The following is a 57671-nucleotide window of genomic DNA, read 5'->3' as shown; positions in this document are numbered from 1 at the left end:
GGGCCGGCCTCTCGCAGATCCAACGCGACCTGTAATGCGTCCGTCAGCGAGCTGGTCACGTCCAGCGCGTCGGGCGACACAGCAGCGAGCTCCACCAGCGTCACACCATCGGCGAACGAGCCCGCCAGGTCCTCCGCGACCGCCAGCGCGAGCCGTGTCTTACCGACTCCACCGGGACCGGTCAGTGTGAGCAGCCGGTTCTCCGGCAGCCGCGCCTGGATCTCCGCAACTGCATCGGCCCGGCCGACGAGGTCCGTGAGCTGCGCAGGGAGGTTGCTGCGTCGCTGTGGCAGTTCCTGCGTGAGGATCGCCTGCTGCAGAGCAACCAACTCCGGACTCGGGTCCAGGCCGAGCTCCTCGGACAGCAACACGCGCAACTGCTCGTAGCTGTCCAGTGCCTCGCTCTGTCGGCCCGCGCGATACAGGGCCTTGATGTACGCCGCGCGGAGTCGCTCGCGCAGCGGATGCCGGGCCACGAGATCCGCGAGCTCACCGATGTTGTCGCCACGCGATTCGTAGTACTGCTCCTGCGCGGTGAGCCGTTGTTCGGTCAGCCGGGCGACCGTGGTCTCGACGAACGCCTCGTCCGCGAAGTCCGCGTACGCCGGGCCGCGCCAGAGCGCCAACGCATCCTCGAGCCGGCCCTGCTCCAGGAACGACTGGAACTGCAGAGCGTCGTACGAGTCGCTGTCGACCTTCACGGAGTACCCGGCTGGGCCGGAGACGACCAGGGTGCGGCTGCCGGGCTCGGCGTCCTCGAAGGCGCGCCGGAGCTGTGACACCTTGGCGGACAGCGTGCCGCCCGGGTTGCCGGGCAGGTCGTCGCCCCAGAGGTCGTCGATCAACCGGTCGGCCGGGACGGGGCGGCCCTCGTGCAGGAGCAGGTCCGCGAGCAGTGCGCGCACCTTCAGCCCAGGAATCGTGACCGGCTCCCCGCCGTCCGTCCAGGCCGTGACCGGTCCGAGCACCCCGAAGCGCATGGCCGCACCCTATCTTTCCGCGCCCATTCTGGGCCGCCGGACAGGACCGGAAAGAAACCGTAAACGGTTCCCGGCAGAGTCATCAGCACAGACCAGCAAGGAGGTGAAGATGAAACTACGACTCGCGGTGATCGTCGGGAGCACCCGGAGCGGCCGGTTCGGCCCGACAGTCGCCGACTGGTTCGCCGGCCGGGCGGCCAAGCGGGGCGACTTCGACCTGGACCTGATCGACCTGGCCACCGCGAACCTCCCACCGACGCTGACCGACGGTGACGAGCCGACGCCGGCCGAGGTCGCAGTACTGGCTCCCCGCCTGGCTGCCGCGGACGCGTTCGCGGTGGTGACACCGGAGTACAACAACAGCTTCCCCGCACCGCTGAAGACCGCGCTGGACTGGTACTACGAGGAGTGGCACGCCAAGCCGGTCGCGATCGTCAGCTACGGCCGGGAGAGCGGAGGTCTGTACGCGGCGGCCCAGCTGCGGCAGATTTTCACCGAACTGCACGCGGTCACCATCCACCACACGGTCACGCTGCCGTGCTACTGGCAACAGTTCGCCGCCGACGGCAGCTGGCCGCGGCCGGGCGCCGGTTACGACGCCTCGGCGAAGACGACGCTCGACCAGCTGGCCTGGTGGGCGGAAGCGCTCCGGGAAGCGCGCACCAAACATCCATACCAACCGTAAGTAAGAAAGGCAGAAGACAATGCGCAAGCTGATCGAGAGCACCTTCATGACCCTGAACGGCGTCATCGACAACCCGCAGAACTGGAGCGGCCCGTACTGGGACGACGAGCACTCCGCCTACGCCGGGGGCCTGATGGAGGGTGTCGAGGCCCAAGTCCTCGGCCGCGTCACCTACGAAGGCTTCAGGGATGCCTGGACCCAGCGCAGTGGCGACCCGTTCACGGACAACTTCAACGCGATGCCCAAGTACGTCGCCACCCGGACACTGACCGAGTTCAGCTGGAACGCCCAGCCACTCGAAGGCGACGTCGCCGAGGCGGTGCGAAAGCTGAAGGCGGAAGACGGCGGCAACCTGATCAAGTACGGCACCGGCGAGTTCTCCAAGACGCTGCTGGAGCACAAACTGGTCGACGAGTACCACTTCTGGATCTTCCCGGTGCTGGCCAGCGGCGAGCACATGTTCCAGAACTCCGGACTCGACATCACCCACCTCGAGTTGCTCGGCTCCACCACCTTCAAGTCCGGCATCATCGTGCACAAGCTCGCCCCGAAGGCCTGACGATCCGCGTTCAGCCGGTCACCGCAACGAATCGGTGACCGGCTGAACGCTTGTCCGGACTGGCCCTGGGTACCGGATCGGCCTACGGACTGGAGGTCTGATGGACACCATCGTCATGGTCATCGTCATCGCCGTGGTGGTGATCGCGGCCGCCGCGCTGGCGTTCGCGTACCAGCGACGGCGTTCGGGCCGACTGCAGGAGCGGTTCGGCCCGGAGTACGAGCGCACGATCGAGGAGTCGGGCGACCGGCGGGCGGCCGAGCGCGAGCTACGCGGCCGCGAACGCCGGGTCTCGAAGCTCGACATCCACCCGCTGAGCGGCGAGTCCGCACAGCGCTATCGCGCCGAGTGGAACACCTTGCAGCAGAGCTTCGTGGACGAGCCCAACACCGCGGTCGACGAAGCCGACCGGCTCGTCATCCGGATCATGCGCGAGGAGGGCTACCCGGTCGACGAGTTCGACCAGCGCGCCAACGACATCTCAGTGGATCACCCGGAGGTCGCTCTGCACTACCGCGAGGCGCACCGCGTGGCAGTCGCCCGGACCAAGGGCGAGGCCGACACCGAAGATCTCCGCCTGGCTGTCACCGAGTACCGGCAACTGGTCGACGTGCTGCTGGCCGACCGCCCGGACGGCGAAGGGGATCATCGCGCGACGCCGACGGACGGTGTTCGTCGGGAACAGCCACGGGCTGACGGCCAACAGACACCAGGGGAGCAGAAATGACAACTCATGACACCGATCCGGTGAATGAGCGCAGGACCGACACGTCAGCCGACGATCGCACCGATTTCGACAGCACCGAAGGCGATCGGGCCGACCTCGACGGCTCGGACGTCGACCGCACCGATACCGACGCTGACAACACCGACGCCGATCGGCAGGCCGGAGGTCTGGACTCGGACGAGGGCACGGCCGACGCGACCCGCGCCGACACGGGTGTCCCGGACAGCACCGTTGCCGGCAGCATGGGCACCAGCAGCACTGATGCCGACGACACCGCCCGGGGTGACCAATCGGTTGGCGGGATGGACAGTGGGCGGGACTTGTCCGCCGACGAGCACCTGGTCCCGCAGCAGGAGGCTGTCGATTTCAAAGCGCGCTGGGAGGTCATCCAGCAAGGGTTCGTCGACGATCCGCGCAACTCGGTGACCGAGGCGGACAAGCTGGTGGACGACGTACTGAAGCGGCTGGCCGCAAGCTTCGACGAGCAGCACCAAGAGTTGGAGAAGCAGTGGTCGGACGGCGAGCCGTCGACCGAGGACCTGCGCTCCGCTCTGCAGAAGTACCGGTCGTTCTTCCAGCGTCTGCTGACGCTGTAGCAGTACCCCGGGTGCGGCCGGTCCCAGAGTCCCGGCCGCACCCGGCCATGCCCACGCCATGATCTGGGAGAACAGGCCTACGGCGCGATGTTCTGGTTGAGGTGGAAGAGGTTGCCGGGGTCGTACTTGCGTTTCACCTCTACCAGCCGGTCGTAGTTGCCCATGTAGTTGTCGGCGATCCGGGTCTGGTCGTCACCGGCCATGAAGTTGATGTAGCCGCCGGCCTCGGAATGCGGCGCGGTCGCCTCGTAGTACCCGCGAACCCATGCGATGTTCGCCTCGTTCTCGGCCGGGTCCGGCCACATACCGGCGATCACGGTCGCGAAGTTCGCCTCGCGGTAGGCGAAGGCGGTGCCGTCGGCGGGGACCCGGTGACAGGCGCCGTCGATCGGGTAGATGTGCACGGTCGAGTTGACCGCAGGCAGCCCGGGCGCGTGCTGAAGGTGCGCCTGGATGGCCTCATCGGTCAGCTCGGTGACGAAGTTGGCCTTCCAGTAGTGCTGCAGTCCTGGCGGCACCAACGCGTCGAAGGCGCTGTTCAGCGCGGGGTACGGCATCGGCCCGACCATCTCGGCCACGACCGGCGCGAACTCGCGGAACTTGGCGATCTCCCGCTCACCCCGATCCAGGTCACCCGCCCAGCAGCCGACGATCGCCACGAACGGCTCGCCGTGCCGGTTCTCCGGGATGAACGGCAACGGCGGTGCGATCTGGAAGGCCGGGAAGCCGCCGAGCTGTTCCGGCGCGTCCTTGATCAGGTCCCGGAACCCAGCAAGTACGGCGGCCGCGTCGGACAGCTCGAAGAACATCGGGCCGCCGTAGATCTGATCGACCGGTGCCAGCCGGTACTCCAGCGCGGTCAGTACGCCGAAGTTACCGCCACCGCCGCGGATCGCCCAGAACAGGTCCTCGTTCTCCTTCTCACTGGCGATCAGGAACCGCCCGTCGGCCGTCACCACGTCGGCTGAGATCAGGTTGTCGCAGGACAGCCCGAGTCCGCGGGCCAGGTACCCGATCCCGCCGCCCAGGGTCAGCCCGCCGATACCCGTGGTCGAGATGATGCCGCCGGTCGTGGCCAGGCCGAAGGCGTGCGTGGCCGCGTTGAAGTCGCCCCAGGTCGCACCGCCACCGGCCCGCGCCGTCCGGCTGATCGGGTTGACCCGGACCCAGCGCATCCCGCTCAGATCCGCGACCACGCCGTCGTCGCAGGTCCCGAACCCCGGCACGCTGTGCGATCCGCCGCGGACCGCGAGATCAAGCCCGTTCGCGGCCGCGTAGCCGACCGTGGCCATCACGTCACCCGCGTTCTCGCAGCGCACGACGACCCGCGGGTGCTTGTCGATCATCGCGTTGTTGACCTTGCGCGCCTCGTCGTACCCCTCGTCGGAGTCGGTGAAGACCGCTCCGCGGACCCGGTCCCGCAGATCCTCCATCGTGTACTCGCCCATGACTCCTCCACCGTCGTACGGGCATCACACGTTGCCGTCGGCACGCACTTCAGTACGTCGCCGACCCGACCAGCGGACAGAGTGCTTGCCCCCGGACCGCCGGACCTCCCCCAGGCGGCTACGCCAGCGAGACTCCCGCTCCACCCGCGGATAGTCAATGCCTGCTGACGGAATCAGTCCTTACGGAGCGCTTTCAGCAATCGGCCCTGGGCCTGCTCGAGATGGAAGGCCATCCGCTCGGCCGCGGCCGCGGGGTCGCCGTCCTCGATCGCCTGCAGGATGGCGGCGTGCTCCTCGGCGACGTTGGTCGGGTCGGCCGTGCGGTGTGCCTGGTACTGGCCCATGGTCAGGTGGACCTCGCCGATGATGAGCTCGTGCATCCGGGACAGCCGGCGGCTGCCGACCCCGGCCACCAGCGCGGAGTGGAACGCGATATCGGCCTCGACCTGGTTCTCGAACAACCGGTCGCGGGCGGCGTACTCGATCGCGACCTGCGCCTTCGCCGCGGCGGGCGGGACCTGACCGGCGCCGGCCAGTGACGACACGGCGGCCCGCTCGATCGTCACCCGGCTGAAGAACAGATCGCGGATCTCGTCCTCGTCCAGGGTCGGGACGATCGCGGTCTTGTGCGCGGTCCGGCGCAGCAGGCCGAGCGCCGTCAGCCGCTCGAGCACCGCCTTCGCGGTCGGCCGGGCCACGTTGTACTCGGTCGCCAGCCGGACCTCGGTGAGCTTCTCCCCCTGCGGGATGTCACCGTTGACGATCCGCCTGCGCACCGACTCGTAGAGCGCCTCGGTCAGCGAGGACGGTCCGAGCTCCAGACTCGCATCGGTACCCACCGGGCACCCCCTTCACGTCGAATAGTCAGGCAAGTGTACTGGTCAACCAGTACTAGTACCCGGCTGACTTGTCGACGACGTTGAGCAGGTCCTCACCTGCCAGGAAGCGTCGCAGGTTCTCCAGCACGATCTGCTCGCCACGCCGCGCGGTGCCGTGGCTGGTCGCGCCGTTGTGCGGGGTCACGATCACGTTCGGCAGATCCCAGAACGGGCTCTCCGCCGGCAGCGGTTCGACCCCGTGCGCGTCCAGCCCGGCCCCGGCGATCTCCCCGGTCCGCAGCGCCGCCAGCAACGCGTCGTCGTCCGCGATCCCGCCGCGCGAGATGCAGACGAAGTACGCCGTCCGCTTCATCGCCGCGAACTCGGCCGGCCCGAACCGCCCGATCGTGGCCGGCGTACTCGGTGCGGTCACCACCACGAAATCCGACTCGGCCAGCAGTTCCGGCAACCCCTCCTCGCCGAAGACCTGGTCGACGTACGGCGAGGGCTGGTCGCGCCGCCGCCGTACGCCGAGCACGCGCAGGTGGAACGCCTTCGCCTTCGCGGCGAGGTCGATCCCCGAGTTGCCGAGCCCGTAGATCCCCAGCGTCAGCCCAGCGAGTTCGCCATGCGTGAAGCGGTCCCATCGGTGCTCCGACTGGGCCCGCACCCAGCGCGGCACCTCCCGGTTGAGCATCAGCATCAGCAACATCGCGTGCTCCGCCAACGGAATCGCGCCGTTCCCGGCCGACGAGGTCAGCACGACGTCGGAGGCGAGCATCTCCGGCGTCAGGTCCGCGTCCACCCCGGCCGACGGGCTGTGCACCCAGCGCAACTTGGCAGCCCGCGCCAACACCTCCGCCGGCACCCGCCCGACCACCGCCTCCATCGACTCGACCACGTCCGAGCCGACCGAGGACCAGTCCGGGACGAACCGCACCTCAGCACCGTCGGCAGCGGCGACAACGGCCGCCGACTCCTTGCCCAGGACAACGATCATCACTTCAGCCCTGTCGTCGCGATCCCGCGGATCAAGTACTTCTGCGCCACCGCGAAGAAGATCAGGATCGGGACCAGCGACAGCAACGACATGGCGAACAGCATGCCCACCCCACTCTGGCTCTCGGAGTCGACCATGGAGTTCAGCGCCACCGGCACGGTGAACACCTGCGTCCGGGTCAGGTAGATCAGCGGCACGAAGAAGTCGTTCCAGGTCCAGATGAAGGTGAAGATCGTGGTCGTCACCAAGGCGGGCCGCATCAGCGGCAGGACGACGTACCAGAAGGTCAGGAACGGCCCGGCCCCGTCGATCCAGGCGGCCCGGTCCAGCTCGCGCGGCAGCGTCCGGATGAACTGCACCATCAGGAAGACGAAGAACGCGTCGGTGGCCAGGAACTTCGGGATCAGCAGTGGCCAGTAGGTGTTCACCAGGTCGAACTGGGAGAAGAAGATGTACTGCGGGATCACCAGCACGTGAAACGGAAGCATCACCGAGGCGAGCGTGATCGCGAAGTACACCCGCCGCATCCGGAACTGCAACCGGGCCAGCGCGTACGCCGTGAGCGAGCAGCTGAACAGATTGCCCACGATCGAACCGACGGTGACCAGCAGCGAGTTCAGGAAGAACACCGAGAACGGCCGGTTCAGCGCGTGCCAGCCGTCCCGGAAGTTGTCCAGCGTCAGGTCGGTCGGGATGATGCCCGGCTCGGTGAGGATCTGGTCGGCCGGTTTGAACGCGCTCACCACCATCCACACCAGCGGGTAGACCATGAAGGCGACGAAGATCAGCAGTCCCGTGTGCTTCAGCGCGGACTTGATCCGGCGCTGCCGAATCGGCAGCGGGCTGGTGATCGCTTCTGTTGCCATCAGCTGTCTCCGTAGAAGACCCAGTACTTCGAGACCAGGAAGTGCAGCGCGGTGATCGCGGCGATCGCCACCATCAGCACCCACGCCAGCGCGGACGCGTAACCCATGTCGAACGCGACGAACCCCTGCTGGTAGACGTACAACGTGTAGAACAGCGTCGAGTTGGCCGGCCCACCGGTGCCGCCGCTGATGATGTGCGCCTGGGTGAAGGTCTGGAACGCGCCGATCGTCTGCAGGATCAGGTTGAAGAAGATGATCGGCGTGAGCAGCGGCACGGTGACGTTGGTGAACTGCCTGATGACCCCGGCACCGTCGACGCGCGCCGCCTCGTACAGCTCGTCCGGGATCTGCCGCAGGCCGGCCAGGAAGATCACCATCGGCGACCCGAACGTCCAGACGTTCAGCACGATCAGCGTCGCCAGCGCCGTACTCGGGTTCTGCAGCCAACTCTCGCCGTCGATCCCGATCAGCGCGAGCCCGCGGTTGATCAGACCGCCGTCGCCGAAGATCTCCCGCCACAGGATGGCGATCGCGACACTGGTCCCGAGCAGCGACGGCAGGTAGAACGCGCTGCGGTAGAAGGCCAGTCCGCTCAGCCCGCGATCGAGGATCAACGCCAGCAACAAGGCGAAGCCGAGCTGAAGCGGCACCGAAACGAGTACGTAGACCAGCGTCACCTTGACCGCCGCCCAGAACTGCTCGTCCTGCACCATCCGCTGGAAGTTCTCCAGCCCGACCCACTCCGGCGGATTGAGGATGTCGTAGTCGGTGAAAGCCAGGTAGAGCGACGCGAACAGCGGGATCGCGGTGATCAGCAGGAACCCGAGCTGCCACGGGATCAGGAACACATGCGCCGCCCGGCCCTGCCGGTTCAGGTGAAAGGCCGGCCGCTTCCGCTCCGGCGCCGGGTCCTCACCAGGTGTTTCCAGGACCGGGCGCTCCTCTTGGGTCAGCATCGGCTGATCACTCGGCCCGCTTGATCCCGGCGGTGATCTCCTCGACGAGTTTCTTCGCCCCGTCCGGCACGGTGGTCCGGCCGAGCGCGATCTCCTCGCACACCCGGGCCATCGTGGTCCGCCAGGTGCTCGACCCGGGCGGCGCCTCGTACCGCGGTTTGCGCTGCGCGGCCCGGTCCTTCTCGACGACGGCCAGCATCTCCTTCTCGTCCTGGCTGGCGAACTCCTTCGACGCCTCGGCGACCTTCGGGTTGACCGGCGCGCCCATGGTCAGCCGGACCGTCTTCAGCATCTCGGCGGTGTTGACGTTGTAGTTCAGCAGCTTGCCGGCCGCCTCGAGCTTGTCGTCGTCGACCCGCTGGTAGATCGCCATCCGCGGGAAGTACAGGTACTTGTGGCCGTCGACGGCACTGGCGTCGATCGGCATCGCGCGGAGCCGGAACCGCTCCTTCGGGAACATCTTGGCGTCGTCGATGATGTGGTTCGAGTTGCCGAAGGCAACCAGAGTCTTCTTGCCGACCAGAGCCCAGTCCGGGCCCATCCCCTCCTGCTCGCTGAGCGACAACGTCGCCCCGGCCTTGCGCAACTTCTCCCACCAGTCGATCCAGCTGGCCACGCCTTCGACCGTGAAGCCGACCTTCCCGTCCTCGGTCCACAACTGCTCGCCGCGCTGCCGCAACCACGCTTCGAAGGTGAGGTCGTGGTCCGGCAGGTACGCCGCTCCCTTCCGCTTCCCCGGGTTGTCCTTGCTGTAGGCAACGAGCAGTTCGGCGAGCGAGTCCCAGGTCCAGCCGGAACCCTCGGCCGGGAAGGTGACGCCGTCGGCCTTCGCGACGGTCTCGTTGTAGCGGATCACCGGGACGAAGATCCCGAACGGCAGCGTGTTCAGTTCACCGCCGAGCTTGAACGTGTCCAGGTCCTGCTGGCTGTAGTCGGCCCAGCTCAGCGTCGGGATGTCGTCCAGCTTCCGGTACAGCTTGTTCTTGTGGTAGGTCATCACCTGCGGTGAGGCGATCCAGAAGATGTCCGGTACGTCCCGGGCCGCGATCTGCGTCGTCATCCGCTCCTGGAACGCCGTGTACTCGGCGAACTCCGGCTCGATCCCGATCTCGCTGTTCGCCGCGCTGAACTGCTGCAGCGCCTTGGTGTAGTTCTGCTGCCGGATGTTGTTGCCCCACCAGGCGTACCGCAGCGTGGTCTTGCCGCTTCCGCCCGACCCCGCACCACCGCCGCTACCACCGCAGCCGGCCACCGCAGCGGCCGACAGTCCGGCCGCCGTCGTTCCCAGGGCGAGCTTCAGAAACCCTCGCCGATCAAGTCCGGTCATCACGATCTCCCGTTCCTCAGCTGTCGGGTTCGCCCTGTAGACCCCCGGGCAGGCGGTTTCCGATCATTGTTTGTTTCGATCACATGACGGTCAAGAGGTCATGCATAGTTGTTTGACAATCTTGCAAGTCTGTCCGGATTACGACCGGACGACCAGCACCTCGAACAGCCCGATCTCGGGCAGCTGCATCCGCCCGTCAACCACCGGCAGGCGCTCGCCGGCTCGCAGCGCCTCCACCTCGACCGCAGTTCCGGGTACCGCCAGCCAGGTCCGCGCGATCGGCAACGGCTCGGCGAAGCGTTGGTCCGCATCGCCGGACCGATTCAGCAGGTGGATCACTGTGCCGGCCGCGGACCGACCGACGACGATCTCAACCTGCTCCGGCAGCCCCGACTCGACCTGCGGCCCACCCGCCCACATCACGTCGTCGACGAACAGGTCGCGATGCGCCGACAGCCCCACCTCCCGATAGGCACGTCCGACGGTCCACGGCAGCATCACCGCCCGGCCTTCCCCGTACCGCGCCCGGAGCCGCCCCGGATGGTCAAGCTCCCAGTGACCGTGACACTTCTCCGGCGGCCCGTACGGCGCTCTCGACAGCGCGAGCAGTCCGAGCTCGGCCTCCGGTTTCGGTTCGACCAGATCGAACGCGCCGACCACCGGAACGATCTCCGAATCACCGCGCAGGTGCAGCGATCGCGTCGCCTCCTCGGTGTCGTGACTGGCCAGCCGCCGCCGAGCCGGCAGACACCGCAACCGAATCGCGTCCGCGACCACTCCACTGTTGCCGGTAGCAACCACTGCGCCACCGGCTTCGCAGTACGAGTCGATCGCTGGAGACGCCGACGGTGAGAGCGAGCCGAGATCGGGCAGTACGACAGCTCGGTAGCGGCTCAGGTCGACCTCCGCGATCCGCTCCTCGGGGAGTACGTCGAACGGCACGTGCCGCTGGAGCAACGCGAGGTACAGCCCCTGGAACTCGCGCGCCGCCCCATGCTTGAACTGGTCGGGCCGGACGAGCAGGGTCTCCGCCGCCGGCACGAGTTCGCGATAGACCTCGTGGTGATCCCGGTGGAACCTGGTCAGCTCACCGGCGATCTTCAAGCACGCATAAGGGCTGTCGGACGGCGTCCCCATGATGTAGGTGGACGGGTTCGCCCCACGAGCGATTGCCTGCAGCAAGTACTGCGCGAAGTGGTGCGGCTCCTCCCCCGCCGACCGGTACGGCATGTCCACGAAGCCGACCGAGTTGGTCAGCACCGGCACGGTCGGACGGTACGTCTTCGCGGCGCTGACGTGTTCGCTGGTCCGGTGGTGCCACAGCGGCCGCCCGACCGCGTTGTTCGCCTCGTGGAACACGATGTCCGCCCGATCCCCCAGCACGAGCGGCGCCTCGGGCCGGCGGCGAGCCAGGTGGTCCCGGATCCGCCCGGTCAGGTCGGCCAGGACTTCCCGGGCGAACCGTTGCCAGGTCTCGTACCCGGGCGACTCCTTGCCCTCCGGCAGCGACTCGCCCGGCGCGTACTCGGCGTACCGGGTGGTGCAGGCGAGGCAATGGCAGACCCCGCGGTACCGGCGGCTGTAGTCGACCTCGTTGAACGACATCCAGTTGCAGAAGAAGCCGTCGATCGGATAGCGGTCGAGCACCTCGTCGAGCACCTCGAACAGCTTCACCTGGTAGTAGCCGCCGCTCGGGCAGACGCTGGTCAGGCCGTTGTAGACCTGCGGATCACCGGCGGCGTCCACGAAACACCAGTCCGGGTGCTGCTCGGCCCGGCGGTGGTCGATCTTGGAGAAGTCCATCCGGCCCATCACCCGGACCCCGCGCCGGTTCGCCGCCTTCACCGCGTCACCGACCAGGTCGCCGGACGCTCGCTGCGCCAGGTACGGGTTGCGGGTCTGGAACTCGAGATCGGTCGGGTAGTTCGACAGGATGCCGCCGACGCTCAGCAGCCAGGTGTCGGCGCCGAACTCCACCAGGTAGTCCAGCACCTCCTCCACGTCCAGACCGGCGTCGATCTCGCGCAGGTTGGTCTGGAACATCCGGAACGGGTCCTGCCACCAGAGCCGCGTCATGACCGCCCCCGCAGTAACGTCCGATATAGGACTGAGTGGTCAAGGTCGCCGTCGCCGTCCGCGATCGCCGCATTCATCAACTGCTGGGTCGCGGCTGTGTTCGGCAACGCCAGGTCGAGTTCCGCGGCCGCCTGGACAGCGAGGCCGAGATCCTTGCGGTGCAGGCGGATCCGGAAGCCCGGCTCGAAGGTCTGGTTGATCATCCGCTCGCCGTGCAGCTCGAGGATCCGCGACGAGGCGAACCCGCCCATCAGGGCCTCCCGTACGACGGCCGGGTCGGCGCCGGCCTTCTCGGCGAACAGCAACGCCTCCGCCACCGCCTCGATGGTCAGCCCGACGATGATCTGGTTCGCCACCTTCGCGGTCTGGCCCGCGCCCGTCCCGCCGATCAATGTGATGTTCTTGCCGAGTGTCTCGAGGATCGGTTGCGCCCGCTCGAACACCTCGGGCCGGCCGCCGACCATGATCGTCAGCGTGGCATCCCGCGCGCCGACCTCGCCGCCGGACACCGGCGCGTCCAGGTAGTCCGCGCCGAGGGCCTCGATCCGCTGTGCGAACGACTTCGTCGCGGTCGGCGAGATCGAGCTCATGTCGATCACCAGAGACCCCGGCTTCAGCCCTTCGGCGACGCCGTCCGCACCGAACAACGCACCCTCGACGTCCGGCGTGTCCGGCAGCATCAGGACGACCACCTCAGCCCGCTCGGCGACCTCCACCGCCGACTCACAGTGGTGACCGTCCAGACCCGGCTTGCCTCGGTACAAGGACAGTTCGTGGCCTGCGGCAACCAGGTTCGCCGCCATCGGCCGGCCCATCACGCCGAGCCCGACGAAGCCGATCCTCATCGCTGCCTCCAGTCCAGATGCACGATCTCCAGCAGTCCGGCGGTCGGGATCGTGACGACTGCCCGGCCGTTCTCGATGCTCGGTTCCACGTCGACTCCCGCGACGAGCAGCCTGGCCTTGACTTGCCGGCCGGGCGGAATCGCAACCGACACCGTCTGCGGCGGCAGCGGGAGGGTCTCGCGGATCGGCCCGCGCATCGCCATCGGGTTCGTAAGGTTGACCAAGGCAACGGCCACTTCCGCCTCCCCCCGGCGTACTGCGACGTCGACCAGCCCAGCGCCTTCGACCGTCACCTCGGGGGCTTTGTTCAGCGCCCAGGCGACGGCGTTGGCGATCAGCCGGCCGTGGTCGGACTGCAGCGCCTCCCAGAAGATCGCGCCCAGGTTGAAGGGGAAGTAGACGACCCGGCCCCCGGCCTCGAACTCCTGGCAGACAACCGCCGGCCGATCCGGATCCGCCCGCTGGTAGACCTCCTCCATCGGCAGGTCCGGGAAGTCGGGGATGAACCGGAACGGCACCACCGCGCCCGGCTTCGCCTCGACCCCAAGGATCTCGGTGCCGCCGATGATCCGGGTCGTGTCAGCGAAGCCCTCGGTCAGCCGATGGTCGCCGGTCAACGCGATGTAGTTGTTCTTCACCGCCCGGCCCGGCTCCTTCAGCCGAACCCCGAGCACGTCCGCGAGACCGAAGTCGTCGCGCGCCTCCCCGCGTTCGTCGTACAGGGAGCTCTGGTACGCCGCGACGAGGGAGCCGCCGGCTTCGACGTACCGGCTCAGTACTGCGCACTGGTCGTCGCTGAGCTGTTCGGCGTTGGCGAGCACGATCACCTTGAACGGGCTGAGGCGTTCCGCGGAGAGGATCTGGTCGGAGATGAACTCGAACGGCACCCGGGCCTCGACGAGTGCCTGGTAGAAGCCGTCCTCGTGCTGCTGGCCGGTGCGGTCGAGCACCCTGAGCTGGCCCGCGCGGCTGGGATCGAGGAGCGCGACTTCGGCAGTGATCTTCAAGTCCCGTAGCACCGGTTCGACCTGGGCGTGCAGGTTGAAGGCCTCGAGGATCGGCGGCACCCAGCGCTGGTCGGGGACGCTCGCGTTGAACTTGGTGAACCACGGCAACGCGCCCTGGGCGAACCCGTCGACGATCCAGGTCTTCACCTCTTCGGCGGGTGCGACCGAGTCCTTCCAGCGGTACTCGTGGTGCTCGGGACCGACCGAGGTGATCAGCCGGACGGGGCGATCGGGGAAGACGCCGCGATTGCGTTTGCCGTTGCGGCCGGCCGCCCAGGGCGCCTCGATCCCGGACCGGCCCTGCTTGTCGATGATGAAGATCGGGCAGTGGTCCTCGACCAGGTCGCGGTCGAGGTCGCGCGCCGCGAGGGCACCGAGGTTCGGGATGAAGCGGGCGTGCGGGCGGATGTCGCGGACCGCGCGGTCCCAGATCGTCACCAGCCGGCTCAGTTGCCGACGGCGCCAATCGACGTACTCGTGCCAGCCCTCGGCGTGCTCCTTGACCGGTAGGTCGAGGCCGGTCTCGTCGCGGAACGACTTGCGCGCGGACTCGCTGTAGGAGATGCCGCCGTACCCTTCCCAGCGGTTCGCGAAGACCGAGTCCACGTCGTACTCGCGGACGATCTCGCGGACCACCTCGGTGATGAACTCGCGGTGGTAGCCGGTGAACGCGCAGGTCAGCCAGATGTCGGGATACGACCAGTGCTCGCGCGGGTTGCCGTCGAGGTCGCGAGCGAGCCACTCGGGGTGCGCCGTGGCCGCGTCGGCGTGGACGGCGTGCGGGTCGACGCGGGCCATCACGCTCATGCCGAGCCGGCGCGCGCCCTCGACGAGGGTGCCGAACGGGTCGGTGTCGCCGAGGTACTTGCTGCGGTAGTGGTACTCGAGCTGGGTCGGGTAGTAGGCGATGTAGCCGCCCGCGCTGATGCAGGTCGCGTTCGACTTGCTGTCCCGCATCAGGTCCAGCCAGAAGTCCGCGTCGAAGTGCAGCGGATCGTCCTCGGCGAGCGTGATCTGCGCCCAGCGCGTCGCCCGCTCCGGCCAATCCGGGCTCCGGCCGCCGCCGTGGGTCAGAGTCTGCTCGGGTTCAGTACGCATCGGCGGAACCTCCAGGTCGGCGAGGTGATCCTCAGATTGTTAGACAAGATTGCATGAGAGGCAAGAGCTGGTGTTAGTCTTTCTGTGAACGGTGATCGTTGTGGGGATTTTCGGTCGGCTTTCGGAGGGGCAGCCGCAGACTTGGGGCATGAAGCGGCGGATGACGTGGGCGGGCCTCACCGTGTTCGCGATGGCGGCTGCTGTCGCCTGTACTTCGACCGACGACGCGGCACCCCCTGCGCCATCGCCGAGCGCGGCCCCCTCCACGCCTGCCCCGTCATCCGCTCCGCCCCCATCAACACCGACACCAACCCCGTCCGCAACGCAGACGACCGCGCCGCCGCACGCCGTCTCGCTACAAGCGCTGATGACGAAGCAGTACGACGGCCGCAATCTCCGCCTCGGCCGGGTGCTCGCGCGCAACGCGGCGTACACCCGGTACTACGTGACGTACTCCAGTGGTTCGCTGACGATCTCCGGCATCATGAACGTCCCGAGCACGCCAGGACCCCATCCAGCCCTCGTGCTGAACCACGGATACATCGACCCCGCGATCTACACGAACGGACGCGGCCTGATGCGCGAGCAGGACTACCTGGCCCGCCGCGGCTACGTCGTACTGCACACCGATTACCGCAACCACGCGCAGTCGTCGGACGATCCACAGTCCGAGCTCGACCTGCGGCTCGGGTACACCGAGGACGTGATCAACGCGGTGCACGCGCTGCGGACCTCGCAGTACGTCGACCCCGAGCGGATCGGGCTGCTCGGCCGGTCGATGGGCGGCGGGATCACGTACAACGTCCTGGTCGCGCAACCCGGGCTGGTCAAGGCCGGCGTGGTGTTCGCGCCGGTCAGCTCCGATGCCATCGACAACTTCAACCGCTGGGTCCGCAACGAACGGCCGATCGCGACCACCATCCTGCGGACGTACGGCGAGCCGGCGCGCAACCCGGCGTTCTGGCGAAACCTGTCGGCGGTCAACTTCTTCGACCGGGTGACCGAGCCGGTGCTGATCCACCACGGTGAATCCGACTCGACCTGCCCGATCGCCTGGTCCAGCGAGACCCTCGCCGCACTCAAGGCGGCCGGCAAGAACGCGACGATGTACACCTATCCGGGCGAGGAGCACGCCTTCGGACCGGCCTGGCCGACCTCGATGGCGCGCACCGTCAGCTTCCTCAAGCAGCAGGGCCTTTGATCGCCGAGACCGCGAACATCGTGACCGACAGGTGGAAGGCGCCGCGGCCGGCTGCTTCGGTGATGCCGGTCCGGAACGCGTCGGCTTCCGTCTGAGTGATCGCGCCGGCCGCCGCGGCCCGTTGACCGAGCATGGCGACGAACCCCTCGCGGCCACCTTCCTGGGGTTCGATCCAGGTCGCCGCCGTCTCGCCGGTGATGGTGAGGCCGGTCTCGGCGAGCAGGCCGCGCAACGTGCGGCCGGAGTACGGGTTGGCGGCTTCGGCGAAGAAGATGCCGACGATGCGGCCGTACACCTCCGGGTCGACCGGGTGCAGGATCGCGGTCGACCAGTCGGTGTCGATCAGGGCGATCCGGCCGCCGGGTTTGAGGACCCGGACCATCTCGGCGACGGCCTTCGACGGTTCATTTAGATGCTGCAGTACCCGCTCGCAGCGGATCAAATTGAAAGCCTCATCCTCGAAGGGCAAGGACAACGCGTCACCGTCGACGAAGTCCAGCCCAGGAACGCGGCGGGCGGCTTCGGCGCGGAGGCCGGGGCTGGGCTCTACGCCGACAGCTCGGCCGCCGGGGCTCACCCGGGCGGCCAGGTCGGCGACGTCCTCGCCGGTGCCGGAGCCGATGTCGGCGGCGGTCTCCCCCGGTCGCGGATCGAGCTGCTCCACCGCCCAGGCCTTCAAGGTCTGGATAGCGGGTTTGGCGGCGAGCAGATCCAGGATCATCGCGAGCTGGGCCGCGTCCTGCTCGTGCGCGTCTTCCAGTTTGAAACTACCCAGCGACTCGTCCGGCGCTGCCATCTCCGTCATGTTCTCCCCCTCGTTGAACCTGACTCAATGTAGCGCCGGACTCGCCGCAACCCCGACCTGATTTGCCCGTTAGGGCAGCGTCGGCAGGTCCCACTCGTCGTTGCGCAGTCGCAGGATCGCCAACCCCACCGCGGCGAACCCGGCTGCCTGCAGACCCCAGCCGATCAGGTCGAGCGTGTGATTCGGGACGATCACCGCGGCCACGAAATGGATCGGCTGCGACACGATCACCGCCACCGCCGCCCACCGCGCAACCACCTGGGAGCGCCAGAGCGCGATGCCCAGCAGGATCGTCCCGACGACATGGCCGAGCACGAAGATCCCGGCCGCCAAACCCCCCGTCGGGTGCATCGTGTCGTACAGCTTGGTGATCGTGCCCGCGTCCAGGCCGGCCTCGGTGCCGGTCCACAGCGCCTGGTCGCCTGCCACCAACCACCCCAGCGAGAGGTACCCCGGGATCAGCAGGACCAGCGCGGCCCCCGTCAGCCAAGGCGCCCGACGGCGGGTCAGCTTCCCGACGATGTACGCCGACGGCACGAGCGTCAGGATCCCGATGAACGCGAGCCAGAGCACCAACGACGAGCGCCCCGGTTCGGCCATCACCTTGCTCACGATCGTCGCGCTGTCGTCCGCCGTGTCGTACGGCAGGAAGTACCGCAGCAGCGCGATCGCAGCCGCCCCGATCGGTACGACGAACGCCGCGAGCCACCGACTCGCAGTACGGACATCACGCTTCGTCCGTGGTTGCACCGCTGTCGCGCTCATCGTGCACCTGCCAACTCACGCGCAGGCACGAGCACCAGCGCGGTACCGGCGATCGTCAGCACGATCCCGAAGCCGGCAGCAAACATCGCGGCGGCCGGGACACCGGGCTCGAAGAACGCCGGGACCGCGCCCAGCGCCGACACCAACCTCAGCACGATCAGCGGTACGGCGGCCCGCCGGCTCCCCCGCCACGCGAACACCACCAGCACCAGACTGATCAGACCCAGCGCGGCCGCGACCAGCGCGATCGCCATCGGCGGGTGTTCACCGTCGGTGACGAGCGGCGTAACCAGATCCCCCACAGAAAGCACGCCGAACGCGATCAGTCCGGCCCGGAACGTACGAGACATCACTACCTCCCCAAATTGGTAAGTCACGCCACCACCCTGGGCTGGGAGCGATCCCCTCGCCTGAGGCGGCCGTCCCTCGCGTACGGGAGATCGCCCGGGCGCGGCGGGATCGCAATCCCGGGACGCCGGGACACTTGAAGGCGCACACTGATTCCCATGGGAGGGACCGTGTCGCTGAGTAAGCGGCTGGCGGAGCGGCGTCCGTTGGCGGCCGCGCTGGGCCGGCGCCGGCTGGCAGCCGGGCTGGGGACGTTCGCCGTCCTCGAGGTGATCGCAGCGGTGGTGCTGGCGGTCGTGGTCGGCTGGTCGTTCCAGGACGCACTCGAGAGTTTCGTCGTGACGAACGGCCTGATGGGCTGTGCGTTCGCGATCTGCGGCGCGGTGATCGCCTGGCACCGGCCGTCGAACCCGATCGGCTGGCTTTTCGTGGCCGACGGCATCGGTCATGCCACCACCGCAGTCGGCGCACCGCTCGCGCAGCTCCTCCACGACAACTCCGCGCCGGTCGAACTGCAGCGGCTGGCGTTGACGATCTTCTCCTGGTCTTGGCCGTGGTCGATCGGGCTGTTCCTGCCGCTCGCGTTGCTGTTGTTCCCGGACGGCCGGCTGGTCTCGCCGCGCTGGCGACCGGTGGCTTGGGCAGTCGTCCTCACCTCGCCGCTGTTCGCGCTGGAGATGGGTTTGTCGCCCGAGTCGCCGTTCGAAGGCGGGCCGAGCGGGTACCTGACCCTGTCTTCTTATGACACGTTGCAACCACTGTGGATTGCGACCGAGCTCCGCGGTCTGCTGGCGTTCGCGCTCGCGATCGTCTGCCTGGTCATCCGCTATCGCCGGGCCTCCGATACCGGTAGGCGTCAGCTGCTCTGGCTGCTGCTGGCAGCCGTGATCGCGGTGGCGTTCATGATTCCCTGGGCTCTGGTGGCGGGTACGCCGATCTTCGTGCTGCTCGCGATCCCGCTGGTACCCGCTGCGGTGGCGGTCGCGATCGTGCGGCACCAGTTGCTCGACATCCGGCTGGTCGTGTCGCGGGCGATCGCGTGGGCGCTGTTGTCGATCGTTGCCATCGGCTCCTATGCGGCGCTGGTCGCGGTGACGGATTCGTTCATCTCCTCGCGGTTCGGTCGGTCGGCCGCGCTGACGGTGATCGTGGCGCTGCTGATCGCGCCGGTCCTACCGCGTCTCCAACGGCTGGTCGACCGGGCCATGTACGGCGATCGGCGCGATCCCGCGAGGGTGGCGTCCCGCGTCGGCGAGGAACTGTCCGCCAACCCCGAAGGCGGTATGACCGGCGTCGTCTCCGCAATCCGCTCAGCCCTGCGACTCCCGTACGTCGCTCTCTCGTCGAACGGTGAACTCATCGCAACAGCGGGTTCACCCGAACCAGGCCGGCCAGACACCACCACACCACTCGCGCCGCCAGGCGTAGTACCGGTGGAGCTCTCCTACGGCGGGAGCCCGGTCGGGGTACTGCTGATCGGGCTTCGGCCGGGTGAATCGGCGTTGTCGGTCGCCGACCGGAACGTGCTCGCCCTGGTCGCCGTACCGCTGGCCGTCGCCGTCCACGCGACGCAGTTGTCCGCCGAACTCCAAGCATCCCGGGAGAAACTGGTCGCCGCACGCGAGGAGGAACGTCGACGGTTGCGCCGGGATCTGCACGACGGACTCGGCCCGACGTTGACCGGGGTCGCATTCACCGCCGACGCCGCCGCGAACCTGGTCTCGGCGGATCCGGATCGTGCGTCGTCGCTGCTTGGCACCTTGCGTACGGATACGCGGACCGCGATCGCCGACGTACGCCGCCTGATCGACGACCTGCGACCATCCGCGTTGGACGAACTCGGTTTGGTCGGCGCACTACAGCAGCGAGCGGACCAGTTGTCCTGGCGGGCGGACGGCGCATCGGTATCGGTGAAGGTTGCCGCCGACAGCCTGCCGACGTTGCCGGCCGCGCTCGAGGTCGCGGCGTACCGGATCGCCACCGAGGCGCTCACCAACGTCGTACGCCACTCGCGCGCGACGGCCGCGGTCGTGTCAGTGCGCTGTGGTTCCGAGTTGGAGATCGAGGTGACCGACGACGGACCACCCAACGGCGCCTGGATCCCCGGCGTCGGCCTCCAGGCAATGCGCGAACGAGCAGCGGAACTCGGCGGCCTCTTCGAAGCGGGCCCATCCCCTAATGGCGGCCGAGTGCACGCTAGCTTTCCTCTGGTGGTGATGGAGAGATGAGCATTCGGGTGCTGTTGGCGGACGATCATCCGGTGGTGCGGGCCGGGTTGTCCGCGTTGCTCTCGTCGTTGCCGGGGATCGAGGTTGTGGCCGTCGCGTCGACCGGGCGGGAGGCGGTGCGTGAGGCGGTGACGTTGAAGCCCGACGTCGCCGTACTGGATCTCCAGATGCCCGACCTGGACGGCTTCGCGGCGACACGCGAGTTGGCGCGCACCGCTCCTTCGGTCGCCGTTCTGGTGCTGACGATGTTCGAGGACGATGACTCGGTGTTCGCCGCGATGCGTGCGGGTGCTCGCGGCTATCTCGTCAAGGGCGCCGAACAGGACGAGATCGCCCGCGCCATCCACGCCGTCGCGGCCGGCGAAGCGATCTTCGGCCCTGGGGTCGCCCGCCGGATGCTGACGTTCTTCTCCGCTCCCCCGTCGACCGCGCCCGACCCGTTCCCCGACCTGACCACCCGCGAACGCGAGATCCTCGACCTCCTCGCCGCCGGCCTCCCCAACGCCACCATCGCCGACCGGTTGTCCCTGTCCCCCAAGACCGTCGCGAACAACGTCTCCTCGATCTTCACCAAACTAGGCGTCGCCGACCGCCCCTCCGCCATCATCCAAGCCCGCAACGCCGGCCTCGGCGACCACTAACGCAACCCCTGGCGGACCCCCCGCCCACAGCTACTGGTTGGAGCGTGGCCGGAGGGGTTCGATGGCCTTGCGGTAGCGGGTGCCGATGACTTCCAGGTGCTTCACCAGGGCGGGCGGGGCGGTGACGTGGAAGTCGAGGCCGAGCATGCCGATGTAGACGGCGATGATTTCGAGGGAGTCGGCGCCGGTGACGAGGACGCAGGTGTGGTCGTCGATCGACTCGACGATGCCGACGGCCGCGTGGATGCGGGAGAGGACTTCGTCGGCGGAGGCGAACACGGTGATGCGGGCGTGCACCTTCCAGCCGGTCGACGCGACGTCGCGGAGTACGAAATCTATGTAGTCGCCATCGGGCATCGGGCGAGGCTTGTAGCGGCGGCCGGTGGCCATGCGGAGGGTGATCCAGTCGACGCGGTAGGTGTGCCAGTCGCCGGACTCGTCGCGGGCGACGAGGTACCAGTACCGCTGCCAGCTGACGAGGCGATAAGGCTCAACCAGGATCGGCATGTCCAGGGTCGCGTAGTCGAAGCGGAGGAAGTGTTCGTCGCGGATGGCGGCGGCGATGGTGGTGAGGAGTTCGGGCGCCACCTCGGGGTCCTTGACGTTGGAGCCGGTGTTGTCGGGCCCCTTCGACATCGTCGTGTGGATCGCGTTCACCTGGCGGCGGAGGCGGTGCGGGAGGACCTGTTCGAGCTTCGCCAGGGCGCGGGCGCTGCTCTCCTCCATCCCGGTGACACCGGCACCGGTCCGCAGGCCGACCGCGACCGCCACGGCCTCCTCGTCGTCCAGGAGTAGCGGCGGCAACTTGGCGCCGACCCCGAGCTGGTAGTACCCGGCCGGGCCGCGTACGGCGTCGACCGGATAACCGAGTTCGCGCAACCGGTCGATGTCGTTGCGGATCGTCCTCGTACTGACATCGAGCCGCTCGGCCAGTTCCGCGCCGGTCCAGGCCGGCCGCGTCTGCATCAGGGCCAGTAGAGAGAGCAATCTGGACGAGGTTTCACGCATGCGAAGAATTGTCGCACAAATAGGAATCTATCGTTCCTATACGGGTTTTACGGTGAAGCCATGAACACGACAACGGACATCCGGCCCTTCACCGTCGACATCGCCCAGGCTGACCTGGACGATCTGCTCGCCCGCCTCGCGCGGACGCGGCTGCCCGAGCCCGTACCCGGCGACGACTGGGACTACGGCACCCCGAACCACTACCTGAGCGAGATGGTCGACCACTGGCAGAACGGTTTCGACTGGCGGGCGCAGGAGAAGCGGATGAACGAGTTCCCGCACTACCTGACCGAGATCGACGGGCAGACCATCCACTTCATCCACGTCCCGTCGCCGGTCGAGGGCGCGACGCCGTTGCTGCTGACCCACACGTACCCGGGTTCGTTCGTCGACTACCTCGACCTGATCGGCCCGTTGACCGATCCGGAGGCACACGGCGGCGATGCGGCCGACGCGTTCTCGGTCGTCGTACCGTCCATGCCCGGCTTCGGATTCAGTACTCCGGTCGCGGACCGCGGCTGGACGATGGCGCGGGTGGCCCGCACGTACGACAAGTTGATGCGCAAGCTCGGGTACGGGTCGTACGGCGTGCACGGGAGCGACGGCGGCGCCATGATCTCCCGCGAGCTCGGAGTGCTGAACCCGCCCGGATTCCTCGGGCTGCACGTGCTGCAACTGTTCTCGTTCCCGTCGGGCGACCCGGCCGAGTTCGAGAAGTTCACCCCCGAGGACTACGCGGCACTCCAGCACCTCGAGTGGTTCCAGTCGGTCGGCGGCTACAACGCGATCAACTCGACCCGCCCGCAGACCGTTGCCGTCGGCATCTCCGACTCACCGGTCGGCCAGCTCGCCTGGAACGAACTCTTCAACAACTTCGGCAACGGCACCAGCCTGGTGAGCCGGGACCAGATCCTCACCGAGGTCACGCTCTACTGGTTCACCAACACGTCCGCGACGGCCGGCCGCTACCACTACGAGGAGGCGCACTCCGGCGCCGAACCAGCCGTCAACAACGCGCCGACCGGCGTCGCCGTCTTCGCCGACGACTTCAAGACCATCCGCCCCCTGGCCGAGCGCGACAACACCAACATCGTGCACTGGTCCAACTTCCCCGACGGCGGCCACTTCGCCTCCCTCGAACGCCCGAACGACGTGGTCGCCGACCTCCGCCAATTCTTCGCCGGCCTCCGCAAGAGCTGACTCATCCCGAGCGAGTGTGACCACCGTGCCGCCGGCAGAGGCTTGCCGACGGCACGGTGGTCACGTCAGGAGGGTTTGAGGGTCAGGCCGTCGGCGGCCAGGAAGACGGGCATCGGGTCGCTGATGGCGCCGATGAAGCCGTCGGGGCCTTCGTTGTGGAAGGCGAGGAGCACCCACGCGCAGTCGGGATCCCGCACCAGACGCCCGACGTACAGGGAGTCGTCGGTGAGTGGGGTTGCCTTGGCGATGTCGAATGGTCCGGTGAGGTTATCGGTCACGAGGGACCAGATACCGCCGCTGCCTGCGGTCTTGTTTCGCCACGCCGCCATTTCGCCGCGCAGGCAGTTGAACAGCAGAACGACTTGGCCGTCGACCTCCTCGACGTGGAAGACCTCCAGGTGCCCGAATCCGGCGCCCGGCCGGCTGAGTGGGGGCTGGACGTCCCAGTGGAGCAGGTCTTTGGATCGGGCGTAGCCGACGACGCCACGGTCGTCGACCGGTCCGTGGCCGGCGCGGGCGGTGATCAGCATGTGCCACCCGTCGCCGTCCGGGTCCGGGTACACCCAGGGGTCTCGCCAGGCCTCGTCGAACCACGAGGCTCCGTCGTACTTCTCGTACCACCGCGGATCGGCCTCGAGGAGTGGGTTGCCGGTGTACTTGTGCCAGGTGATCAGGTCGTCCGAGGTCGCCAGCCCGATCCGCTGGATCATCGCCCCGCCCTCGTCCCTTCCGCCCGTGTAGAACATGTACCACCGACTGTCAGGCCCTTGCACGACGCAACCGGTCCAGGTCGCGGTCTCGTCGAAGTCCCCGGCCTCGCCCCGCACCAAGGCGTCCGGCAACCGCGTCCAGTGCCGTAGGTCATCCGAGACCGCGTGCCCGATCGACGCACGGCCGTGACGCCGGTCGGGATCGTGCAGCGCGCGGGAGGCGTACAGGAAGAAGAGGTGGTACTGATCGCCGTCCTGCGCGATCCAGAAGTCCCACACCCACGAGTCGGGAAGCTCGAGCATCAGCCCTTGACCCCCGCCGAGGCGATGCTGCCGATGAAGGCGCGCTGGAACGCGACGAACAGGACGAGCACCGGCACGGTGATCATCGAGGCGTAGGCCATGATCTGTCCCCAAGAGACGTTGAGTTGGAAGAAGTACTGGATGCCGATCATCACCGGGCGGAGTTCCTCGCTCTGCACCACCATCAGGGGCCAGAGGTAGGAGTTCCAGGCGGGCAGGAAGGTCAGGATCGCGACGGTCGCGATGGCCGGCCCGGACAGCGGCATCACGACGCGCCGGTAGATGCCGAACCACCCGGCACCGTCCATCCGCGCGGCCTCGTCGAGCTCGACCGGGATGCTGGTGAAGTACTGGTAGAACAGGTAGATCGAGAACGCGTTGGCGACGAACGGCAGGATCTGCACCTGGTAGGTGTCGAGCCAGCCTTCGGTCAGCCGCAACTGGAAGCCGTGGATCTCCAGCCAGGGCAGCTTGTTGACCCACCACACCAGTGGCAGCGCGAAGGTCTCGAACGGAACGATCAGCGTCGCGATGATGGCGGCCAGTACGACGCGACGCCCGCGCCAGCGCATCCTCGACAGCGCGAACGCGGCCATGCTGTTGATCAAGATGCCCAGCACAACCGTCACCGCCGAGACCAGCACCGAGTTGACCAGGAACCGCGCGGCGGGGACCCGGTCGAACACGCCCCGGTAGTTCTCCAGCGAGACGTCACCCACCGGCAGGATCGCCTTGATCGAACCGAGGTCGGCGAAGATCTGCGCGTCCGGTTTGAAGGACGCGACGAACATGAAGAGGAGTGGGAACGCGAAGAAGATCACCAGAGCCGATCGCGCCACCTGAATCAGCCGGCCGCGCCTGGCGGTGGAGGTCGTCATGTCAGTCCTGCTCTCTGGTCAGGAAGCGCTGGACGCCCGAGACCGCCAGCACCAGAACGAAGAACACCAGCGAGACGGCCGCCGCGTACGAGGTCGACTGCTGCTCGTACCCGGATCGGACCGCCATGAAGACCACCGTGGTCGTCGAGTCGAGCGGGCCGCCCTGGGTCATCACGCTGATCTGGGTGAAGAGGCTGAGTGCCGCGATCGTAATCGTGATCAGGATGAACGTGCGCGTCGCTCGCAGGCCCGGCCAGGTGATGTGGGTGAACGTCTTCCAGGTGGACGCCCCGTCCAGAGCGGCCGCCTCGTACAGGTCACGCGAGATGGTCTGCAGCCCGGCCAGCCAGATGATCATGTGGAATCCGACGGCCTGCCAGATCGACATGAACATGATGGCCGGCATTGCCGTGGACGGGTTGTTCAGCCAGTCCGTTCCGTGCCACTGGCCGAACGACACCGCCTCGATGATCTTGTTCAACAGCCCGTCCGGCTGGTAGATGAACCGCCACAACAGCGAGATCACCACCATCGAGGTGACCACCGGAGCGAAGTACACGGTCCGGAAGAAGTTGGTTCCCCGGACCTTCGCGTTGGCCAGCAAGGCCAGCACCAGCGCCAGCCCGGCCTGCACCGGAACCACCACAACGGCGAAGTACGCGGTGTTGCGCAGCGAGGCCCAGAACAGGCTGTCGCCGAAGAGCCTGATGAAGTTGTCCGCGCCGACGAAGTGCGGCGGCCGCGGCGAGATCAGCCGGGCGTTGGTGAAGGCGAGCCCGAACGCCAGCAGCACCGGGACCAGGAAGAAGACGATCAGCAAGATGACGGCCGGCGAGGCCATCGCGGCGCCGATCAGCGTCTCGTGCGTTCGCGCCGTCCGGGTCCCGCCGCGCCGATGCTGGCGCGGCAGGACATCCTCGGCAACTTGCTCGGGAGCCGTGGTCGTGGACATGTCAGAACTCGTAGTTGCCGTTGGACTTGATGTTGTTGTCGATGTCCTTGGCGGCCTTGTCGAGGATCTTCTGCGCGTCACCGCCGGCCAGAATGTCCGAGACCGCCTTCTGGAACGTCGAGGCGATGAACGGGTATGCCGGTGTCACCGGGCGAACCAGGGCATGCTTCTGGGAGAGCTCGAGGAAGAACCGGTACTTGCCGCCCGGGGCGAAGTTCGGCACCTGCGCCGCGGCATCGGTGTTCGCCGGGATCAGGCCGAGTGCCGTCGCGTAGTCGACGTAGTACTCCGGCTTGGCCGAGAACTTCAGGTACTCCAGCGCGCCGTCCTTGGCCGCGCAGGACGAGGACATGCCCCACTGCCAGGACGCGCCACCGATCTTCGGACCCTTGCCGAAGTCCGGCGGTGGCAGGAAGACCACGTCGGCGCCGAACTTCTTCGTCACCGCGTCGGCCGCCCAGCTGCCGTTCCACATGATCGCGGACTTGCCGTTCACGAAGTCGACGGTCGAGTCCTTGCCGGACTTCTGCTGCGCGTAGCCCTTGGTGATCAGGCCGCGGAACCAGCTCGCCCACTCGAGCGCCTCCGGACCGTTCAGCACACCCGTCGCGCTCTGGTAGGTTTCGCGGTTCACCAGGTCTCCCCCGAAACTCTGCAGCAACGGCGAGTAGGCGTACGGGATCCATTCGCCCGTCCCCGCCGTACCCATGTCGAGCGGGAAGGCGAACTTGCCGCCGGCCTTGATCTTGCCGACCGCCGCGTCGAACTCGTCGCCGGTCCACGGCTGGTCGAGGGTCGGGATCCGGATGCCGTTCTGGGTGAGGACGGACTTGCGGGCGATCAAGCTCATCGCGACGTCGTAGTGGCCGAACGAGTACACCTTGTCGTCGACCTTGCCCAGCGTGCTCGGCAGCTGCTTGTCGAAGAATCCGGCACCCAGGTCGAGCGGCTGCAGGTAGCCGGCCCAGGCCCAGTTGGGGACGTTCGGCCCGTCGATGTCCATGACGCAGGGCAGCTTCTTCGCCGACGCCGCGGCGGTGACCGCGTCGTTGTACGACGCCTGCGGGAACGACTGCAGCTTCACCTTGTACTTGGACTGGCTCGCGTTGAAGGCGTCGACCACCTTCTTGTTCACGGCGAGCTCGGTCGGATTGCCGCCGTTGTGGGTCCACAACTCGAGGGTGGTGACGCCGCCTTCGTTACTGGCGCCGCTGTCGGAGGATCCCGACGAGCAGCCGGTCAGTCCGACGGCCGCGGCGGCCAGCAGGGCAACCAGCTTCGGTGTGCGTGACATGGTCTGTTTCCCTTTCGTTCTTGGGCAGTGCTTCTTGGGCAGTGCTGTTTGGGCGGTGCTGTTTGGGCAGGGCCAAGCTGCCCGTACTGCGTTGTGCAGCGGGATGTCTGGCGAAGTCGAGGTGCTAGGCGACCGAGTTCCGGGGAACCAGCGGGCAGTTCAGTTCCACCTGCCGCGGTCCGCTGAGTTCTCGTCCCTCGATCTGGGTTATCAATGTCTCCACGGCCCACGCGCCCATCTCGTAGTGCGGCAGCGCGACTGTGGTGAGGACGGGCCGGAGTCCATCGGCGATGAGTTCCTGGTTGTCGAACCCGACCACCGACAGATCCTCCGGAATACGCAGACCGAGCTCGGCCGCGGCGTGGTACGCCCCCATGGCCATCCGGTCGTTGAAGCAGAACAACGCGGTCGGTCGATCGGTTGCCGACAGCAACTTACGGGCGGCTTGCAGTCCGCCCTCGGTCTCGGATCTTCCATCGACCACCAACCGCTGGTCGAAGGCCAGTCCGGCGTCATCTAGCGCGGCCCGGTATCCGGCCAGCCGTCCGCGCTTCGCCGGGATGTCGTCGATGTTGTTGATGAAGCCGATGCGGGTGTGCCCGTGACGGATGAGCTCCTCGGTCGCGGTACGGCCACCGCGGACCTCGTCCGGGACCACCGACGGCACCGACGCGTCGTTCGAACGCGCGTCCAGCAGCACTGTCGGCACGTCGCCGATCGCCTCGGGCAGGACGACCTCCCGGTGGTACATGGTCGCGTACAGGAACCCGTCCACTTGCCGCTGCCGGAGCGCCCGGATCTCGGCCGCCTCGAACTCGCTGTCGAACCCGGTGTTGACCAGCATCAGCAGCCAGCCCGCCTTCGACGCCGCTTCCTGCGCCCCGAGGATCATCCGGCCCGCGTGCGGCGTGGTGGCGATCTCGTCACTGATCATCGCCAGCATCTGCGACCGCTGCAGCCGGAGATTCCGGGCCACACTGCTCGGCGCGTATCCGAGCTCACCGGCCGATCGCCGGACCCGGTCCCGGGTCGACTCGGTGATGCGCTTGCCCGGCACCTCGTTCAGGACGTGCGACACCGTGGTGACCGATACGCCGGCGTGCGCCGCCACATCCTTGATCGAGACCTTGCGCTGCGACATCGTGTTGCCCAATCGTTTTTCCAACCTGTGGCGAACACTGTCACCCCGCACACCCGGAGCTGTCAAGAGCGCGTGCCCAAACGTTTTTTCAACGGCCGACTGAGCCGATCAGGTGTTCGGGGCGGACCGGGATTCGGGTCAGGGGTAGGCCGGTGGCGTTGCGGAGGGCGGCGAGGATGGCGGGGCCGGCGGAGATGGTGGGGGGTTCGCCGACGCCGCGGAGGCCGTACGGGGCGTGCGGGTCGGCGTACTCGAGGATCTCGACCTGCATGGGTGGGGCGTCCAGGACGGTGGGGATGAGGTAGTCGGTGAAGGAGGCGTTGCGGACTATGCCGTCGGTGGTGACGATCTCCTCCATCAGCGCGAGCCCGAGGCCTTGGAGGGCGCCGCCGTAGATCTGGCCGCGGACCGCTTGCGGGTTGATCGCCTTGCCGACGTCCTGCACGCAGTCGAGCGCGACGACCTTGACCAGGCCGAGTTCGGTGTCGACGTCGACGACTGCACGATGCGCGGCGAAGGCGTACTGGACGTGGGCGTCGGCGCGACCGGTCTCAGGATCGAGCGGGTATGTCGGGCGGTGGCGCCACTCGATCGTGCGCTCCACCGGCGTACCGATCAGCAAGTCGGCCAGGCTGCCGATTCCGCCCTCCGCGGGCGAGATGACCTTGCCGTCAACGAGATGCAGATCGCGAACAGCCCGCCCATAGCACGTCTGGGCGATGTCGAACACCTCGCCTCGGACCAGTTCGCAAGCGGCCTTCACGGCGCCGCCGGTCACGTAGGTCTGCCGGGACGCCGACGTGGAGCCGCCGTTGCCGATCTGCGTGTCCGCGGGAGCAAGGACGACGTTCTCGACGCCGAGTTCGGTCCGGACGATCTGTTGGATGACGGTGGTCAGCCCTTGCCCGACTTCGGCCGCCGCGGTGTGCACCGTGACCACTGGTTCGCCACCGACGACCTCCAGCCGCACCCGTGCCGTGGAGTAGTCGTCGAAGCCCTCCGAGAAGCCGACGTTCTTGAAGGCGACCGCATAGCCGACACCGCGGCGTACCCCTTCGCCGTGTGTGGTGTTCGAGACGCCTCCGGGCTGTTCGCGTAGGTCGAGTTGAGTCGGGTCGACGGGTGGTGGGAGAGGCAGGGCTTGCACGCGGCGGAGCAGTTCATCGACCGGTGCGGCGCTGTCGACCAGTTGGCCGGTCGTCATCCGCGACCCCTCACGCATCGCGTTGCGGCAACGGATGTCGACCGGGTCCAGGCCGAGCTCGGCGGCGATCCGGTCGAGCTGAGCCTCGTACGCGAACGCCGCCTGCACAGTCCCGAATCCACGCATCGCGCCGCAAGGTGGGTTGTTGGTGAAGGCGCCGTAGCAATCCACGCGCACGTTCGGTACGTCGTACGGGCCGATGCCCATCGTGCCGGCGTTCGCCACGACGGCCGGCGTACTGGAGGTGTAGGCGCCGCCGTCGAGGTAGATGCTGGCGCGGACGTACACGATCGTGCCGTCGCGCAGTACGCCATGCTGGTAGCGCATCCGGGCCGGGTGGCGGTGTACGTGGCCGAGGAAGGACTCGGTGCGGTTGTAGACGATCTTGACCGGTTTACCCGTGTGCAACGCGAGCAGGCACGCGTGTACGTGCATCGACAGGTCCTCGCGACCGCCGAACGCTCCGCCGACTCCGGCCAGCGTGAGGCGCACCTTTTCGGGACCGAGACCGAGAGCGATACAGATCTGCCGTTGGTCGACATGCAACCACTGCGTCGCGACGTACAGGTCGACGCCACCGTCCTCAGCCGGTACGGCGAGCCCCGACTCGGGACCGAGGAACGCCTGGTCCTGCATGCCGACCTCGTACTCACCTGTGATCACCACGTCGGCCTGCGGATCCGGGTCGCCCTTGCGGATCTTGACGTGGCGAACCAGATTCCCTTCCGGATGCACCCGTGGTACGCCGGTCTGCCCGGGCGTGTCCCACGAGATGTGGCCGACGGCAAGCATCGCATCCGTCACGGGGGGCAGTGGTTCGTAGTCGACGACGATGCGTTCGGCCGCGAGCCGCGCGGTCTCCGGATGGTCGGCCGCGACGAGCGCAACCGGTTCGCCCTGGTAGCGCACGACATCTGCGGCCAGTACGGGCTGGTCTGCATGGTCGAGCCCGTATGCGTTGAGACCCGGTACGTCGTCTTTGGTGAGCACCGCATGTACGCCTGGCACCGCGAGCGCGGGCCCGATGTCGACGGAACGGATCCGCGCGGACGGATGCGGACTGCGTAGCGTCGCACCCCACAACATCCCGTCCATCCAGAGGTCCGAGGAGTAGGCGAACTGCCCAGTGACCTTGAGCGTCCCGTCCGGTCGTTGGGCGCTGTCTCCGATTCGCCCTGTGTGGGTGATGGTCTGTGTCGTCGTCATCGCGCGAACTCGCCTGTCGGATGGATCCGGGCCGCCGCGAGCCGAACGGCCTCGATGATCTGCTCGTACCCCGTACACCGGCAGAGGTTCCCCGCCAACGCCTCGCGGATCTCCAGGTCGGTCGGATTCGCGTTGTTCCGCAGCAGATCCGCCACTTGGATCAGCAGGCCCGGCGTACAGAATCCGCATTGCACCGCGCCCGTTTCGACGAACGCCTGCTGGATCGGATGCAACCGATCCCCTTCGGACAGTCCCTCGATCGTCCGGATCTCGCGTCCCTCGGCCTGGCCGGCCGCGACCAGGCAGGCGCAAACCGTCTCGTCGTCCATGAAGACGGTGCATGAGCCGCATTCGCCTTGCTCACAAGCGTTCTTCGAACCCGGTAGGCCGAGACGTTCACGGAGGAGATAGAGCAGACTCTCGCCCTCCCAGACATCGTCGGCCTGGTGAGTTTGGCCGTTGACCGTGCAGGTGATCCGCATTCGGCACCGTCCTCAGGCTGCCGCTTCGCCGGTCGACCAGTACTCGTCCCAGGCCCAGGTCAGGGTCCGCCGGGCCATCACGGTCAACGCGTGCTGCCGGTAGGCCGCAGTACCGCGAACGTCGTCAATCGGCTTAGCGGCCGTCGCGACATTCAAGGCGAACTGCTGAACTAGGTCTTCAGGCAGCGGACCACGCCGTTGCCATAGGCTCTTGAGTGCGTGGGTCAGCATCCGCTCGGCTCCGTGGGCGCGGATCGGGGTCGGGGCGGCCGAGCCAATCCCCGTACCGACCGTCTGATGGTGGGCATCGAGTGCGATCGCGAACGAGCACACCGCGATCACCATCGCATTGCGGGTACCGATCTTGCTGAACTGCTGCGGCCCGCGCGCCGTCGGCACGATCACCGCGGCGATCAGCTCCTCCGGCGACAGGGCATTGCGCTTCACGCCGGTGAAGAACTCGTCGATCGGTATCAACCGGCTGCCGACCACCGACGCGACCTCCACCTCCGCGCCGACGGCCAGCAATGGCGGATGGCAATCCCCGGCCGGCGACGCCGCACCCAGATTGCCCCCGACCGTGCCCCGGTTGCGGATCTGCGGAGATCCAACAGTCCGCGCAGCCATCGCCAAACCGGGAAGTTCGTCGTTCAGCTCCTCGATCACCTGACGATAGGTGACGCCCGCACCGAGCCGGATCCGGCCGTCATCGGTGAGCGACCAGGTCGTGAGCTCCGGGATCCTGGTCAAGTCGAGCAGCAACGGCGGCCGCCGCGCGGTCAGGTTGAGCTCGACCATCACATCAGTCCCACCCGCGAGCGGCAGCGCATCGGGGCTCAGCGCCTTGGCCGTCAGCGCTTCGTCCCAGCTCTCCGGTGTCAGGAACTCCATCTCGTCCCCCGGTACGTCTCACTACAGTGAACGACTTCCCGAACCCCCCGCCAACCAGTCGCGCCAATCTCACCCACCGTCACAACCCGGCTACACCCGGCCTGTCCAACGCTGTCAGCCCGCAGAACCCCAGCGCCGGCTGGAACAACCGCGCCAGGCATCCGGCCGCAACCGGGTCTTCAACACCAGCACACCACCCACCATAAACTTCGTTGCCGATAGCACCCATCCCGCGTTGCGCGCCGCCCACCTGACCTGATTCCCCTTGAGAACAAGGGGAAATCAGGGGTCGGACGATTTGGTGATTCGAACATGTGTTCGATAGAATTAGAGCATGTTCGAAGGAGACTTGTCGGGGCTGACCGCGGCCGAGGTGCTCGCCTCGGCCGCGGAGCATCACGCCGTGGCCCGCGAGCACGAGGTGAGTGTCCTTGTCCATGCCCAGCAGTTCGCGGCCCTCCACAGCGTCGACAGGCTGCCTCGCCGCGACCGCGGCGGTGAGTCTGGCCGGCTGCGTGGCCGGGAGCGGGGTGTGGTGCTGGGCGGTGCGGGCTGTCCCGAGATCGCGGAGTTCGCACCGGCCGAGTTCGGCGCGGTCGTGCTCGGCGTCTCCGCCGGCGTCGCCGCCGAGTTCGTCGGCCAGGCCCTGGCCCTGCTGCACCGCCTCCCGCGCTGCTGGGCGATGGTCCAGGCCTACGAGGCGACCCCGTGGAAGGCCCGCAAGATCGCCACCGCCTGCCTCGACCTGTCCCTGGAGGCCGCCGCGCTCGTCGACCACGAAGTCGCCGGCATCATCGACTCGGTCACCCCGGCCCGGCTCACCACCATCGTCAAGGCCGCCCTCTGGAAGGCCGACCCCGAAGCCGCCGCAGCCGCCGCCAAACAAAAGCAACGCGAACGCGGCGTCTACGTCGGCCAATCCGACGACAACGGCACCAAGGCCATGTACGTGCTGGCCGCCTCCGGTGACGTGATCCGCTTCGACGCCACCATCAACTCGATCGCCGACGCCCTGAAGACCCTCGGCGACACCGACCCCCTCCGCCTCCGCCGAGCCAAGGCGATCGGCATCCTCGCCGACCCCGACTACGCCCTCGCCCTCCTCACCGCCGCCCAAGAAGCCCGCACCGCAGCCACCACCCCCACCACCCCGTCCCGGCCCGCTGACCCCGCCGATCCGGCCGCGCCTTCCAACCCCGCTGCGTCTGCGCGCCCCGCCGCCTCGGCAAGGTCGAAGCATCCCGCCGCGTCCGGCGATCCGGCCCCGACCGCGCCGACCGATCCGGCCGCGCCCGCCGACCCCGCAGACCCGGTTGACCGTAATGCCTCCGACCCGGTCGACTCCACCGACCCCGCAGGCAACACGCGGTCCGCGGCCCGGCCCGACAACCCCGCCAACCCTGGCGACCTCGGCGACCGCGTGGACCTGGGCGAGTGGTGGATGCGGGAACCCGACGACGAGACCGACCGCGACGCACCACACCCCAGCAGCGACCTGCCCGATCCCCTCGACACTCCACCCCGGCGACCACCACCCGGGCCCGGCAACCCCACCCTCACGACCATCGACGACGATGACGCCGAGCCGATGGACGCTGCCGCACGCCGCGCCCTGAACGCGACCCTCAACCGGCTCGACGGCATCGCCCCCGGCACCAGCCTCGGGAGTGCAACCGAGCCCGGTGCGAGTGGGCGCGGTCCCACTCGACGTGCGGCCGCGGGCACGGTCAGGACCGTGGTCTATGTCCACCTGACCGACCAGACCCTCGCCACCGGCACCGGCGTCCTGCGCGTGGAGAACCTCGGCCCACTCCTCGCCGACCAGCTCACCGAACTCATCGGCCACCGCCCCTACATCGTGAAACCGGTGATCGACCTCAACCACAAGATCGCTGTCGACGCCTACGAGATCCCGGCCCGGATCCGGGAACGGATCAAGCTCACCTACCCGGTCGAGCAATTCCCCTACGGCACCGCGCACACCACCAACACCACCGACCTCGACCACATCCAGCCCTACGATCCCCTCGGACCAACAGAGCAGACCTCCACCACCAACCTCGCCCCACTACGCCGGTTCACCCACCGCCTGAAAACGCACGGACGCTGGCAGGTCCGCCGCCTCGACGACGGGGCATTGGAATGGACCAGCCCGCACCAGTTCACCTTCCGGGTCGACCACACCGGCACCCACCCGACCTGGCCGACACCCGACCTGGAGTAGCCAGCGCCGCATCCCGGTCCCGAGCCGGATGCGGTCGGGAGAGTCCTAGTCAGCTCCCCTTGTACGTCGAATACGCGAACGGGCTGATCAACAACGGGATGTGCAGGTGTTTCGACGCATCGGTCACGCTGAAGGACACGATGACCTGAGGGTAGAAGCAGGTCTGGCCGGCTTTCGCGTAGTACAGCGAGGTCTCAAAGATCAGCCGATAGTTGCCCGGTCGCCCGATCGCGGGGCCCAGCTCACCGGCCCGGCCGTCTTCGTCGGTGATCGCCGATCCGATGACGGTGAACGGGTCTATCTCCTCGAGGATCACCTGGACCCCGGCCGCCGGGCGCCCGGTCGTCGTGTCGAGAACGTGGGTACTGATCATCCGTCGATCACCTTCCTCAGCCGGAGCAGGGCGGGTCACAGACCGAGGCTACTCCCGGTAAGCCCGCCTGCCGCGGCTACGGCGTGCTGGATCCGTCCTACGCTGAAGGATGCGGTCAACGCTCGGAGCAACGGTATGGCGGATGTGAAGCCCACGGCGGGGCGTGGCAAGCTGCCGGCGGAGCTGACCAGCTTCGTCGGACGGCGGCGCGAGCTGGCGGACGCCCGGCGGCTGTTGTCGAGCAGCCGGTTGCTGACTCTGACCGGGGTCGGCGGGGTGGGCAAGACGCGGCTGGCGCTGCGGATGACAGCGGAGCTGCGGCGTACGTTCCCCGACGGTGTCTGGTTCGTCGAACTCGCCGCCCTTCGCGACCCCGGCCTGCTCGCCCACACTCTGGCCAATGCGCTCGAACTGCGAGACGTGTCCGCCGAGCCGGCCGCGGATCTGGCGGACTACCTGGAGGACAAGCAGTTACTGCTCGTGCTCGACAACTGTGAGCAGATCACCGAGGCGTGCGCAGTATTGGTGAGCAAGTTGCTCGCGGCCGCCCCGCAGCTGCGGATCCTCGCCACCAGCCGCCACGTGCTCGGCGTCGAGGGCGAGCAGATCCTCCCGGTTCCGCCGCTGTCAGTTCCGACTGAGGAGGTGGCGGCCGGCGACGCCACTCACTACGAGTCCGTGGCGCTGTTCGCGGATCGCGCCCGAGCCGTCTCGCCGGAGTTCGGGATCGACGACGCCAACCGTGCCCAGGTGATCGAGCTGTGCCGGCGCTTGGACGGCATACCCCTGGCCATCGAGCTCGCAGCGGTGTGGATGCGGACGTTGTCACTGTCGCAGATCCTGGATCGGCTCGAGGATCGATTCCGGCTGCTCACGAAGGGAAAGCCCACCGCGCCGGCAAGGCAACAGGGGATCGATGCGGCGATCGGCTGGAGCTACGACCTGTGCTCACTGGCTGAGCAGGTGATGTGGGCCCGGCTCTCGGTGTTCGCCGGCGGATTCGACCTGGAGGGCGCGGAAGCGGTCTGCTCTGGTGGCGGCATCGAACCCGACGCTGTGCTCGACCTGATTGCCGGTCTGCTCAGCAAGTCGATCATCGTCCGCACCGCGGCCACGGACCACACGTCCGCCTGGTACACCATGCTCGAAACCATCAGGCAGTACGGCGCCGCCCGGCTCGGCGAGGCAGGCACCGCCGTACTACGGACGAGGCACCGCGACTACTACCGGGAGTTGGCGGCCCGGTGGGAGGAGGACTGCTTCAGCCCACGCCAGGCGGACTGGTTCATCCGGATGCGCACCGAACACGGCAACCTCCGCGCCGCGCTGGACTTCTGCCTCGAGCAACCCGGCGAGGCGGCCAAAGCCCTGGAGATCGCCGGCCCGATCTGGAACTTCTGGTTCGCCGGGTTCCTTCGCGAGGGACACCGGTATCTGGTCCGGGCGCTCGCACTCGCCCCGGAGCAGACTCACTCCCGGGCCATGGCGCTGTGGTCCGGCTGCTACCTCGCACTGTTCGCCGGCGAGACGGAACAGCTGTACCGGATGCTGGCCGAGTGCGACACCCTCGCCGAGCGATTCGACGACGACCTGCTGCGAGCCAGGATCGCGGAGATCTCCGGTCATGCCCTCATCTACGCGGGTGATCTCGCCGCCGCGATCGTGCGCCTGGAGGACGGGCTGGCCCGCTTCCGGGCGATCGGTGACGGGCTCGGCGAGTTCGACACCCTGATCCTGCTGGCAGCCGCCACCTTCTTCCTCGGTGACCCGCGCGCGGACCGCTTCAGCGCCGAGGCGCTCGACGTGGCCGACGACGCTGCTTCATCGAAGGGCTACGCGCTGTGGGGGATCGCCATCGTCCAGTGGCGTGACCAGGGCCGGAACGAGGAGGCCGCGCGATCTCTACGCGAGGCCATCCGGCTGTGGCTGCCGCTGAACGAGCGGACCGGCATCGGCTTCGCCGTTCAGGCCCTCTCCTGGTGCGCGAGCTCGTCGGCGCCGAACGAGCACGCCGCCAAGCTGCTCGGAGCATCGCGCGCGGTCTGGCGATCCAGCGGCGCGCACGTCAACCAGACCACGCCGTACAGCCAATTCGACAATCAGTCCATTGAGCGAGTACGGCAGGCGCTGGGGCCGGCCACCTACGAGAAGGCGTACGCGGAAGCGGCGGCGTACTCGTTCGAGCAGGCGGTCGCGCTGGCGCTCGGCTCGGAAGAGGAGCGCCCCGGTGTCAAGGCCAGGCCGGCCGGTGGGCTGACTCGGCGGGAGTACGAGATCGCCGAACTGCTCGCCGAGGGGCTGAGCAACCGCGAGATCGCCGCACGGCTCGTCATCGCCCAGCGGACGGCCGAGACGCACGTCGAGCACATCCTCAGCAAACTCGGCTTCAGCTCCCGCGCCCAGGTCGCGAGCTGGGTCACCGAGCAGCGAAGTACGTAGTGAAACCCGTAGGTCTCCCGATGCCTCAGTCCACCGTTGTCAATCAGCGTGGTCTTACCACTCCAGCTCGAGACCGACGCCGAGGTATCCCATGCTCACCAGTACGCCGGAATGGTGGCGGACCGCCGTCATCTACCAGGTCTACGTGCGCAGCTTCCACGATGCCGACGGCGACGGGGTGGGCGACCTGGACGGCGTCCGCGCCAAGCTCCCGTACCTGCTGAATCTCGGCGTCGACGGCCTCTGGCTGAACCCCTTCTACCCGTCGCCCGGCCACGATCACGGGTACGACGTGGCCGACTACACCGCGGTCGACCCGGCGTACGGCACGCTGGACAGCTTCGATCGGCTGATCCGGGACGCGCATCTGCTCGGGTTGAAGGTGATGATCGACGTCGTACCGAACCACTGTTCGATCGAGCACCCGTGGTTCGCGGCCGCGCTGGCCGGTGGTCCGGAGCGTTCGTTGTTCCACTTCGCTGACGGGCGCGGGGAGTCGGGCGAGTTGCCACCCAACAACTGGCGATCGATCTTCGGCGGTTCCGCCTGGGAGCGGATCGTGGAGCCGGACGGTACGCCGGGTCAGTGGTACCTGCACACGTTCGCCCCCGAGCAGCCCGACCTCAACTGGCGCCACCCGATGGTCGAGGCGTACTTCGAAGACGTCCTTCGGTTCTGGTTCGACCGTGGGGTCGACGGGCTGCGGATCGACGTTGCCCACGGACTGCACAAAGCCGATGGACTGCCGGACCACGAACACGCCGTACAGGACGAACTCACCGGCGATCCGGTCAACCCGCACGCCTGGAACCAACCCGAGGTGCACGATGTCTGGCGGAAATGGCGATCGATCGCGGCGGAGTACGACGCGGCCCTTGTCGGTGAGGTCGGCGTTCTGGATGCGGCGGAACTCGCGCTGTACCAGCGACCCGACGAGCTCCACCAGACGTTCTACTTCGAGTTCCTCCGGGCCGCGTGGAACGACGAGGTGTTCCGTGAAGTGATCGACCGAGGGCTCGGAACGGTGGGCGCAGGCTCCGGGGTCGCGTGGGTGCTGAACAACCACGACATGCCTCGATCCGCGACTCGCTATGCCGGCGGGGCGCCTGGTCTGGGCCCGGGTGACCTCGAACTGGGCCAGGCACGTGCCCGCGCGGCCGCCTTGCTCATGCTTGCGTTGCCGGGATCGGCGTACCTGTATCAGGGCGAGGAACTAGGGCTGCCTGAGGTGACCGACCTGCCGGAAGAAGTTCTGACGGATCCGATGTTCCACCGCACCGAGGGCGCGCGGCGCGGGCGGGACGGCTGCCGGGTCCCGATGCCGTGGGCAGCTGAAGCGGACTCCTTCGGCTTCTCGGCTGGTGGTCTTGGTTCGTTCGGCAGGCCTTGGTTGCCGCAGCCTGAGTGGTTCGCCGATCACGCCGTGGATCGGCAGCTGCTCGACGCCGGCTCTTCGATCCTGCACCTCTACCGTTCAGCCTTGTCCATGCGGCAGCTCTTCGGCTCGTCAGATCTTCGTTGGCTGCCGGCCGAGCCCGGCGTGCTCGCCTTCACCCGTGGCGACAACTTCGCCTGTGTCGTCAACTGCTCGACGAGGTGGGTCTGTACGCCGGTAGAAGGCGACCTCCTGTGTGCGAGCGACTCTGCGGTGGACGAGGGGAAGCTGCCACCGGACACCGCGGCCTGGTACCTCCTGGCCGCCGCTGAATCAGTCGGTGAGGCCGCATGATCGCCGAGATGTGGGTGCTGATGCTCCTCACCGGGGTCCTGGTCGTCCTGATGGTGCGCGACGTCGCGCGGGACGTGATGGACCGATGACCGTGGCCGATCCCCAAATCCGACCGCTGCTCCTCGGTTACATCCGCGCCCACCTCCTGATGACGGATGACGAGATCGCCGCGGCGAAGCTGACACTGGCCGCGTACGCCGGTTCCGAGGGGTACGCCCTGGGCACCGTGTACGTCGACCACGCCAACGCCGCGCCGGCCGCGTTCCACGCCTTGCTGGAGGAGATCCGACGCGACAACGACGTCTGGGCCGTTCTGGTACCGACCCCGCAACACCTGATCGCCAGCGGCCACCGGGCAATGACGAACCAGCTGGAACACCACGGCAGCGTTCACGTCATCGTTGCTCACCCATAAACCGGCGGACCCGGCGCCCCTGAGCACCCCTGACTCGGCGCCGGGTCCGCCGCTCCACCCTGATCCGGCGGGCCCGGCGGCCGCCCCTCCTCCGACCGGCCCCCGGGTCCGTCGCTCCAGCTGCTACGGCAGCAGTTCGCGGCCGCCGTCGACGACGATTCGCTGGCCGGTGACGAAGCCGGCGCCCTCGGAGGCGAGGAAGCTCACCGCGTGCGCGATGTCGTCCGGTGTCCCCATCCGCCCGACCGGAATCGACGCCAGGTACTCCGCCCGCTCGGCCGCCGGCACCTCCGCATGCCGTTCCACCGGGATGAACCCGGGCGCGACCGTGTTCACCGTGATGCCGTCCGGTGCGAGTTCGCGAGCCCAGCTGAGCGTCAGGCCGACCTGGGCGCTCTTCGCCGTCGCGTACGCCGACCGGTGCGGCGGCGACCGGAACGCGACCTCCGAGTCGATCTGCACGATCCGCCCGTACTTCCGCTCGCGCATCCCCGGCACCACCTCCCGACGCCACCCCGCCCGCGGTACGGATGTCCTCGGCAACCATCTCGGCGAACCCGTCCCCCGGCAGCCCGTTGACCGCCACCGCGTACCCGTCCCGCCCGAGCCGCCGCGCGATCACCGCCCCCAATCCCCGCGAACTCCCGGTCACCAATCCCACTCGTCGCGTCTCAACCATGCCCACGATCAGATCACGCCAGCCGCGCGGTAGTAGCGGTCCCCCAGGTTCTTGAAGGCCTCGGCCAGTTCCGGGTTGTCGAGTACTTCGAAGTCCGCGTCGAGCAGGCCGAGGTAGAGGGCGAGTTGATGCGGCGCGTCCGACCCGACCTCGATCACGCACGTGTCGGCGTCGACCACCTCGGGAGTGATCGGGATCGGCATCCGTGCCTTCACGTACTCCGCTGACGCATGGACCCGCACCCGCGCTCGGTAATGCCAGGCGGCCACTCCCACATTGCTCTGCACGTACTGCGCCGCGTCCTGTTCCGGCAACTCTCGAGGCACGAAGCGCGGACCGGTCGGCGTACGCGGCGTGATCCGATCGACCCGGAAGGTACGCCAGTCCTCACGTTCGTTGTCCCAGGCAACCAGATACCACCTGCGTCCCCACGCGACGAGGCGATGCGGTTCCGTCGTACGAGTGCTACTGATCCCACCCCGACTCTCGTAATCGAACCGAAGTCGCTCGTTCGCCCGGATCGCACTCGCGACCGCGGTCAGCACCTCGGGATCCACCGTCGGCCCGGTCCCAGGCACCGCGACCGTCGCGGCTTGCAGGGCGCCAATCCGATGCCGCAACCGCGACGGCAACACCTGCTCCAGCTTCACCAACGCGCGAACCGACGACTCCTCGATACCCGCCAAGCTCCCGCCGGCAGCAGTACGGAGTCCGACCACAACCGCGACCGCCTCTTCGTCATCCAGCAACAACGGTGGAAGCGCCGCCCCCGCCCCCAGCCGATACCCACCGGCAACGCCCGGCCGAGCCTCCACCGGATACCCCAACGTGCGAAGCCGCTCGACATCCGTCCTGAGCGTGCGCGTGGTGACACCAAGCCGCTCAGCCAACTCCTGCCCGGTCCAATCACGCCGCGCCTGCAGGAGGGACAGCAGCCGGAGCAATCGCGCCGAAGTCTCCAACATTCCAGAATCTTCTCACCAATCGCGGAAGAAACCTTTCCGCAATCACTTCTAGTGTCGTACTCATGAACACTTCCGAGATTCGCCCCTTCCGCATCGACATCCCCCAGGCCGAGGTCGAAGACCTCCGCACCCGCCTCACCATCGCCCGCTGGCCCGACCCCGCTCCCGGCGCGGCGACCGACTTCAGCCGCGGCGTACCCCTCGACTACCTGAAGGACCTCGCCGCCTACTGGGCCAACGACTACGACTGGCGCGCCGCGGAAGCCCGGCTCAACGCCTACCCGCAGTTCCTGACCGAGATCGACGGCCAGACCATCCACTTCATCCACGTGCGCTCAGCGGAAGCCGACGCGACCCCGCTCCTCATGACCCACGGCTACCCCGGCTCGATCGGCGAATTCCTCGACCTGATCGACCCCCTCACCGACCCGGTCGCCCACGGCGGATCGGCCGAGGACGCCTTCCACGTCGTCATCCCCTCGATCCCCGGCTTCGGCTTCTCCACCCCGGTCTCGTCGGCCGGCTGGGAGGTCGCCCGTACGACGGCCGCCTTCGCCGAACTTATGAGTCGCCTCGGCTACTCGCAGTACGGCGCACACGGCGGCGACGTAGGCGCAGGCGTCACCGGCCGCCTCGCCGCAACCCATCCCGACCAGGTCATCGGCACCCTCGTCAACAGCGACCGCGGCTCCCTCGGCCTGGCCGGCGAACAGTTCCCCATCCCCGACCACCTCAACGAGGACGAGCGAGCGGTCATCGCCACGGAACGCGAATCCTGGCAGGCCGAACGCGGCTACCTGGACCTCCAGTCCCACCGGCCCGAAACCATCGCCGCGGCGCTGACCGACTCCCCCGTCGGCCAGCTGGCGTGGATCGCGGAGAAGTTCGCCACCTGGACCAACCCGGCCGCGGCGACGCCGGACGAGGCCGTCGATCGCGACCAACTCCTCACCAACATCTCCCTGTACTGGTTCACCCGTAGCGGAGCGTCAGCGGCCCGCTTCTTGTGGGAGGCGATGCACTCCGGCCTCGACTGGGTGGCTCCGTCAGCCGTCCCGTCTGGTTGGTCAGTCTTCAACACCTCGCCGGTACTGCGCCGCATGATGGACCCGGACGAGAAGATGCCGTTCTGGGCCGACCACTCCGAAGGCGGCCACTTCGCCGCCATGGAAGCACCCGAACTGCTCGTCGAAGACCTCCGCGCCTTCTTCCGCCTGGTGAACCGGTAGGCCGCTGACACACTAAACGCGCGATCAGTGTGTAGTTGTACGACATAGCTCGGAATTCGCCGCGCGCCTAAGTTCCACCCATGGTTATCGAGACCAGCGGGCTGAGTAAGAGCTTTCGCGGCTTCACTGCCGTGGACCGCGTCGACCTGGCTGTCGAGGAAGGTCACGTGCATGCTCTGGTCGGCCCGAACGGCGCCGGCAAGACGACGCTGTTCAACCTGCTGACCGGCTTCCTCAAACCAACGGCCGGCCGGGTCAGCATGGCCGGGCACGACATCACCGGGTCGCCACCCGAGCGGATCGCGCGACTCGGTGTGGCCCGGTCGTTCCAGATCACCAATCTGTTCGAGCACTTGACCCTGCAGCAACATGTCGAGTTGGCCCTGCTGGGGACGACGAAGCTGGGTCACCGGTTCTGGGTATCGGACCGGGTGCTGACCAAGTTCCACGACCGCGCCGGTGAACTGCTCGACGAGGTCGGCCTCGCCAAACTCCGCGACGTACCGGCCGGAACGCTCGCCTACGGGCAGAAACGGGCTCTCGAGCTCGCCCTCGCTCTTGCCCTTGACCCAAAGGTCCTGCTGCTCGACGAACCGACAGCCGGTATGGGTCTCGAGGACGTCGAGCGGACAGTCGAGCTGGTCAAACGAGTCCGGACCGGCCGCACCGTAGTACTGGTCGAACACAACATGAGTGTCGTGGCCGGTCTCGCCGATCGGGTCACGGTGCTGCAGTTCGGCCGGATCCTGGTCGAGGGGACGTACGACGAGGTTCGCAACGATTCGCGAGTGATCGAGGCCTACCTTGGTGGTGAGTCCGCTGCTTAGCGTGCAGGGCGTCAACGCGTCGTACGGCGAGGCGCAGGTACTGCGGGACGTGTCGCTCGAGGTCGCAACGGGCGAAGTGGTCACTCTGGTCGGCCGGAACGGCGCCGGCAAGACCACCCTGCTGCGCTGCCTGATGGGCCTCCATCGCCCGACGGCCGGCACGGTCACCCTCGACGGAAACGACATCACGCACCTGCCGGCCCATCGACGCACCCGACGGGGTCTCGGCCTCGTACCGGACGACCGCGGCATCTTCGCCAGCCTCAGCGTCGAGGAGAACCTGAAACTGCCACCCGGTGTCAGCGACAGCGCGTGGTCCGTCGACCGGGTCTACGAGTCGTTCCCGGTACTGAAGGAACGCCGCAGATTCCCAGGCACCAAGCTTTCCGGTGGCGAGCAGCAGATGCTCTCCATCGCCCGGGTACTGCGAATGGGCGCGCGGCTCCTCCTTTGCGACGAGCCGACCGAAGGTCTTTCGCCGGTGCTGGTGCACCAGATCGGCGACATCCTGCGCGACGTCAAGGCGGCCGGGGTGACGGTGCTGCTCGTCGAGCAGAACGTCCGGTTCGCGTCGACCGTTGCCGACCGCCACTACCTGCTCGCCCAAGGCCGGGTCGCGCAGACGCTGGACAACGCCGAAGTCAAGGAACGCGAGCACGAGCTGCTCGAGTACTTGGGCATTTGACGGGGATCTAAACCCATCGGAGGAGAACTGATGCGACGTAACCTCATCCCGGCGATCTCGACCCTGGCGGTCGTCTCGCTGCTGGCAGCCTGTGGCGGCGGGGCGGGCGGCCCGTCCGGTGGCGGTGGGAAGATCAGCGACGACAAGATCGTGCTGGGCGTGATCAACGACCAGACCGGTATCTACAGCGAGCTGTCCGGCCCGAACGCGGTCGAGGCGGTGAAGATGGCCGTCGAGGACTTCAAGGCCAAGCACGCCGACGATGCCGTCAGCAAGAACATCGAAGTGGTCGTCGCCGACCACCAGAACAAGCCCGAGGTCGCCAACACCAAGGCGCAGGAGATGTACGACCGGCAGCAGGCCGACGCGATCTTCGACGTACCGACGTCGTCGGCCGCGCTCGCGGTCGCCGGCCAGGCGCTGGCGAAGAAGAAGCTGTACTTCAACATCACCGCCGCGACGACCGCGCTGACCGGTGACAAGTGCAACAAGTACACCTTCCACTACGCCTACGACACCTACATGCTGGCGAACGGGACCGGTACTGCGGTGACCGAGGCCGGGTCGAAGAACTGGTACATCGTCTACCCCGACTACGCGTTCGGGCAGGACATGGAGAAGAGCTTCAGCAAGGCGATCGAGACGTCCGGCGGCAAGGTCGTCGGCAAGAAGTCGTCCGAGTTCCCGAACACCAGTGGCGACTTCTCCTCGCAACTCCTGCAGGCGCCGGCCGCGAAGCCCGACGTACTGGGCACCATGCACGCCGGTGGTGAACTGGTGAACCTGGTGAAGCAGTACAACCAGTTCAAGCTCAAGGACAAGGGCGTCGGCCTGTCGGTCGGCCTGATGTTCATCACCGACATCCACTCGCTCGGACCGGACGCGCTGGCGGGCACCCGGTTCACCGACGCGTGGTACTGGAACTTCGACCAGCAGAACCGTGACTGGGCCGACAAGTTCAAGGAGAAGACCGGCTCCCGGCCCTCGTTCGCGCACGCCGGGAACTACTCCGCCGCGATGAACTACCTCGAAGCGATCCAGGCCGCCGGCACCGATGCCTCGGACGACGTGGTGAAGAACCTGGAAGGCAAGGAGATCAACGACTTCTTCCTCCGCAACGGCAAGATCCGCGCCGAGGACCACCGGGTCATCCACGACGTCTACCTCGCCGAGGTGAAGCCGAAGAGCGACGTCAAGGAGGACTACGACTACGAGAAGATCGTCACCACGATCCCCGCGGACAAGGCGTTCAAGCCGCTGTCCGAGAGCGCCTGCAAGATGGGCCAGGGATGAGCGATCTGCTCCAGCACGCGTTCAACGGACTCGTCAACGGCAGCTTCTACGCACTGCTCGCGCTCGGCCTGGCGGTCATCTTCGGGATGCTCGGTGTGGTCAACTTCGCCCACGGCGCGTTCTTCATGCTGGGTGCGTTCGGCGCGTTCATCCTGCTCAACGAGGCCGGGGTCTCCTTCTGGATCGCCCTGCTCGTGGTGCCTCTTGCTCTTGGGGTAGTTGGGATGCTGCTGGAGCGGTTGCTGGTACGCCGCTTGGTCGCGCTGGACCCGTTGTACAACTTCTTGCTCACCTTCGGGTTGACTCTGATCTTCCAGGATCTGCTCCGGATGAAGTACGGATCCCAGCCGCAGCCGTACCCGCAACCTGCCGGACTCCGTGGCACGGTTGACCTCGGGTTGTTCGACTTCCCGGCGTACCAGGTGTTCGTGCTGGTGTTCTCTGTGTTGGTTTCGGTCGGCGCCTGGTTGCTGCTGGCAAGGACTCGGGTCGGCATGATCATCCGTGCGGCGACCGAACGGCCCGAGCTGACCCGGGCGATGGGGATCGACGTCGGCCGGTGGATCTCGCCGGTGTTCGGGTTCGGGATCGCGCTGGCCGCGTTGTCCGGCGTACTCGCGGCCCCGATGCGGGCGGTCAGCCCGTTGATGGGGGCGGACCTGATCATCCTGGTGTTCGCGGTGGTCGTGATCGGCGGGCTCGGGTCGATCTTCGGCTCGGTGGCCGCCGGGTTTCTGATCGGCATGCTGCAGGCGCTCGGCAACGTTTATGTGCCCGGACTGGCGACCACGTCGGTCTTCATCCTGATGGCCGTCGTGCTGCTCTGGCGGCCGGCCGGTCTGTTCGGCCGTGAGGAGACTGCCGTATGACGGTCATGGTGGTCCGCAAACTGGCGGGTTTGCCTTTGTTGTGGCGAGTTCTGGCGGTGGTTGGCGGGCTGCTGGTCGCGCTGGCTCTGCCTTGGTACATCTACCCGCCGGTGGCGATGGACATCGTGGCGTGGGCGTTGTTCGCCGTTGCGCTTGATCTGCTGCTCGGGTTTACGGGGTTGCTGTCTTTTGGGCACGCGGCGTTCTGGGGCAGTGCGGCGTACACGGCCGGCACGATCGCGATCGAGACTGGTCTGCCATTTCCGGTGGCGGTTCTTGGTGGGTCGGTGGTCGCGATGGTGTTGGCTGTGCCGATCGCGTTGCTCGCGGTACGGCGTACCGGGATCTACTTCGCGATGGTGACTTTGGCTTTCGCCCAGATGGTGTACTTCGTCGCGAACCAGTGGAGCGGCGTTACCGGTGGGGAGAACGGGCTGCAGGGCATCCCGAAGGAGCTGTTCGGGCTGGACTTGTCGGATCCGTTCTACTTCTACTACGCCGGGTTGCCGATCGCGTTGGTTGGTCTGCTGATCGCGTGGCGGGTGGTGCACTCTCCCTTTGGGCGGGTGCTGGTCGCGATCCGGGAGAACCCTGCTCGGTCTCGGTCTCTTGGGTTCCCGGTGGATCGGTACAAGGTGATGATCTTCGTGATCTCGGCGGGGTTGTCGGGGCTCGCGGGTGGGCTTTATGCGATCAGCCATGGGTTCGCGTCGTTGCAGGAGGTGTACTGGACGACGTCGGGCAAGGTCGTGATCATGACGGTGCTCGGTGGGATCGGGACGCTGTGGGGCAGCGTGATCGGTGCTGCTGTGATCGTGCAGGTCGAGGACTATGTCGCTACCTCTGGCATCAACATCGGTCCGTTGGAGATCACTGGTCCTGGGCTCATCACGGGACTGATCTTCGTGGGTGTCGTGCTGCTCTTCCGCCGTGGGGTTTGGGGAACGGTCGCGCACTTGCTGCGCCGCCGCCGCTCCGTTCCGGATGCAGAGCCGCACCTCAGCGGCACTACGGCGCCGGCGGTCGAGCAGGAGCCGGCCGTGGCGCCGAAGTCATGAGATGAACGGTCCTCCGCACCTCGACGCGGGCCGGATCTACCGGCTCACCCCCTTCGAGGAGGTGGTCGCCGAACTACGGAAGAGCCTCGCCGAGGGCCCGTCGATGGCTCTGCCGCAAAGTGTTGCGCTAGGCAACGGCCAGCAGGTGACCATGTCGGCCGTCGACCGGAACGCCGGGGTGAATCGTCCGGGGTTGTATGTGCTCCTCGGCGATGGCGACGCTGCGGTCGCAACGCTCGATGGCGCCGCGCTGACGGCCCGTCGTACGCCGGCTGTCTCAGCCCTGGCCACGGACTCGCTCGCACGGTCCGACGTACAACGGTTGGCGGTCTTCGGCACCGGCGTCCAGGCCCGCGAACACGTCCGCGCGATGCGCTGGGTCCGCCCTTCGCTGGAACAGATCGACATCGTCGGAGACGAGCCAGTGGCGACAGAGCGATTCGTCGCCATGCTCCGGGGCGAGGGTCATCCGGTCGGTGTGGCGAGCGCAGCGGATGCATCCAGCGCCGACCTGATCTGCTTGTGTCAGTCAGGTCCGGAGCCGGTGCTGATCGGCGACAAGGTGGCGGCCGGCACGCACATCAACGCCATCGCCCCCTACCCGCAGGAAATCGGTGGTCGGCTCGTCGACGACCTGGTCGGGCTGGCTCGCGGTGAGGTGCGGCGCGAGACCGCGGACGAGATCACGATCTTCGTGTCAGCCGGTCTTGCTGTGGAGGACCTCGTGGTGGCGACCCTGGCCGCGCGGAACGCCGGCCTCATCGATTAGGACCGGATGAGGCGATGGAGCTTGAGCGCCAACTGGATCTCCAGCGCGGGCTCGGCTTCGTGCCAGTCGTTGCCGAGGAGTTGCGATACCCGATCGAGGCGCTGGGCAACGGTGTTGACGTGTACGTGGAGATCGTCCTTGGCGCGGGTCAGGTTGCCACCGTTGGCGAAGTACGTCTCCAGCGTCTGGATCAGCCCGGTCCCCCGGCGTTCGTCGTACTCGAGGACGGGACCGAGCACGTTGTTCACGAACCCTTCGACGCCTTCGGCCTCACCGAGCAACACCCCCATGAAGCCGAGCTCGCGGCTGCTCGTCCCATCCCCGCACCGGCCGAGCGCCGTCAACGCCTCCAAACACCTCTGCGCCTCAGCATGCGCTTTAGGAACCCTCTCGGGCCCCGACACCGGCCCCGCCGCGCCCACTGTCACCGGCTGACCGATCGCCACCGCCAACTCCTTCGCAAGCCGCCGCGCAGCCGCACCCGCCTCCTCACCAGGCAGCAGCAGTACTGCGCGCTCCTGGTGCAGCCCGGCGATCCCTTCCGACTGCGACGCGAGATGGCCGGCCGCGAACGCCAACCGGTGCAGGCGTTCGCGATCGGTCTCCGCGACCACCACCGCGAACTCGCCGTCGCAGTTGAACCCGACCTGCCTCGCTCGCTCCCTCAAAGCATCACCGGCTCGCTCGCCGTTCGTGACCAGGTCTGAGATCAATTCGCCGCGGATCCGGTTCTCGGTCTCCATCGCCGTACGGTTCATCAACTGCAGCAGCGCAGTCACCAACGCAGCACGTTCCAGCACCCGTTGATCCGCACCTTCCAGATCCCTCCGACCCCGGAGTACGAGCGCTCCGAACTCCTCCGAACCAGCCACCACGGCCGCGACCCACGTACCGTCGCGACAGACCGCCCTTCCCTCGGCACGCGACGCGGCAACAGCCTCCCTCCACGCGGCCGGTGCGTCATCGACACCCTCCAGCACGATCAGCTCGCCACCGATCACCTCCGTAACCGCCGCGGCAACCTCATCGACTCCACCGCCCCTCAGCGCAAGATCGGCAAACCTGTCATGCGCCTCGGCCGCCCGCTCCACCGCCCGACTGTGCCGCCGCACCAACGTGTTCGCCGCATCCAACTCCCGTACGGCGGCCCGCGCCTCCTCGAGCAACCTCGCACCATCGATCGAGATCGCCGCATGCGCCGCCAACGAACACAGCAATGAGATCTCGTCCCGCGCGAACGGCCGCCTACTCCGATCCGCCGCAAACAACACCCCAAGAACCTGCGGCCCCAACAACAGCGGCACGCCAAGGATCGCGACTAGCCCCTCATCGGCGACAGCACTGTCAACGTCGTTGACGTGATCGAACCGATGGTCCGCGGCGTAGTCGTCAGTGGCATACGGCGACGAGGTGTCGGCGACCAGGCCGCCCAGACCGGCTCCCATCGCCAACCGAACCCTTTGAAAGGTCGCCGAAACCACGCCGGCCGTTGCCCGCATGTACGTATCCCCACGATCGGGATCGATCAACGTGAGGTACGCGACATCCGTATGCAGCAACGTCCGCGCCCGCCGCACGATCGCATTGAGCACCGCATCAACATCCTGCAACCCAGCAAGATCGCCGGCCGTCTCGAACAACGCCTCCAACTCGATCTCCCGCCGACGCCGATGCTCCAACGCCCGCCGTACCCTGAGCGCAAGCACCTTCGCCCGCTGCAATTCCTCGATCTCTTCGGGGGCGGCCCCTTCCGCGACGGCAGCACGCACCGGCTCGTCGTACTCCTCGGCCGGAGCATCCCGAGCAAGCAGACTCAAAAACCTCGCTTCAGTCAGCGTGCAGTCCACCCCCCATCCATCAGGTAGGAGCCGCCGGTCATCTGGTCGGCGTACGGGCTGCACAGATAGGCAACCAACTCCGCCACCTGCTCCGGCTCAATCAGCTTCTTAACCGCCACCGGCTTGAGCATGATCTGCTCGACTACTTGATCGGGGTTGAGCCCATGAGCCACCGCCTGCGCCGCCACCTGCCCCTCAACCAACGGCGTCCTCACATACGCAGGGTTCACGCAGTTCGACGTAACCCCATGCGCCGCCCCCTCCAGCGCAATCACCTTCGACAACCCCTCAAGCCCATGCTTAGCCGCCACATACCCCGCCTTGAACGGCGAAGCCCGCAACCCATGCACCGACGAAATGTTGACAACCCGCCCCCACCTCTTGGCATACATGTGCGGCAACACCTGCCTGACCAGCCGAAAGGGCGCTTCGAGCATGACCCGCAGCATGAGCGAAAACCGCTCCGAAGAGAAGTCCTCGACAGGACTGATGTGCTGCAGCCCGGCATTGTTGACCAGAACGTCGCAGCGCAGCTCGAGCGCGTCCACTGCCTTGAGGTCGGCCAGATCCACAACCTCGGCCCGCCCACCAACCTCCTCCGCGACCCGCTTGGCGCCGACACCGTCCACGTCGACGACTACGACCTCGGCGCCTGCGTCGGCAAGCCGCTTCGCACACGCCGCGCCGATCCCGCTCGCCCCGCCCGTGACGACAGCCGAACGGCCGGCCAGATCATTCCTCATCCCCTGACGCTAAGCACGGCCGCCTCACACCGACACGTGCGCGCGGAACATACCCGTGCACCAAACGATGTGAGTCGCGGACACACAACTCAGAGGGGGCGGCAAGGTGGTGCCTTCGCTACCGCGGCCTCGGCCCTCGAAAAGGCGTTGAGGTTCTTCGGCGCGCCCGTCCAGGCCGCGACCCACAACGCCTGCGCATGCTGCCGCCCGAACTGGTGAGCGGCGTACGCCTTCATCTTCTCGATATGCGCGTCCCAGTCATCGGCGGTGGCTCGCCCCGCTGAAACGGCAGCGTCGAGCGCATCCATCCGCTGCCGACACGAGTTCGCCGCGGGACCAGTGATCTTCTCGCAGCTTCCACGATCCTCGGCGCGAGCGGCAGCCGCCGAAGCGAGCAAGGCCAGATGGCCCTGCCCGGCCACCATGGTCCGATCCCAGATCTTCTGCGCGGTCTCCCTCGAAATCCTCCCGGCCAACAGCTCGTCACGCGTCCGAAGATGCACGCGCCACCCGTCAGCCGCAGTACCAGCAGCCTGCACGGCCGTCTCGCCAGCAGCAAGCTCCCGCGAACACGCCGCAGCCGTAGCCCTACTCGGGCTACCTTTTGCACCGGGGCTACGTGTCGCCCGAGTCGGCGAGCCCGTCATTGTGCTCGGCACCGGACTATGCGATGCCGTCGGACCGTGCGTAGCTTCCACAGAGCTCGAAGGTCCCGACGCACTGTAACCAGGAGTAGGCGTCACCCCCGCCCCCGGCCGCGAGCCCACCCGCAGGTCGAACTGCCCCAGCGCCACGACCCCGCCAATCAACAAGACCCCAGCAACCCCCGCAGCAACAGCTGGACCCTTGCCTTTCTTGGCATGCCTCTTGCCTTTGGCCATACATCCGGGTACCCCACCCAAAGAGCCGACATTCGACCCTTCACCCCTCCAATCCCCTCCGTAGCCACCCCCTCACGGCCTCTAGCCCTTCTCGGGCGCCTCACCCCGTACGTCGTGGGCGGGGAACCGCAAAGCCGAGTCCGCAAGCTTGGCGCGAGCAACCTCGGCCAAGTCGATGTCCAAAACATCAGCCAGGCGGACGAGATAGGCGAGGACATCAGCCAACTCCTCCCCCACCCTCCGTCGCAGAGGATCGGTGCCGACCCGTTCCACCGCCTGATCCGCCGGCAACCACTGGAACAACTCCGCCAACTCCCCGACCTCACCGACGAGGGCGAGGACGAGCGACTTCGGGTCGTGGAACTTCGCCCAGTCGCGCTCGTCGGTAAAGGCACGCATCCGGTCTCGCAGTTCGATCAGATCTGACACGCCGCCGAGCATGCCACGAACCCCACGGGCCCCGGCCAGTGGATAAAGTCGGTGGCGCGGCCCGACGGGCTTCCGCCGAACATATGCGTTCACAGGACACGCCCCCACCCGCACGACTCTGTTCGTGCTGCCTGGGGGATCTCACCCGTGACGCTGTTTCGCCATTCCGCCGTCGGTTTCGCCGAGCTGACCCTCGACGGAACCTTGGCCCTACGAATCGCCGAACAGATGCGTCACCACACCGGCAGGCGTGCCGCTCCAGCCGAGATCCGCTCCTGGGAACGCAGTCTGCCCATCTTGGCGCAGGACCTGATCCAGGCCGGTCTGGACCAGGTCGAGGTCCTGATCGAGCACCACCTGCCGCTGACCTCGAAACGCGCCGACGTCGTACTCGCCGGTCGCCACCCACGCACCGGCGAACCGTCGTACGTGGTGATCGAGCTCAAGCAGTGGAGCCGAGCAGTGGCGTGGCAGGACGACCGCGAACTCGTCCTCATCGACAGCTACCCGAACGCTCCACGACTGCACCCGGTCGCCCAGGTCCGCGGGTACTGCGACTACCTCGCCGACTTCACCAAGTTCCTCGACGGCCAGAAGGATCCGCTCGCAGGCGCGGCCTACCTGCACAACGCGACCTCCGAGACCGACGTCCAGGATCTCTTCGACTACCCGCAGGATTCCCGCGGACACCTCTTCATCGGCGCGCGCCGGGCGGAGTTCGTCGACTTCCTACGCGACCGCCTCGACCCAGCGGTCCCCGGCAGCCCGTACGCCGACCAGCTAATCCAGTCGGCAGTAGCACCGTCGAAGCAACTGCTCGCGGTTGCCGCGGAGGAGGTCCAGCGGCGGGAGCAGTTCGTCCTCGTCGCCGAGCAGAAGCTCGCGCATTCGCTCGTACTCCACGAAGTCGAACGAGCTCGCCGCGCAAACCACAAGTCCGTCGTGATCGTCACCGGAGGTCCCGGTAGCGGCAAGAGCGTGATCGCCTTGTCCCTGCTCGGCGAACTCGCCCGCCGCGGCCGAAGCGTTCTCCACGCGACTGGATCACGCTCGTTCACCCAGACACTTCGGAAGGTCGCCGGCCACCGACGGCCTGAGGTGCAACGGATATTCAAGTACTTCAACCAGTTCATGGACGCCGAGCCCAACAACCTCGACGTCCTGATCCTCGACGAAGCCCACCGCATCCGCGAGACCTCAGTCGACCGCTACACGAAGGCCGAATTCCGCACTGGCCGCCCACAAGTCGACGAACTGATCGCGGCCGCACGCGTTCCCGTGTTCCTGCTCGACGAAAACCAAGTGGTGAAGCCCGGCGAGCTGGGCACCGTCGCCGAAATCGAGCGGTACGCCGCTGCGCTCAACCTGCCGGTTCATCGGGTCGACCTCGACGCCCAGTTCCGTTGCGGCGGCAGCGAGGAGTACGTCCAATGGGTACTCCGCCTCCTCGGCCTCACCGAGGGCGATCCACAACCGTGGACCGGCGATCCATCCTTCCAGATCGAGATCGCCGACACCCCGCACGAACTGGAAGCGATCCTCCAGGAGAAGCTCGCCGCCGGCTACGGCGCCCGCATCGCCGCAGGCTATTGCTGGCCATGGAGCGATCCCCGCCCCGACAAGACCCTGGTCCCCGACGTCCAGATCGGCGACTGGTCACGCCCCTGGAACCTCAAGGGCGACCGCGCAGTCGGCGAGGCACCCCCAGCCGCCCTCTGGGCCACCGACCCGAACGGCTTCGGCCAGGTCGGCTGCATCTACACCGCCCAGGGCTTCGAATACGACTGGAGCGGCGTAATCCTCGGCCCCGACCTCCTCTGGCGCAACGGCCGCTTCACCACCGCCCGAGACGCCAACAAAGACCCAGCCTTCCGCAACCGCAAGACCACCGACGACCCCACCTTCGACCGCCTAGTCCGCAACACCTACAAGGTCCTACTAACCCGAGGCATGGTAGGCACCGTCCTCTACTCCCCCGACCCCGAAACCCGCGAAGCCCTCCACCAACTCATCACAGCCGACCTCGTCCGTACTTAGCTACGACGTAGGTTCGCTTCCGCGATGCCGTCGCCCGAGCAAGCCCTCGACCGCGGCCCCGGACCGGGCTTACTCCGGCGGGAACCGAAGATCGTCAATCCCGCCCAGGTCGATCCCATAACGTGCATAGACCTTGATGGTGTTCTCACCAGTCAAACGATCCTCGCTGACACCGAGAAGCTTGCCGACCTCCACGACATGTTCACGGGAGTCACCCTCGATCTCGAGGTACGGCGGGATCAACGGCCACCAGTCGATCTCCAACCGAGCCCCACCAAGCTCGAAGCTGGCCCGACGATTCTCCTGGTACGACTTCGGCTCGAACCCGATCCGCCCGAGCAACTCGTTCGTCGTATCGAAGTCCCCGACGACCACCTCGGTCTCCGTCGTACCGTCAATCCCGTCGTGCGCAATCTCCTTCACCGTCAAGGTCACCGTCGTCCCGTTGTCCCTCAACCGAATCCACCTCGACTCGTCCCCCGCCCGGACGTCATAGACATAGCGCCGCATCAGTCCGTACGCCGTGCGCCGACCACCGAGCCCGACGATCCGCTCAGCCAGCCCGTTCGGTTCCACATCAAGGACCTTCGCCTCATACTCGACCGGCACCAGTCACCCCATCTATCCAGCCGCGTACTTCGCGGTCAGCGTCTGAAACTCGGGCTCACAAAGCGACATGATCTGCGTTCCGCAGATCGCTACGCACAAACTCTTCCACAGGCGCCGTCGGCGACGCTCCCCCAGCCGCCCTCTGGGCCACCGACCCCGAAACCCGCCACGCCCTCCACCAAGTAGTCGAGGACAATCTCGTCCGCACTTCAGCCTCAGCGAACAAGCTCCAGGCTGTTGGCGGGTGGACACGCTCGAGACTGCGCCGCGGACAGCAGTTGTCGGGGCCATCTGGCAAGCTCGCTGTGTGGTGATCACCGGATGAAGCCAGGAATCTACGACGCGCTGATCACGAACGGCTTGCTCGAGGCGCTCGATCAAGCCGACGGGCTAGAACATGTCCTGAAGGCAGTCGACGAGGCGGACCAGCCGGACGTGCTTGCTCGGCATGTTCGAGACGCAGTACTTCGGGTCCTCGGTGGCACCCGAGACCAGGGCGAGCGAGTTGCACTTGTCAACGACTTGCTCACGCGTCTGACGTTGCAAGAAGATTCCCTGCCGGACAACTCGCCACGGCAACTGCTCGCGTTGCGCCCGCCTGCCGGGCCGGGGATCACTCCGCGGAGTGCTGTTCGTCCCAGCACTCCCCTGTCGGACGCCGCTCTGCTCACCAACGCCCATGGCGAACCTGCCCTCGGTTCCGAGCTGCGAGCCGAGATCGACACGTCCGACGAGGTCGATCTCCTGTGCGCCTTCGTCAAGTGGTACGGCCTCCGGCTGCTTGAGCCCGAACTGCGGCGCCTTCGAATGCGAGATGCTCCTTTCCGCGTCATCACCACCACCTATATGGGTGCGACCGACCGATCCGCCTTGGACCGACTTGTCAAGGACTTCGGCGCTGAGGTGAAGATCCAGTACGACGTACTCCGGACTCGCCTCCACGCAAAGGCCTGGCTCTTTCGACGCGACACCGGCTTCGACACGGCGTACGTGGGTTCCTCAAATCTCTCGCGTGCAGCCCTGCTCGATGGCGTCGAGTGGAATGTCCGCCTGTCGCGGATCGCAACGCCAGGCCTGCTCAACAAGTTCGGTGCCACCTTCGACACCTACTGGAACGACTCCACCTTCGAGCCCTATGACCCAGAACGTGACCGCGACCGACTCGACGATGCGCTGGCAGAAGCCAGCAACCGCAAACCATCTGAGCGAGTCACCATCTCACTCGCTGGCCTGGAGGTCCGCCCGAGGCCGTACCAAGCTGAGATGCTCGAAACGATCGAGGTCGAGCGCGAGGTCCACGATCGCCACCGAAATCTCGTGGTTGCAGCAACCGGTACTGGCAAGACGGTGATCGCGGCACTCGACTACCGGCGTCTGCGCGATGCAGCCGCGGAGCGCGGCCAACCGGCACCATCGCTGCTCTTCATCGCCCACCGGCGGGAGATCCTCCAGCAGTCGCTCCGGACGTACCGAGAAGTCCTCTCTGACGCCAGTTTCGGGGAGGAGTACTTCTCCGGGGCGCGGCCAGAGCGCTGGGACCATGTCTTCGCTTCGATCCAAGCCCTGACCTCGTACGACATCACGTCCGTGCCGGCCGACGCTTTCGACATCGTGGTCGTCGACGAGTTCCATCATGCCGCCGCGCCGACCTACCAGAAGTTGCTCAGTCACCTACAACCGCGCGAACTCCTGGGCTTGACTGCCACACCCGAACGTAGCGACGGTTTCGACATTCAGCAGTACTTCGGCGGCCGGACTGCGGTAGAGCTTCGACTCTGGGACGCCCTGGCGGATGATCTCCTCTGCCCATTCCATTACTTCGGTATCGCCGACGGCACCGACCTCGCGGGTCTCGAGTGGAAGCGCGGCCGCTACGACGAGCGGCAGCTCGACAACCTCTACACCGGCAACGACGGCCGGGCCGCGATTGTGCTGCGAGAGGTACGCGACAAGCTCACGGATGTTCACGGGATGAGGGCCCTCGGCTTCTGCGTGTCAGTTGCGCACGCCGAGTACATGGCAACCGTGTTCAGCAATGCGGGCATCCCTGCACGCGCGGTATCAGGCAACTCGTTAACAGTCGAGCGCGACCAGGCACTTCGCGACCTCAAGGAGCGCCGGGTCAACGTCTTGTTCGCAGCCGACCTGTTCAACGAAGGTCTGGATCTTCCGGAGGTCGACACCGTCCTCTTCCTTCGGCCCACCGAGAGCCCGACGGTCTTCCTCCAACAGCTCGGCCGCGGTTTGCGCCAATCCCACGGCAAGGCAGTCCTGACTGCACTTGACTTCGTCGGACATCAACGCAGGGAGTTCCGGTTCGACAAGCGCTTCCGGGCACTGACTGGAGACACTCGGCGAGGGCTCGAACGCCAGATCGAGCGAGGGTTCCCGTTCCTTCCAGCTGGCTGCCAGATCGTCCTCGACAAGGTTGCCCAGCAAGCCGTACTCGACAACCTACGCGCCCAGATTTCTGGCCGTTGGAGCGACATGGTCAGTGAGTTGCGCGCGCACGGCGACGCTGACCTCGCCACCTTCCTCACCGAGTCCGGCACCGAGATCAGCGATGTACTGCGAAACCGCCGTAGCTGGACAGCCCTCCGCCGGGATGCCGGCCTCCCAACTCGTCCGGGCGGTGATCGCGAGGCAACCCTTCTTCGACGGATCCGCGCCCTCGCTCATGTCGATGACCCGCAGCGAATGCACGGGTATCGCCTGCTCCTCAAGGACGACTGCCCGTCGTACGAAGATTTGGGTTCGACTGAACGTGACTATGCCCGCATGCTCTTCTTCTCACTTTGGCCGGACGGCGGCGGCTTCGCGTCCTACGAGGAGGGGTTCGAAGCACTTCGGTCAGAGCAGGCAATCCGCGACGAGCTGATCGAGGTCATCGACCTTGCAATGGACCGTGCCCGGCACCGCACCCTCGAACTCTCCGGCGCGCTCGGTGCTCTCCCACTGAGAATCCACGCCCGCTACCAGCGGGAGGAAATCCTTGCCGCCCTCAAATACGCGAACCTCAACCGCCGCCCCAGCATCTTCCGCCAAGGCGTCCTGTACTCCGACGAAGCCGGCACCGACGCGTTCCTAGTCACCCTCACCAAGTCCGAGGCCGACTACTCACCAACCACGATGTACCGCGACTACGCCATCAGCCCCACGCTGTTCCACTGGGAATCGCAGAGCACAACCTCCATCACCTCGGCGACGGGTCAGCGCTACCTCAACCACCACAAGCGCGGCTCAAGCATCCTGATCTTCGCCCGACAACACAAGGAAGACGAACTCGGCACCGCGCCCTACCTCTTCCTGGGCCCAGCCACCTACACCACCCACAC

The 57671-nt window shown here is 67.1% G+C and carries 51 protein-coding genes (1 of these 51 running past the window's edge); 21 read left to right on the top strand and 30 right to left on the bottom strand.

Annotated elements, in window-relative coordinates; translation table 11 throughout:
* Positions 1-980, bottom strand: the 5' portion of a protein-coding gene (locus EV643_RS35220; RefSeq protein ID WP_133804537.1) for an AfsR/SARP family transcriptional regulator. 2071 nt of this gene lie to the left of the window's left edge; 980 of the gene's 3051 nt are visible here — the first part of the coding sequence; the start codon lies at positions 978-980; its stop codon lies beyond the left edge, outside the window.
* 109 nt (positions 981-1089) lie between these two features.
* Here EV643_RS35220 and EV643_RS35215 point away from each other — a divergent pair, with 109 nt between their 5' ends.
* The 4 genes from EV643_RS35215 (at position 1090) to EV643_RS35200 (ending at position 3547) form a co-directional block, all read left to right on the top strand.
* Entirely contained in the window at positions 1090-1665 is a 576-nt protein-coding gene (locus EV643_RS35215; RefSeq protein ID WP_133804536.1) for an NADPH-dependent FMN reductase, read from the top strand.
* Between the two features lie 19 nt (positions 1666-1684).
* On the top strand, positions 1685-2224 hold the full coding sequence (locus EV643_RS35210; protein WP_133804535.1) for a dihydrofolate reductase family protein: 540 nt from the start codon (positions 1685-1687) through the stop codon (positions 2222-2224).
* Positions 2225-2324: 100 nt separating this feature from the next.
* Positions 2325-2951: a hypothetical protein gene (locus tag EV643_RS35205; protein WP_202869896.1), complete on the top strand. Its 627-nt coding sequence runs from the start codon at positions 2325-2327 to the stop codon at positions 2949-2951.
* Complete coding sequence (locus EV643_RS35200) at positions 2948-3547, top strand: hypothetical protein (RefSeq protein WP_133804534.1); 600 nt, start codon at positions 2948-2950, stop codon at positions 3545-3547. The genes EV643_RS35205 and EV643_RS35200 overlap by 4 nt, the downstream gene beginning before the upstream one ends.
* 77 nt (positions 3548-3624) lie before the next feature.
* On the opposite strand, the gene EV643_RS35195 is transcribed toward EV643_RS35200, so the two are convergent.
* The 9 genes from EV643_RS35195 to EV643_RS35155 all read right to left on the bottom strand — a co-directional run bounded on the left by EV643_RS35195 (position 3625) and on the right by EV643_RS35155 (position 14988).
* Complete coding sequence (locus EV643_RS35195; protein ID WP_133804533.1) at positions 3625-4995, bottom strand: FAD-binding oxidoreductase; 1371 nt, start codon at positions 4993-4995, stop codon at positions 3625-3627.
* A gap of 173 nt (positions 4996-5168) precedes the next feature.
* Positions 5169-5834: a GntR family transcriptional regulator gene (locus EV643_RS35190; RefSeq protein ID WP_133804532.1), complete on the bottom strand. Its 666-nt coding sequence runs from the start codon at positions 5832-5834 to the stop codon at positions 5169-5171.
* A gap of 52 nt (positions 5835-5886) precedes the next feature.
* A complete protein-coding gene (locus EV643_RS35185; RefSeq protein WP_133804531.1) occupies positions 5887-6813 on the bottom strand; it encodes a D-2-hydroxyacid dehydrogenase in 927 nt (308 codons plus the stop codon).
* The gene (locus tag EV643_RS35180; protein WP_133804530.1) at positions 6813-7679 is read right to left on the bottom strand and encodes a carbohydrate ABC transporter permease; all 867 of its coding nucleotides are present in this window, start codon (positions 7677-7679) and stop codon (positions 6813-6815) included. Before EV643_RS35180 ends, EV643_RS35185 begins: the two co-directional genes overlap by 1 nt.
* On the bottom strand, positions 7679-8635 hold the full coding sequence (locus EV643_RS35175; RefSeq protein ID WP_133804529.1) for a carbohydrate ABC transporter permease: 957 nt from the start codon (positions 8633-8635) through the stop codon (positions 7679-7681). Before EV643_RS35175 ends, EV643_RS35180 begins: the two co-directional genes overlap by 1 nt.
* A gap of 7 nt (positions 8636-8642) precedes the next feature.
* Positions 8643-9962 (bottom strand): ABC transporter substrate-binding protein, encoded by a 1320-nt coding sequence (locus EV643_RS35170; RefSeq protein WP_133804528.1) that lies wholly within the window; start codon positions 9960-9962, stop codon positions 8643-8645.
* A gap of 138 nt (positions 9963-10100) precedes the next feature.
* Positions 10101-12038 (bottom strand): alpha-amylase family protein, encoded by a 1938-nt coding sequence (locus EV643_RS35165; RefSeq protein WP_133804527.1) that lies wholly within the window; start codon positions 12036-12038, stop codon positions 10101-10103.
* Entirely contained in the window at positions 12035-12883 is an 849-nt protein-coding gene (locus EV643_RS35160) for a 2-hydroxy-3-oxopropionate reductase (RefSeq protein ID WP_133804526.1), read from the bottom strand. Before EV643_RS35160 ends, EV643_RS35165 begins: the two co-directional genes overlap by 4 nt.
* Positions 12880-14988 (bottom strand): alpha-amylase family protein, encoded by a 2109-nt coding sequence (locus tag EV643_RS35155; RefSeq protein WP_133804525.1) that lies wholly within the window; start codon positions 14986-14988, stop codon positions 12880-12882. Before EV643_RS35155 ends, EV643_RS35160 begins: the two co-directional genes overlap by 4 nt.
* A gap of 148 nt (positions 14989-15136) precedes the next feature.
* On the opposite strand from EV643_RS35155, the gene EV643_RS35150 reads away from it, so the two are divergent.
* Positions 15137-16189 carry an alpha/beta hydrolase family protein gene (locus EV643_RS35150; RefSeq protein WP_238166023.1) on the top strand — a complete coding sequence of 351 codons (1053 nt, stop codon included), beginning with the start codon at positions 15137-15139 and terminating at the stop codon, positions 16187-16189.
* On the opposite strand, the gene EV643_RS35145 is transcribed toward EV643_RS35150, so the two are convergent.
* The 3 genes from EV643_RS35145 to EV643_RS35135 form a co-directional block, all read right to left on the bottom strand.
* On the bottom strand, positions 16170-16994 hold the full coding sequence (locus EV643_RS35145; RefSeq protein ID WP_133804524.1) for a methyltransferase domain-containing protein: 825 nt from the start codon (positions 16992-16994) through the stop codon (positions 16170-16172). The genes EV643_RS35150 and EV643_RS35145 overlap by 20 nt on opposite strands.
* A gap of 69 nt (positions 16995-17063) precedes the next feature.
* Positions 17064-17759 (bottom strand): hypothetical protein, encoded by a 696-nt coding sequence (locus EV643_RS35140; protein ID WP_133804523.1) that lies wholly within the window; start codon positions 17757-17759, stop codon positions 17064-17066.
* Entirely contained in the window at positions 17756-18109 is a 354-nt protein-coding gene (locus tag EV643_RS35135) for a hypothetical protein (protein ID WP_133804522.1), read from the bottom strand. Before EV643_RS35135 ends, EV643_RS35140 begins: the two co-directional genes overlap by 4 nt.
* 156 nt (positions 18110-18265) lie before the next feature.
* On the opposite strand from EV643_RS35135, the gene EV643_RS35130 reads away from it, so the two are divergent.
* Together EV643_RS35130 and EV643_RS35125 are read left to right on the top strand one after the other, a co-directional pair.
* Positions 18266-20335 (top strand): sensor histidine kinase, encoded by a 2070-nt coding sequence (locus tag EV643_RS35130; RefSeq protein WP_133804521.1) that lies wholly within the window; start codon positions 18266-18268, stop codon positions 20333-20335.
* Positions 20332-20976, top strand: a complete 645-nt coding sequence (locus EV643_RS35125) for a response regulator transcription factor (protein ID WP_133804520.1) — start codon at positions 20332-20334, stop codon at positions 20974-20976. The genes EV643_RS35130 and EV643_RS35125 overlap by 4 nt, the downstream gene beginning before the upstream one ends.
* Before the next feature lie 30 nt (positions 20977-21006).
* Here EV643_RS35125 and EV643_RS35120 read toward each other — a convergent pair whose 3' ends face one another.
* Entirely contained in the window at positions 21007-21984 is a 978-nt protein-coding gene (locus EV643_RS35120) for a helix-turn-helix transcriptional regulator (protein ID WP_133804519.1), read from the bottom strand.
* Between the two features lie 60 nt (positions 21985-22044).
* On the opposite strand from EV643_RS35120, the gene EV643_RS35115 reads away from it, so the two are divergent.
* Complete coding sequence (locus EV643_RS35115) at positions 22045-23184, top strand: epoxide hydrolase family protein (RefSeq protein WP_133804518.1); 1140 nt, start codon at positions 22045-22047, stop codon at positions 23182-23184.
* Between the two features lie 65 nt (positions 23185-23249).
* Here the strand turns inward: EV643_RS35115 and EV643_RS35110 are convergent, their stop codons facing one another.
* The 8 genes from EV643_RS35110 to EV643_RS35075 form a co-directional block, all read right to left on the bottom strand.
* Positions 23250-24197: a glycoside hydrolase family protein gene (locus EV643_RS35110; protein WP_133804517.1), complete on the bottom strand. Its 948-nt coding sequence runs from the start codon at positions 24195-24197 to the stop codon at positions 23250-23252.
* On the bottom strand, positions 24197-25075 hold the full coding sequence (locus EV643_RS35105; protein ID WP_133804516.1) for a carbohydrate ABC transporter permease: 879 nt from the start codon (positions 25073-25075) through the stop codon (positions 24197-24199). The genes EV643_RS35110 and EV643_RS35105 overlap by 1 nt, the downstream gene beginning before the upstream one ends.
* A 1-nt stretch (position 25076) precedes the next feature.
* Entirely contained in the window at positions 25077-26027 is a 951-nt protein-coding gene (locus EV643_RS35100) for a carbohydrate ABC transporter permease (RefSeq protein ID WP_133804515.1), read from the bottom strand.
* Position 26028: 1 nt separating this feature from the next.
* A complete protein-coding gene (locus tag EV643_RS35095) occupies positions 26029-27321 on the bottom strand; it encodes an ABC transporter substrate-binding protein (RefSeq protein ID WP_133804514.1) in 1293 nt (430 codons plus the stop codon).
* 124 nt (positions 27322-27445) lie between these two features.
* Positions 27446-28462 carry a LacI family DNA-binding transcriptional regulator gene (locus tag EV643_RS35090; protein WP_133804513.1) on the bottom strand — a complete coding sequence of 339 codons (1017 nt, stop codon included), beginning with the start codon at positions 28460-28462 and terminating at the stop codon, positions 27446-27448.
* 88 nt (positions 28463-28550) lie between these two features.
* Positions 28551-30872 (bottom strand): xanthine dehydrogenase subunit D, encoded by a 2322-nt coding sequence (gene pucD / locus EV643_RS35085; protein ID WP_133804512.1) that lies wholly within the window; start codon positions 30870-30872, stop codon positions 28551-28553.
* Positions 30869-31354 carry a (2Fe-2S)-binding protein gene (locus tag EV643_RS35080; protein WP_133804511.1) on the bottom strand — a complete coding sequence of 162 codons (486 nt, stop codon included), beginning with the start codon at positions 31352-31354 and terminating at the stop codon, positions 30869-30871. The genes pucD and EV643_RS35080 overlap by 4 nt, the downstream gene beginning before the upstream one ends.
* Positions 31355-31366: 12 nt before the next feature.
* Positions 31367-32245, bottom strand: a complete 879-nt coding sequence (locus EV643_RS35075) for an FAD binding domain-containing protein (RefSeq protein WP_133804510.1) — start codon at positions 32243-32245, stop codon at positions 31367-31369.
* A gap of 334 nt (positions 32246-32579) precedes the next feature.
* Here EV643_RS35075 and EV643_RS35070 point away from each other — a divergent pair, with 334 nt between their 5' ends.
* The gene (locus tag EV643_RS35070; RefSeq protein ID WP_133804509.1) at positions 32580-34469 is read left to right on the top strand and encodes a hypothetical protein; all 1890 of its coding nucleotides are present in this window, start codon (positions 32580-32582) and stop codon (positions 34467-34469) included.
* A 49-nt stretch (positions 34470-34518) separates the two neighbouring features.
* On the opposite strand, the gene uraH is transcribed toward EV643_RS35070, so the two are convergent.
* Positions 34519-34842, bottom strand: coding sequence for a hydroxyisourate hydrolase (uraH, locus tag EV643_RS35065; RefSeq protein WP_133804508.1), 324 nt, complete (start codon positions 34840-34842; stop codon positions 34519-34521).
* Between the two features lie 135 nt (positions 34843-34977).
* Here uraH and EV643_RS35060 point away from each other — a divergent pair, with 135 nt between their 5' ends.
* The 3 genes from EV643_RS35060 (at position 34978) to EV643_RS35050 (ending at position 39425) form a co-directional block, all read left to right on the top strand.
* Complete coding sequence (locus EV643_RS35060; RefSeq protein ID WP_133804507.1) at positions 34978-37281, top strand: ATP-binding protein; 2304 nt, start codon at positions 34978-34980, stop codon at positions 37279-37281.
* Positions 37282-37372: 91 nt separating this feature from the next.
* Positions 37373-39010, top strand: a complete 1638-nt coding sequence (locus tag EV643_RS35055) for a glycoside hydrolase family 13 protein (RefSeq protein ID WP_133804506.1) — start codon at positions 37373-37375, stop codon at positions 39008-39010.
* A gap of 91 nt (positions 39011-39101) precedes the next feature.
* Complete coding sequence (locus tag EV643_RS35050) at positions 39102-39425, top strand: hypothetical protein (RefSeq protein ID WP_238166022.1); 324 nt, start codon at positions 39102-39104, stop codon at positions 39423-39425.
* Positions 39426-39548: 123 nt separating this feature from the next.
* Here EV643_RS35050 and EV643_RS35045 read toward each other — a convergent pair whose 3' ends face one another.
* Together EV643_RS35045 and EV643_RS35040 are read right to left on the bottom strand one after the other, a co-directional pair.
* Positions 39549-39914 (bottom strand): SDR family NAD(P)-dependent oxidoreductase, encoded by a 366-nt coding sequence (locus EV643_RS35045; RefSeq protein WP_238166021.1) that lies wholly within the window; start codon positions 39912-39914, stop codon positions 39549-39551.
* A 198-nt stretch (positions 39915-40112) separates the two neighbouring features.
* On the bottom strand, positions 40113-41069 hold the full coding sequence (locus EV643_RS35040; RefSeq protein ID WP_133804504.1) for a helix-turn-helix transcriptional regulator: 957 nt from the start codon (positions 41067-41069) through the stop codon (positions 40113-40115).
* A 62-nt stretch (positions 41070-41131) separates the two neighbouring features.
* Between EV643_RS35040 and EV643_RS35035 the strand changes: the two genes are divergently transcribed.
* The 7 genes from EV643_RS35035 to EV643_RS35005 all read left to right on the top strand — a co-directional run bounded on the left by EV643_RS35035 (position 41132) and on the right by EV643_RS35005 (position 47799).
* Positions 41132-42298, top strand: a complete 1167-nt coding sequence (locus EV643_RS35035) for an epoxide hydrolase family protein (protein ID WP_133804503.1) — start codon at positions 41132-41134, stop codon at positions 42296-42298.
* An 80-nt stretch (positions 42299-42378) separates the two neighbouring features.
* On the top strand, positions 42379-43125 hold the full coding sequence (locus tag EV643_RS35030) for an ABC transporter ATP-binding protein (RefSeq protein WP_133804502.1): 747 nt from the start codon (positions 42379-42381) through the stop codon (positions 43123-43125).
* Positions 43109-43810 (top strand): ABC transporter ATP-binding protein, encoded by a 702-nt coding sequence (locus EV643_RS35025; RefSeq protein ID WP_238166020.1) that lies wholly within the window; start codon positions 43109-43111, stop codon positions 43808-43810. Before EV643_RS35030 ends, EV643_RS35025 begins: the two co-directional genes overlap by 17 nt.
* A gap of 30 nt (positions 43811-43840) precedes the next feature.
* On the top strand, positions 43841-45103 hold the full coding sequence (locus EV643_RS35020) for an ABC transporter substrate-binding protein (RefSeq protein ID WP_133804501.1): 1263 nt from the start codon (positions 43841-43843) through the stop codon (positions 45101-45103).
* The gene (locus EV643_RS35015; RefSeq protein WP_133804500.1) at positions 45100-45972 is read left to right on the top strand and encodes a branched-chain amino acid ABC transporter permease; all 873 of its coding nucleotides are present in this window, start codon (positions 45100-45102) and stop codon (positions 45970-45972) included. Before EV643_RS35020 ends, EV643_RS35015 begins: the two co-directional genes overlap by 4 nt.
* Positions 45969-47030: a branched-chain amino acid ABC transporter permease gene (locus EV643_RS35010; protein ID WP_133804499.1), complete on the top strand. Its 1062-nt coding sequence runs from the start codon at positions 45969-45971 to the stop codon at positions 47028-47030. The genes EV643_RS35015 and EV643_RS35010 overlap by 4 nt, the downstream gene beginning before the upstream one ends.
* A gap of 1 nt (position 47031) precedes the next feature.
* Positions 47032-47799 carry a hypothetical protein gene (locus EV643_RS35005; protein WP_166665691.1) on the top strand — a complete coding sequence of 256 codons (768 nt, stop codon included), beginning with the start codon at positions 47032-47034 and terminating at the stop codon, positions 47797-47799.
* On the opposite strand, the gene EV643_RS35000 is transcribed toward EV643_RS35005, so the two are convergent.
* The 4 genes from EV643_RS35000 to EV643_RS34985 form a co-directional block, all read right to left on the bottom strand.
* Complete coding sequence (locus EV643_RS35000) at positions 47796-49616, bottom strand: helix-turn-helix domain-containing protein (protein ID WP_238166019.1); 1821 nt, start codon at positions 49614-49616, stop codon at positions 47796-47798. The two genes, EV643_RS35005 and EV643_RS35000, sit on opposite strands and share 4 nt — an antisense overlap.
* Positions 49617-49630: 14 nt before the next feature.
* A complete protein-coding gene (locus tag EV643_RS34995) occupies positions 49631-50380 on the bottom strand; it encodes a 3-hydroxybutyrate dehydrogenase (RefSeq protein ID WP_133804496.1) in 750 nt (249 codons plus the stop codon).
* A gap of 89 nt (positions 50381-50469) precedes the next feature.
* Positions 50470-50883, bottom strand: a complete 414-nt coding sequence (locus EV643_RS34990; protein WP_133804495.1) for a hypothetical protein — start codon at positions 50881-50883, stop codon at positions 50470-50472.
* A gap of 459 nt (positions 50884-51342) precedes the next feature.
* Positions 51343-51690 (bottom strand): nucleotide pyrophosphohydrolase, encoded by a 348-nt coding sequence (locus tag EV643_RS34985; protein ID WP_238166018.1) that lies wholly within the window; start codon positions 51688-51690, stop codon positions 51343-51345.
* A 147-nt stretch (positions 51691-51837) separates the two neighbouring features.
* On the opposite strand from EV643_RS34985, the gene EV643_RS34980 reads away from it, so the two are divergent.
* Positions 51838-53727 (top strand): DUF2075 domain-containing protein, encoded by a 1890-nt coding sequence (locus EV643_RS34980; RefSeq protein ID WP_133804494.1) that lies wholly within the window; start codon positions 51838-51840, stop codon positions 53725-53727.
* A gap of 69 nt (positions 53728-53796) precedes the next feature.
* Here the strand turns inward: EV643_RS34980 and EV643_RS34975 are convergent, their stop codons facing one another.
* Positions 53797-54336 carry a class IV adenylate cyclase gene (locus EV643_RS34975; protein WP_202869895.1) on the bottom strand — a complete coding sequence of 180 codons (540 nt, stop codon included), beginning with the start codon at positions 54334-54336 and terminating at the stop codon, positions 53797-53799.
* 321 nt (positions 54337-54657) lie between these two features.
* On the opposite strand from EV643_RS34975, the gene EV643_RS34970 reads away from it, so the two are divergent.
* Positions 54658-57671: DEAD/DEAH box helicase (locus EV643_RS34970; RefSeq protein WP_133804492.1), on the top strand; the 3014-nt coding region annotated here is incomplete at its 3' end.

The organism is Kribbella caucasensis (assembly GCF_004361855.1).
In the GTDB taxonomy this organism is placed as follows: Bacteria; Actinomycetota; Actinomycetes; order Propionibacteriales; family Kribbellaceae; genus Kribbella; species Kribbella caucasensis.
This window is presented reverse-complemented; position numbering and strand designations above follow the sequence as displayed.

Coding starts and splice junctions, on each gene's coding strand:
- EV643_RS35200 (WP_133804534.1), top strand. CDS start 2,948: ATGACAACTCATGACACCGATCCGGTGAATGAGCGCAGGACCGACACG.
- EV643_RS35040 (WP_133804504.1), bottom strand. CDS start 41,069: ATGTTGGAGACTTCGGCGCGATTGCTCCGGCTGCTGTCCCTCCTGCAG.
- EV643_RS35105 (WP_133804516.1), bottom strand. CDS start 25,075: ATGACGACCTCCACCGCCAGGCGCGGCCGGCTGATTCAGGTGGCGCGA.
- EV643_RS35060 (WP_133804507.1), top strand. CDS start 34,978: ATGGCGGATGTGAAGCCCACGGCGGGGCGTGGCAAGCTGCCGGCGGAG.
- EV643_RS35180 (WP_133804530.1), bottom strand. CDS start 7,679: ATGGCAACAGAAGCGATCACCAGCCCGCTGCCGATTCGGCAGCGCCGG.
- EV643_RS35155 (WP_133804525.1), bottom strand. CDS start 14,988: ATGCGTACTGAACCCGAGCAGACTCTGACCCACGGCGGCGGCCGGAGC.
- EV643_RS35035 (WP_133804503.1), top strand. CDS start 41,132: ATGAACACTTCCGAGATTCGCCCCTTCCGCATCGACATCCCCCAGGCC.
- EV643_RS35185 (WP_133804531.1), bottom strand. CDS start 6,813: ATGATCGTTGTCCTGGGCAAGGAGTCGGCGGCCGTTGTCGCCGCTGCC.
- EV643_RS35115 (WP_133804518.1), top strand. CDS start 22,045: ATGAACACGACAACGGACATCCGGCCCTTCACCGTCGACATCGCCCAG.
- EV643_RS35215 (WP_133804536.1), top strand. CDS start 1,090: ATGAAACTACGACTCGCGGTGATCGTCGGGAGCACCCGGAGCGGCCGG.
- EV643_RS35210 (WP_133804535.1), top strand. CDS start 1,685: ATGCGCAAGCTGATCGAGAGCACCTTCATGACCCTGAACGGCGTCATC.
- EV643_RS35135 (WP_133804522.1), bottom strand. CDS start 18,109: ATGTCTCGTACGTTCCGGGCCGGACTGATCGCGTTCGGCGTGCTTTCT.
- EV643_RS35080 (WP_133804511.1), bottom strand. CDS start 31,354: ATGCGGATCACCTGCACGGTCAACGGCCAAACTCACCAGGCCGACGAT.
- EV643_RS35195 (WP_133804533.1), bottom strand. CDS start 4,995: ATGGGCGAGTACACGATGGAGGATCTGCGGGACCGGGTCCGCGGAGCG.
- EV643_RS34995 (WP_133804496.1), bottom strand. CDS start 50,380: ATGAGGAATGATCTGGCCGGCCGTTCGGCTGTCGTCACGGGCGGGGCG.
- EV643_RS35010 (WP_133804499.1), top strand. CDS start 45,969: ATGACGGTCATGGTGGTCCGCAAACTGGCGGGTTTGCCTTTGTTGTGG.
- EV643_RS35005 (WP_166665691.1), top strand. CDS start 47,032: ATGAACGGTCCTCCGCACCTCGACGCGGGCCGGATCTACCGGCTCACC.
- EV643_RS35020 (WP_133804501.1), top strand. CDS start 43,841: ATGCGACGTAACCTCATCCCGGCGATCTCGACCCTGGCGGTCGTCTCG.
- EV643_RS35070 (WP_133804509.1), top strand. CDS start 32,580: ATGTTCGAAGGAGACTTGTCGGGGCTGACCGCGGCCGAGGTGCTCGCC.
- EV643_RS35205 (WP_202869896.1), top strand. CDS start 2,325: ATGGACACCATCGTCATGGTCATCGTCATCGCCGTGGTGGTGATCGCG.
- EV643_RS35130 (WP_133804521.1), top strand. CDS start 18,266: ATGGGAGGGACCGTGTCGCTGAGTAAGCGGCTGGCGGAGCGGCGTCCG.
- EV643_RS35140 (WP_133804523.1), bottom strand. CDS start 17,759: ATGAGCGCGACAGCGGTGCAACCACGGACGAAGCGTGATGTCCGTACT.
- EV643_RS35120 (WP_133804519.1), bottom strand. CDS start 21,984: ATGCGTGAAACCTCGTCCAGATTGCTCTCTCTACTGGCCCTGATGCAG.
- EV643_RS35015 (WP_133804500.1), top strand. CDS start 45,100: ATGAGCGATCTGCTCCAGCACGCGTTCAACGGACTCGTCAACGGCAGC.
- EV643_RS35150 (WP_238166023.1), top strand. CDS start 15,137: ATGAAGCGGCGGATGACGTGGGCGGGCCTCACCGTGTTCGCGATGGCG.
- EV643_RS35160 (WP_133804526.1), bottom strand. CDS start 12,883: ATGAGGATCGGCTTCGTCGGGCTCGGCGTGATGGGCCGGCCGATGGCG.
- EV643_RS35045 (WP_238166021.1), bottom strand. CDS start 39,914: ATGCGCGAGCGGAAGTACGGGCGGATCGTGCAGATCGACTCGGAGGTC.
- EV643_RS35075 (WP_133804510.1), bottom strand. CDS start 32,245: ATGGAGTTCCTGACACCGGAGAGCTGGGACGAAGCGCTGACGGCCAAG.
- pucD (WP_133804512.1), bottom strand. CDS start 30,872: ATGACGACGACACAGACCATCACCCACACAGGGCGAATCGGAGACAGC.
- EV643_RS35095 (WP_133804514.1), bottom strand. CDS start 27,321: ATGTCACGCACACCGAAGCTGGTTGCCCTGCTGGCCGCCGCGGCCGTC.
- EV643_RS35030 (WP_133804502.1), top strand. CDS start 42,379: ATGGTTATCGAGACCAGCGGGCTGAGTAAGAGCTTTCGCGGCTTCACT.
- EV643_RS35145 (WP_133804524.1), bottom strand. CDS start 16,994: ATGACGGAGATGGCAGCGCCGGACGAGTCGCTGGGTAGTTTCAAACTG.
- EV643_RS35055 (WP_133804506.1), top strand. CDS start 37,373: ATGCTCACCAGTACGCCGGAATGGTGGCGGACCGCCGTCATCTACCAG.
- EV643_RS35175 (WP_133804529.1), bottom strand. CDS start 8,635: ATGCTGACCCAAGAGGAGCGCCCGGTCCTGGAAACACCTGGTGAGGAC.
- EV643_RS35165 (WP_133804527.1), bottom strand. CDS start 12,038: ATGACGCGGCTCTGGTGGCAGGACCCGTTCCGGATGTTCCAGACCAAC.
- uraH (WP_133804508.1), bottom strand. CDS start 34,842: ATGATCAGTACCCACGTTCTCGACACGACGACCGGGCGCCCGGCGGCC.
- EV643_RS35125 (WP_133804520.1), top strand. CDS start 20,332: ATGAGCATTCGGGTGCTGTTGGCGGACGATCATCCGGTGGTGCGGGCC.
- EV643_RS35110 (WP_133804517.1), bottom strand. CDS start 24,197: ATGCTCGAGCTTCCCGACTCGTGGGTGTGGGACTTCTGGATCGCGCAG.
- EV643_RS35090 (WP_133804513.1), bottom strand. CDS start 28,462: ATGTCGCAGCGCAAGGTCTCGATCAAGGATGTGGCGGCGCACGCCGGC.
- EV643_RS35100 (WP_133804515.1), bottom strand. CDS start 26,027: ATGTCCACGACCACGGCTCCCGAGCAAGTTGCCGAGGATGTCCTGCCG.
- EV643_RS35170 (WP_133804528.1), bottom strand. CDS start 9,962: ATGACCGGACTTGATCGGCGAGGGTTTCTGAAGCTCGCCCTGGGAACG.